59 protein-coding genes and 1 tRNA gene (2 of these 60 only partly in view) are annotated in these 57671 nt (G+C 39.7%); 15 read left to right on the top strand and 45 right to left on the bottom strand.

The window, feature by feature from the left end; genetic code table 11:
* The 15 genes from fusA to gyrA form a co-directional block, all read right to left on the bottom strand.
* Positions 1–2054 carry the 5' portion of an elongation factor G gene (fusA, locus tag ACZ5V8_RS01515; protein WP_464218072.1) on the bottom strand. The gene continues 43 nt to the left of window position 1, outside the view, so the window shows 2054 of its 2097 coding nt (coding positions 1–2054); it begins with the start codon at positions 2052–2054; its stop codon lies beyond the left edge, outside the window.
* A gap of 15 nt (positions 2055–2069) precedes the next feature.
* Positions 2070–2543 carry a 30S ribosomal protein S7 gene (gene rpsG / locus ACZ5V8_RS01510; RefSeq protein ID WP_440616162.1) on the bottom strand — a complete coding sequence of 158 codons (474 nt, stop codon included), beginning with the start codon at positions 2541–2543 and terminating at the stop codon, positions 2070–2072.
* 29 nt (positions 2544–2572) lie between these two features.
* Positions 2573–2947 (bottom strand): 30S ribosomal protein S12, encoded by a 375-nt coding sequence (gene rpsL, locus ACZ5V8_RS01505; protein WP_119327900.1) that lies wholly within the window; start codon positions 2945–2947, stop codon positions 2573–2575.
* Positions 2948–3348: 401 nt separating this feature from the next.
* A complete protein-coding gene (locus tag ACZ5V8_RS01500) occupies positions 3349–4641 on the bottom strand; it encodes an adenylosuccinate synthase (RefSeq protein ID WP_464218071.1) in 1293 nt (430 codons plus the stop codon).
* A 457-nt stretch (positions 4642–5098) separates the two neighbouring features.
* The gene (locus ACZ5V8_RS01495; RefSeq protein ID WP_464218070.1) at positions 5099–5542 is read right to left on the bottom strand and encodes a regulatory protein RecX; all 444 of its coding nucleotides are present in this window, start codon (positions 5540–5542) and stop codon (positions 5099–5101) included.
* Positions 5529–6557: a recombinase RecA gene (gene recA / locus ACZ5V8_RS01490; RefSeq protein WP_464218069.1), complete on the bottom strand. Its 1029-nt coding sequence runs from the start codon at positions 6555–6557 to the stop codon at positions 5529–5531. Before recA ends, ACZ5V8_RS01495 begins: the two co-directional genes overlap by 14 nt.
* Before the next feature lie 87 nt (positions 6558–6644).
* Positions 6645–7034, bottom strand: a complete 390-nt coding sequence (locus tag ACZ5V8_RS01485) for a DUF1425 domain-containing protein (RefSeq protein WP_440616166.1) — start codon at positions 7032–7034, stop codon at positions 6645–6647.
* A 50-nt stretch (positions 7035–7084) separates the two neighbouring features.
* On the bottom strand, positions 7085–8998 hold the full coding sequence (rpoD, locus tag ACZ5V8_RS01480; protein ID WP_464218068.1) for an RNA polymerase sigma factor RpoD: 1914 nt from the start codon (positions 8996–8998) through the stop codon (positions 7085–7087).
* Positions 8999–9145: 147 nt separating this feature from the next.
* Positions 9146–10930 carry a DNA primase gene (gene dnaG, locus ACZ5V8_RS01475; protein WP_464218067.1) on the bottom strand — a complete coding sequence of 595 codons (1785 nt, stop codon included), beginning with the start codon at positions 10928–10930 and terminating at the stop codon, positions 9146–9148.
* Positions 10931–10939: 9 nt separating this feature from the next.
* Positions 10940–11386 carry a GatB/YqeY domain-containing protein gene (locus ACZ5V8_RS01470; protein ID WP_464218066.1) on the bottom strand — a complete coding sequence of 149 codons (447 nt, stop codon included), beginning with the start codon at positions 11384–11386 and terminating at the stop codon, positions 10940–10942.
* A 209-nt stretch (positions 11387–11595) separates the two neighbouring features.
* On the bottom strand, positions 11596–11808 hold the full coding sequence (gene rpsU, locus ACZ5V8_RS01465; protein ID WP_117002909.1) for a 30S ribosomal protein S21: 213 nt from the start codon (positions 11806–11808) through the stop codon (positions 11596–11598).
* A gap of 155 nt (positions 11809–11963) precedes the next feature.
* Complete coding sequence (locus tag ACZ5V8_RS01460) at positions 11964–12518, bottom strand: OmpH/Skp family outer membrane protein (protein WP_464218065.1); 555 nt, start codon at positions 12516–12518, stop codon at positions 11964–11966.
* A gap of 61 nt (positions 12519–12579) precedes the next feature.
* Positions 12580–14970, bottom strand: coding sequence for an outer membrane protein assembly factor BamA (gene bamA / locus ACZ5V8_RS01455; RefSeq protein ID WP_464218064.1), 2391 nt, complete (start codon positions 14968–14970; stop codon positions 12580–12582).
* A 38-nt stretch (positions 14971–15008) separates the two neighbouring features.
* Positions 15009–16187: a 1-deoxy-D-xylulose-5-phosphate reductoisomerase gene (ispC, locus tag ACZ5V8_RS01450; protein ID WP_464218063.1), complete on the bottom strand. Its 1179-nt coding sequence runs from the start codon at positions 16185–16187 to the stop codon at positions 15009–15011.
* Positions 16188–16190: 3 nt separating this feature from the next.
* Positions 16191–18851 (bottom strand): DNA gyrase subunit A, encoded by a 2661-nt coding sequence (gyrA, locus tag ACZ5V8_RS01445; RefSeq protein ID WP_464218062.1) that lies wholly within the window; start codon positions 18849–18851, stop codon positions 16191–16193.
* Positions 18852–19419: 568 nt separating this feature from the next.
* Here gyrA and ACZ5V8_RS01440 point away from each other — a divergent pair.
* The 6 genes from ACZ5V8_RS01440 (at position 19420) to ACZ5V8_RS01415 (ending at position 27415) form a co-directional block, all read left to right on the top strand.
* Complete coding sequence (locus tag ACZ5V8_RS01440) at positions 19420–20586, top strand: DUF4268 domain-containing protein (RefSeq protein ID WP_464218061.1); 1167 nt, start codon at positions 19420–19422, stop codon at positions 20584–20586.
* Entirely contained in the window at positions 20583–21791 is a 1209-nt protein-coding gene (locus ACZ5V8_RS01435; protein WP_464218060.1) for an MFS transporter, read from the top strand. Before ACZ5V8_RS01440 ends, ACZ5V8_RS01435 begins: the two co-directional genes overlap by 4 nt.
* A gap of 87 nt (positions 21792–21878) precedes the next feature.
* Positions 21879–23150: a histidine--tRNA ligase gene (gene hisS / locus ACZ5V8_RS01430; protein WP_464218059.1), complete on the top strand. Its 1272-nt coding sequence runs from the start codon at positions 21879–21881 to the stop codon at positions 23148–23150.
* 1 nt (position 23151) lies between these two features.
* Positions 23152–23610, top strand: coding sequence for a YaiI/YqxD family protein (locus ACZ5V8_RS01425; protein WP_464218058.1), 459 nt, complete (start codon positions 23152–23154; stop codon positions 23608–23610).
* The gene (locus ACZ5V8_RS01420; RefSeq protein WP_464218057.1) at positions 23607–23927 is read left to right on the top strand and encodes a cupin domain-containing protein; all 321 of its coding nucleotides are present in this window, start codon (positions 23607–23609) and stop codon (positions 23925–23927) included. The genes ACZ5V8_RS01425 and ACZ5V8_RS01420 overlap by 4 nt, the downstream gene beginning before the upstream one ends.
* A gap of 173 nt (positions 23928–24100) precedes the next feature.
* Positions 24101–27415, top strand: coding sequence for a DEAD/DEAH box helicase (locus ACZ5V8_RS01415; protein WP_464218056.1), 3315 nt, complete (start codon positions 24101–24103; stop codon positions 27413–27415).
* Between the two features lie 7 nt (positions 27416–27422).
* Here ACZ5V8_RS01415 and ACZ5V8_RS01410 read toward each other — a convergent pair whose 3' ends face one another.
* Both ACZ5V8_RS01410 and ACZ5V8_RS01405 read right to left on the bottom strand, forming a co-directional pair.
* Positions 27423–28097 carry a transposase gene (locus ACZ5V8_RS01410; RefSeq protein WP_464217023.1) on the bottom strand — a complete coding sequence of 225 codons (675 nt, stop codon included), beginning with the start codon at positions 28095–28097 and terminating at the stop codon, positions 27423–27425.
* 64 nt (positions 28098–28161) lie between these two features.
* Complete coding sequence (locus tag ACZ5V8_RS01405; RefSeq protein ID WP_464217022.1) at positions 28162–28671, bottom strand: helix-turn-helix domain-containing protein; 510 nt, start codon at positions 28669–28671, stop codon at positions 28162–28164.
* Between the two features lie 337 nt (positions 28672–29008).
* Between ACZ5V8_RS01405 and ACZ5V8_RS01400 the strand changes: the two genes are divergently transcribed.
* Positions 29009–29671, top strand: a complete 663-nt coding sequence (locus ACZ5V8_RS01400) for a thioredoxin domain-containing protein (protein WP_464218055.1) — start codon at positions 29009–29011, stop codon at positions 29669–29671.
* A 238-nt stretch (positions 29672–29909) separates the two neighbouring features.
* Here ACZ5V8_RS01400 and ACZ5V8_RS01395 read toward each other — a convergent pair whose 3' ends face one another.
* The 7 genes from ACZ5V8_RS01395 to glsA all read right to left on the bottom strand — a co-directional run bounded on the left by ACZ5V8_RS01395 (position 29910) and on the right by glsA (position 35806).
* On the bottom strand, positions 29910–30827 hold the full coding sequence (locus tag ACZ5V8_RS01395; protein WP_464218054.1) for a S49 family peptidase: 918 nt from the start codon (positions 30825–30827) through the stop codon (positions 29910–29912).
* A gap of 83 nt (positions 30828–30910) precedes the next feature.
* Positions 30911–32686, bottom strand: coding sequence for an aspartate--tRNA ligase (aspS, locus tag ACZ5V8_RS01390; protein WP_464218053.1), 1776 nt, complete (start codon positions 32684–32686; stop codon positions 30911–30913).
* Between the two features lie 313 nt (positions 32687–32999).
* Entirely contained in the window at positions 33000–33536 is a 537-nt protein-coding gene (locus ACZ5V8_RS01385) for a DUF924 family protein (protein ID WP_464218052.1), read from the bottom strand.
* Positions 33537–33556: 20 nt separating this feature from the next.
* Positions 33557–34039, bottom strand: coding sequence for a ribosomal protein S18-alanine N-acetyltransferase (gene rimI, locus ACZ5V8_RS01380; RefSeq protein ID WP_464218051.1), 483 nt, complete (start codon positions 34037–34039; stop codon positions 33557–33559).
* Positions 34011–34430: a hypothetical protein gene (locus ACZ5V8_RS01375; protein WP_464218050.1), complete on the bottom strand. Its 420-nt coding sequence runs from the start codon at positions 34428–34430 to the stop codon at positions 34011–34013. The genes rimI and ACZ5V8_RS01375 overlap by 29 nt, the downstream gene beginning before the upstream one ends.
* A 5-nt stretch (positions 34431–34435) precedes the next feature.
* On the bottom strand, positions 34436–34756 hold the full coding sequence (locus tag ACZ5V8_RS01370; RefSeq protein WP_440616192.1) for a DUF4404 family protein: 321 nt from the start codon (positions 34754–34756) through the stop codon (positions 34436–34438).
* A 60-nt stretch (positions 34757–34816) separates the two neighbouring features.
* On the bottom strand, positions 34817–35806 hold the full coding sequence (gene glsA / locus ACZ5V8_RS01365) for a glutaminase A (RefSeq protein ID WP_440616194.1): 990 nt from the start codon (positions 35804–35806) through the stop codon (positions 34817–34819).
* A 313-nt stretch (positions 35807–36119) separates the two neighbouring features.
* On the opposite strand from glsA, the gene ACZ5V8_RS01360 reads away from it, so the two are divergent.
* The 3 genes from ACZ5V8_RS01360 (at position 36120) to ACZ5V8_RS01350 (ending at position 38789) form a co-directional block, all read left to right on the top strand.
* Entirely contained in the window at positions 36120–37913 is a 1794-nt protein-coding gene (locus ACZ5V8_RS01360) for an ABC transporter ATP-binding protein (protein WP_440616195.1), read from the top strand.
* A gap of 221 nt (positions 37914–38134) precedes the next feature.
* On the top strand, positions 38135–38500 hold the full coding sequence (locus ACZ5V8_RS01355) for a type II toxin-antitoxin system RelE/ParE family toxin (RefSeq protein ID WP_464218049.1): 366 nt from the start codon (positions 38135–38137) through the stop codon (positions 38498–38500).
* Positions 38490–38789, top strand: a complete 300-nt coding sequence (locus ACZ5V8_RS01350) for a helix-turn-helix domain-containing protein (RefSeq protein WP_464218048.1) — start codon at positions 38490–38492, stop codon at positions 38787–38789. The genes ACZ5V8_RS01355 and ACZ5V8_RS01350 overlap by 11 nt, the downstream gene beginning before the upstream one ends.
* On the opposite strand, the gene rlmKL is transcribed toward ACZ5V8_RS01350, so the two are convergent.
* Both rlmKL and ACZ5V8_RS01340 read right to left on the bottom strand, forming a co-directional pair.
* Positions 38769–40994, bottom strand: a complete 2226-nt coding sequence (gene rlmKL, locus ACZ5V8_RS01345) for a bifunctional 23S rRNA (guanine(2069)-N(7))-methyltransferase RlmK/23S rRNA (guanine(2445)-N(2))-methyltransferase RlmL (protein WP_464218047.1) — start codon at positions 40992–40994, stop codon at positions 38769–38771. The two genes, ACZ5V8_RS01350 and rlmKL, sit on opposite strands and share 21 nt — an antisense overlap.
* Positions 40995–41083: 89 nt before the next feature.
* On the bottom strand, positions 41084–41515 hold the full coding sequence (locus tag ACZ5V8_RS01340) for a nuclear transport factor 2 family protein (RefSeq protein WP_464218046.1): 432 nt from the start codon (positions 41513–41515) through the stop codon (positions 41084–41086).
* A gap of 202 nt (positions 41516–41717) precedes the next feature.
* On the opposite strand from ACZ5V8_RS01340, the gene ACZ5V8_RS01335 reads away from it, so the two are divergent.
* The 3 genes from ACZ5V8_RS01335 to ACZ5V8_RS01325 all read left to right on the top strand — a co-directional run bounded on the left by ACZ5V8_RS01335 (position 41718) and on the right by ACZ5V8_RS01325 (position 45356).
* Positions 41718–43244, top strand: coding sequence for an APC family permease (locus ACZ5V8_RS01335; RefSeq protein WP_464218045.1), 1527 nt, complete (start codon positions 41718–41720; stop codon positions 43242–43244).
* Positions 43245–43429: 185 nt separating this feature from the next.
* Positions 43430–44977 carry an APC family permease gene (locus ACZ5V8_RS01330; protein ID WP_464218044.1) on the top strand — a complete coding sequence of 516 codons (1548 nt, stop codon included), beginning with the start codon at positions 43430–43432 and terminating at the stop codon, positions 44975–44977.
* Positions 44978–45050: 73 nt separating this feature from the next.
* On the top strand, positions 45051–45356 hold the full coding sequence (locus ACZ5V8_RS01325; protein ID WP_464218043.1) for a hypothetical protein: 306 nt from the start codon (positions 45051–45053) through the stop codon (positions 45354–45356).
* Between the two features lie 218 nt (positions 45357–45574).
* Here ACZ5V8_RS01325 and ACZ5V8_RS01320 read toward each other — a convergent pair whose 3' ends face one another.
* Positions 45575–46852, bottom strand: a complete 1278-nt coding sequence (locus ACZ5V8_RS01320) for an MFS transporter (protein ID WP_464218042.1) — start codon at positions 46850–46852, stop codon at positions 45575–45577.
* 129 nt (positions 46853–46981) lie between these two features.
* Here ACZ5V8_RS01320 and ACZ5V8_RS01315 point away from each other — a divergent pair, with 129 nt between their 5' ends.
* Positions 46982–47707: a hypothetical protein gene (locus ACZ5V8_RS01315; protein WP_464218041.1), complete on the top strand. Its 726-nt coding sequence runs from the start codon at positions 46982–46984 to the stop codon at positions 47705–47707.
* Between the two features lie 163 nt (positions 47708–47870).
* Positions 47871–49046 (top strand): MFS transporter, encoded by a 1176-nt coding sequence (locus ACZ5V8_RS01310; protein WP_464218040.1) that lies wholly within the window; start codon positions 47871–47873, stop codon positions 49044–49046.
* Here the strand turns inward: ACZ5V8_RS01310 and ACZ5V8_RS01305 are convergent.
* The 18 genes from ACZ5V8_RS01305 to rplN form a co-directional block, all read right to left on the bottom strand.
* Positions 49047–49122 (bottom strand) — tRNA-Lys (locus ACZ5V8_RS01305).
* Between the two features lie 163 nt (positions 49123–49285).
* On the bottom strand, positions 49286–49729 hold the full coding sequence (gene rplQ / locus ACZ5V8_RS01300; protein ID WP_464218039.1) for a 50S ribosomal protein L17: 444 nt from the start codon (positions 49727–49729) through the stop codon (positions 49286–49288).
* 29 nt (positions 49730–49758) lie between these two features.
* The gene (locus ACZ5V8_RS01295; RefSeq protein ID WP_464218038.1) at positions 49759–50733 is read right to left on the bottom strand and encodes a DNA-directed RNA polymerase subunit alpha; all 975 of its coding nucleotides are present in this window, start codon (positions 50731–50733) and stop codon (positions 49759–49761) included.
* A gap of 21 nt (positions 50734–50754) precedes the next feature.
* Positions 50755–51375 (bottom strand): 30S ribosomal protein S4, encoded by a 621-nt coding sequence (gene rpsD / locus ACZ5V8_RS01290; RefSeq protein WP_440616893.1) that lies wholly within the window; start codon positions 51373–51375, stop codon positions 50755–50757.
* 18 nt (positions 51376–51393) lie between these two features.
* Positions 51394–51780: a 30S ribosomal protein S11 gene (rpsK, locus tag ACZ5V8_RS01285; protein ID WP_464218037.1), complete on the bottom strand. Its 387-nt coding sequence runs from the start codon at positions 51778–51780 to the stop codon at positions 51394–51396.
* Positions 51781–51810: 30 nt separating this feature from the next.
* The gene (gene rpsM, locus ACZ5V8_RS01280) at positions 51811–52167 is read right to left on the bottom strand and encodes a 30S ribosomal protein S13 (protein WP_464218036.1); all 357 of its coding nucleotides are present in this window, start codon (positions 52165–52167) and stop codon (positions 51811–51813) included.
* Between the two features lie 109 nt (positions 52168–52276).
* Positions 52277–52390: a 50S ribosomal protein L36 gene (gene rpmJ / locus ACZ5V8_RS01275; protein WP_440616890.1), complete on the bottom strand. Its 114-nt coding sequence runs from the start codon at positions 52388–52390 to the stop codon at positions 52277–52279.
* A 24-nt stretch (positions 52391–52414) separates the two neighbouring features.
* Positions 52415–53746, bottom strand: a complete 1332-nt coding sequence (gene secY / locus ACZ5V8_RS01270) for a preprotein translocase subunit SecY (RefSeq protein WP_440616889.1) — start codon at positions 53744–53746, stop codon at positions 52415–52417.
* Between the two features lie 7 nt (positions 53747–53753).
* Positions 53754–54185 (bottom strand): 50S ribosomal protein L15, encoded by a 432-nt coding sequence (rplO, locus tag ACZ5V8_RS01265; protein WP_440616887.1) that lies wholly within the window; start codon positions 54183–54185, stop codon positions 53754–53756.
* 5 nt (positions 54186–54190) lie between these two features.
* A complete protein-coding gene (gene rpmD / locus ACZ5V8_RS01260; protein ID WP_117001396.1) occupies positions 54191–54376 on the bottom strand; it encodes a 50S ribosomal protein L30 in 186 nt (61 codons plus the stop codon).
* A 5-nt stretch (positions 54377–54381) separates the two neighbouring features.
* Positions 54382–54882 carry a 30S ribosomal protein S5 gene (rpsE, locus tag ACZ5V8_RS01255; protein ID WP_192484755.1) on the bottom strand — a complete coding sequence of 167 codons (501 nt, stop codon included), beginning with the start codon at positions 54880–54882 and terminating at the stop codon, positions 54382–54384.
* Between the two features lie 16 nt (positions 54883–54898).
* On the bottom strand, positions 54899–55252 hold the full coding sequence (gene rplR / locus ACZ5V8_RS01250) for a 50S ribosomal protein L18 (protein ID WP_192484756.1): 354 nt from the start codon (positions 55250–55252) through the stop codon (positions 54899–54901).
* Between the two features lie 11 nt (positions 55253–55263).
* Positions 55264–55800, bottom strand: a complete 537-nt coding sequence (rplF, locus tag ACZ5V8_RS01245; RefSeq protein WP_464218035.1) for a 50S ribosomal protein L6 — start codon at positions 55798–55800, stop codon at positions 55264–55266.
* 15 nt (positions 55801–55815) lie between these two features.
* Entirely contained in the window at positions 55816–56208 is a 393-nt protein-coding gene (gene rpsH, locus ACZ5V8_RS01240) for a 30S ribosomal protein S8 (protein ID WP_464218034.1), read from the bottom strand.
* 17 nt (positions 56209–56225) lie between these two features.
* Positions 56226–56531 (bottom strand): 30S ribosomal protein S14, encoded by a 306-nt coding sequence (gene rpsN, locus ACZ5V8_RS01235; protein ID WP_464218033.1) that lies wholly within the window; start codon positions 56529–56531, stop codon positions 56226–56228.
* A gap of 14 nt (positions 56532–56545) precedes the next feature.
* Positions 56546–57085 carry a 50S ribosomal protein L5 gene (gene rplE / locus ACZ5V8_RS01230; RefSeq protein WP_440616880.1) on the bottom strand — a complete coding sequence of 180 codons (540 nt, stop codon included), beginning with the start codon at positions 57083–57085 and terminating at the stop codon, positions 56546–56548.
* 10 nt (positions 57086–57095) lie between these two features.
* Positions 57096–57419, bottom strand: coding sequence for a 50S ribosomal protein L24 (gene rplX / locus ACZ5V8_RS01225; RefSeq protein WP_117001403.1), 324 nt, complete (start codon positions 57417–57419; stop codon positions 57096–57098).
* An 18-nt stretch (positions 57420–57437) separates the two neighbouring features.
* On the bottom strand, positions 57438–57671 hold the 3' portion of the coding sequence (gene rplN / locus ACZ5V8_RS01220) for a 50S ribosomal protein L14 (RefSeq protein ID WP_192484761.1). Its footprint extends 135 nt past the window's final position; the window shows 234 of its 369 coding nt (coding positions 136–369); its start codon lies off the right edge, out of view; it ends in the stop codon at positions 57438–57440.

The raw sequence follows: 57671 nt of genomic DNA, 5'->3' as shown, positions 1-57671 counted from the left end.
GGTACTTCTGCATATTTTTCAAACTCCATGGAGAATGATGCGCGCCCTTGAGAGATTGAACGCACATTTGTTGCATAACCAAACATTTCTGCCAATGGCACCAATGCATCCACGACTTTACCGCTTGGGTTTTCATCCATACCTGAGATCATGCCGCGACGACGGTTTAAGTCACCGATCACATCACCCATGTACTCTTCGGGCGTAACCACTTCAACCTTCATCAAAGGCTCAAGAATAACAGGCGTTGCTTTTTGCGCACCTGATTTAACTGCCATAGAGCCTGCAATTTTAAATGCCATCTCAGATGAGTCTACATCATGGTAAGAACCATCATAAAGTGTCGCTTTAACATCGATCATAGGGTAACCTGCGATTACACCATTTTGTAATTGCTCTTCAATACCCTTACCAACCGCGCTAATGTATTCTCTAGGAACGACACCGCCAACGATTTGATCAACAAACTCAAAGCCTTTACCCATTTCTTGTGGCTCAAGCTTAACCCATACATGACCATACTGACCACGACCACCTGATTGACGTACGAATTTACCTTCAGCATCAACCGTTTGTTTGATCGTTTCACGGTATGCCACTTGCGGGTTACCGACGTTTGCTTCGACTTTAAATTCACGCTTCATACGATCAACAATAATATCCAAATGAAGCTCACCCATACCTGAAATAATGGTTTGACCTGACTCTTCATCTGTTTGTACTCTGAAAGATGGATCTTCCGCCGCTAGTTTACCTAAAGCAATTGACATTTTTTCTTGGTCTGCTTTTGATTTTGGCTCAACCGCAACTGAAATAACTGGCTCTGGGAATTCCATACGCTCAAGCGTGATAATTTGCTTTTCATCACATAGCGTGTCACCCGTTGTAACTTGCTTTAAGCCGATACAAGCTGCAATATCACCCGCACGAACTTCTTTTAGCTCTTCGCGCTTATTGGCATGCATCTGTACAATACGACCAATACGTTCTTTCTTGCCTTTAACTGGGTTATATACTGAGTCACCTGACTTTAATACACCAGAATAAACACGAACGAATGTCAAGTTACCAATAAATGGATCTGTTGCCAATTTAAATGCTAAAGAGGCAAAAGGCGCTTCATCTGAAGATACACGTGAACTTTCAGTGCCATCTTCAAGCTCACCTTTAATTGCTGGAACTTGATTTGGCGCCGGAAGGTAACGAACAACGCCATCAAGAACGGCTTGTACACCTTTGTTTTTAAATGCAGAACCGCAGAATGCTAACACAATTTCATTATCGATAACACGTTGGCGCAAGGCTGAATGAATTTCATCTTCTGTTAATTCACCACCTTCAAGATACTTCTCCATCAATTCTTCATTGGCTTCGGCTGCCGCTTCAACCATCTCTTGACGAAGCTCTTCAGCGCGCTCTTGAAGTTCAGCCGGAATCTCTTCTAAAGAGTATGTTAAGCCTTTATCTTCTTCATTCCACATGATTGCTTTCATGCGAACAAGATCAATAACACCTTTAAATTCATCTTCGGCACCAATGTTCAACTGTACCGGCACTACAGTCGCTTTTAAGCGTGTTTTAATTTGACCAACAACACGCTCAAAATTTGCACCTGCTCTATCCATTTTGTTAACAAAAACAATACGTGGCACACCATATTTATTTGCCTGACGCCATACTGTCTCTGATTGCGGTTCAACACCTGATGAACCACAAAACACAACGACTGCACCATCTAATACACGCAAAGAACGCTCAACTTCGATCGTGAAGTCAACGTGTCCCGGAGTATCGATAATGTTGATGCGATGCTTGTCAAACTGCTGATCCATACCTTGCCAAAAAACAGTGGTAGCTGCAGAGGTAATTGTGATTCCACGCTCTTGCTCTTGCTCCATCCAATCCATTGTCGCAGCACCATCATGTACTTCACCAATTTTATGAGAAACACCTGTATAGAACAATACACGTTCAGTTGTCGTTGTCTTGCCCGCATCTACGTGAGCACAAATTCCAATATTTCTATACTTTTCAAGTTCTGTCATACGTGACATAAATATTCTCCAATCTTACCAACGGAAATGCGCAAAGGCTTTGTTTGCTTCTGCCATTTTATGTGTATCTTCACGCTTCTTAACAGCAGCACCACGTCCATCCACAGCTTCCATCAATTCAGCTGCAACACGATATGCCATGCTCTTTTCTTTACGTTTACGTGAAGCATCAATGATCCAACGCATTGCCATCGTCATTTGACGCTCTGGACGCACTTCAACAGGAACTTGGTAAGTTGCACCACCGACACGGCGTGACTTAACTTCTACCATAGGTGCCACAGCTTCTAAAGCTTTTTCAAAAACTTCAGTCGCTTTTTCGCCTGATTTTTTAGCTTCGATTTGGTCAAAAGCACCATAGACGATTCTCTCGGCTACAGACTTTTTACCTGATAACATGATGTGATTGATAAATTTTGCAACGATCTCGTTTTTAAACTTCGGATCTGGCAACACTTCGCGTTTTGGTGCTCGATTTCTTCTAGACATTTTATATTTCCTTTAAATACAAATTAAACTTATGCTTTAGGACGCTTAGTACCATACTTAGAGCGGCCTTGCTTACGGTCTTTAACACCTGAAGTATCAAGCGCACCGCGAACTGTGTGATAACGCACACCTGGTAAGTCTTTTACACGACCACCGCGAATCAAAATAACGCTATGCTCTTGTAGGTTGTGACCTTCACCACCAATATAAGTCGTTACTTCAAAACCGCTTGTCAATCTCACACGCGCTACTTTTCTTAACGCTGAGTTTGGTTTTTTAGGGGTTGTTGTATAAACACGCGTACATACACCACGTCTTTGCGGACATGCTTTCAACGCTGGCACGTTTGTTTTTACAACCTTCTTTTTGCGCGGATTGCGCACCAACTGGTTAATAGTTGCCATTATTTACTCCGTAGTTTTTTAAACATCTAATCTTTGCATAAATATAAAAAGACGCGGCATTATATACAAAAGCGATGCTGTTTTGCAAGAAATGGATTTAGGTTTTTGATTAATCAAATTGAATCCAGCTGTGACGACATTCACACATCTTGACTGCATAAATGTTTGCCAAGCAATATAGATAAAAACCACCCTTCGACTTACGCTCAGGGTACGGTAACGCTGGCTGAGCGCAAGTCGAAGCCTTCATAAGTTTTTGTCTGCATCTTCACCCCTCGACTCATGCTCAGGGTACGGTTAACGTTGGCTGAGCGTAAGTCAAAGCCTTTATAAGTTTATTGTCCGCATATTCACCCTTCACCTTGCGCTCAGGACGCAATAACAAATAATAATCTTAGGTTCTAGAAAATATTCTTTACAATCACATTCTGATTGCGCTCAGGTCCCGTTGAAATAATATCAATGGGCACATTAAGCGTTTTTTCGATAAAGGCGACATAATCACGGGCTGCTTGAGGCAATTTGTTATAGTCTGTTTGCTTAAACGTCTCTTTGGACCAACCTTTTAAAGTCTTATAAATTGGCTTACAGCGCACATAGTCGGCATTGTCGTAAGGCGGATAAGAAACCTCTTTACCATCTAATTCATAGGCGACACAAACCTTAACCTCTGACAAACCATCTAGAACATCAAGCTTTGTCAAACAAATGGACGTGATACTATTGATCTCAATCGCGCGACGCAATGCAACCAAATCAAGCCAACCTGTGCGGCGCTTACGTCCTGTTACTGTACCAAACTCACAACCTTTAACACCCAAGTGCTCACCAATCTCGTCAAATAACTCTGTTGGGTACGCGCCACTACCAACACGTGTTGTATAGGCTTTAGTAATCCCAACAACTGCATTGATATAACATGGTCCAAAACCTGCACCCGATGCCACAGTCCCTGAAATCGTATTGGATGATGTTACAAATGGATAGGTTCCATGGTCGATATCAAGCAATGTGCCTTGCGCACCTTCAAAGATAATCTTACCTTTATTGACACGAATAGCATTTAATTCTGCTGAGACATCAGTGATCATTGGCAAAATGGTTTTAGCGTAATTTAATAATGAATTATACGTTTCGTCCAAATCAAAGTTCACATCAATTTTATAATAGTTCTTTAATGTGAAATTGTGCAAATCAAGCAACGTCTGAAGCTTTGCTTTTAATTTCTCAGGATGTGCCAAATCTCCAACTCGAATCGCGCGACGCGCAATCTTATCTTCATAAGCTGGTCCTATGCCACGCTTTGTCGTACCAATCTTTTGGTCACCCAGTGCCGCTTCACGCGCCTCATCTAAGGCAACATGTACAGGCAAGACCAAAGGACATGCCTCGCTAATACGCAAGCGATCAAGCACTGGCACATTACGCGCCAACAGCTCACCCATTTCAGAGTGTAAAGCTTCCAATGAAACCACGACACCATTGCCGATAAAGCTTTTGACACCTTCATGCAAAATACCTGATGGGATTAAGCGCAGCTTAGTCACTTCACCATTGATTACCAAGGTGTGTCCAGCATTATGCCCACCTTGAAAGCGCACGACGGCATCGGCTTTATCTGTCAAAAAGTCCACGACTTTACCCTTACCTTCATCACCCCACTGGCTACCTAAGATAACAATATTATGGTTCACTAAAATTCCTTACTTTGCTAATTACAGTAGCATGTTAAAGATTTTTGATAAACTTGACAAACAAAATGCTTGAGTTTTTGCCTTGCCCTGAACTGTTATGTAGTGATGTGCAAATAAGTTGCATCAGCTAGCACCTCTCCCCTTGCGGGAGAGGTCGTGCAGCTTAAGCTGCACGGGTGAGGGGTATAATTAAAACTCAACTTATTCTTGATGCATTAGCATCTACAGTCTGATGGCACTACCTTTAGGAGGATGACTAACCGTCTATGACAGCTTCGCACTGGGTCCTCACACCATCTTGCCTTACGGATGACAAGTTAAAGGCTGTCATTGCGAGCATGGATGCGTGGCAATCCATTTTATCAGGGATGGTTAATTTAACTTCATTGCAAAGCCTATATTTACAAACTACTTCTTAAGGTAGTGCCATTAATCTACAGCCAACAGCTCCTTTTCATCAATCTAAAACAATTTCCAACGCCATACTTAAACTATGACCTTGACGCTGCAGATATTGCACACGCTTTTGTTTTTCTTTTGGATCTTGCGCTTTATCATGATATTTCTTTTGATAGCATAGCTGCGCTTGCTCAAACCAATCAACCTCCAACGCATTGAGTACCTTTTCAAAAATGCTTACATGTATACCTTTTTCGTAAACAAGCTTTTGTTTAATCCGCAACAAACCATAATGCTTATACAGTGCACTTTTAATCATAAGCTCAGCACAACGTTCATCTGATTGCCAATTATTATCAATAAACTCCTGTAATAAGGATTCAATCTCAGTTGATGAAATATGGTTGCGCTGAATCAGTTTTTGCTTTAGTTGCGCATAGGAGTATTCTTGTTTGGATAACAGATAGAAAAGATAATCACGTTCGTTATTATTCTTCGGCATCGCTTATTACTGTTTTATCCTTAGCAGCATTCGGTAACAACGTTGCCATCAATGCTTTATGCAAGTTCTCTTTGATCTGTGGGTTTTCTTTTAAATAAACCCGCACATTATCCTTACCTTGGCCGATTCGATCACCATTATAACTGTACCACGCACCGGCTTTATCAACTAGGTTATATTTCACACCCAAATCAATCAACTCACCTTCAAGAGATGTCCCTTCACCATAGAGAATATCAAACTCCGCTTGTTTAAATGGCGGAGAAACTTTATTTTTAACGACTTTGACCTTAGTCTCATTGCCCAAGATTTCATCACCCTTTTTAATTGGGCTACCGCGACGAATCTCCAGACGCACTGACGAGTAAAACTTCAATGCGTTACCTCCAGTAGTCGTCTCAGGATTGCCAAACATTACACCGATCTTCATACGAATCTGATTAATAAATACAACCAATGTATTAGAGCGCTTGATATTTGCGGTTAATTTACGTAAAGCTTGCGACATTAAACGTGCCTGCAAGCCCATATGTGAATCACCCATCTCACCTTCAATCTCAGCTTTTGGCGTCAATGCGGCAACCGAGTCAACAACAACAATATCAACACCACCTGAGCGCACTAACATATCAGTAATCTCAAGCGCTTGTTCGCCTGTGTCTGGTTGTGACACGATTAGGCTTTTAAGGTCAACTCCCAAGGCTTCGGCATATACTGGATCAAGCGCATGTTCAGCATCGATAAAAGCTGCTGTTCCACCGTTTTTTTGACACTGTGCAATCGCTTGCAATGTTAATGTCGTTTTACCTGAAGACTCCGCGCCATAGATCTCAACCACACGTCCTTTTGGTAAACCACCAACACCTAAGGCAACATCCAAACCAATTGATCCAGTCGAAATAACATCAATATCTTTAGCTAAATCGGTATCACCCATCCGCATAATAGAGCCTTTGCCAAATTGTCTTTCAATTTGTGCTAATGCCGAATTTAGTGCTTGTTCTTTATTGCTCATAAGCTTCCTCGAATAGATAAATTTTTAAGATTTAAAACACGGGAATTAATGTAACATTTATGTGGAATGAACAAAAGGGATAATACTCTACACGCGACAAAAAGAAATATTATAGCTTGTGGCATCTGGTGTTGGCGCGCTAAAGGTAATCATCTTCTGCAAATCACCATATACCTCTATTGGCGTCCACGGTTGTGGCTGCCCGACATTAAAGCCACTTTTATCTAGCCATTGCACTTGATATTGAAAGTTTTGGGTTGCTGATTTTTTGTTTTGCACCAATACTTGTCCTTGAATAGTGTCACCTGCTGATGCTTTCACTACTGGTTGCATGGCTTTTAGCTGCCCAAAGCCTGAGCCAAAACTCTCTGCAGATGTTGCATTGGCTGGAATGGTAATACAACGACTAGCACATCCTGTTAACCCTAAGGCCAACAAGCTAGCAATACTTGCATATTTAAGCTTAATCATATCCATTTTTATAACTCCTTTGATACGTCAATAAAACTGATAATTAAAAGATAAACTTATGATGATTCAGATAAAAAGCTCTTTAATGTTTCTGAACGCGATGGGTGTCTTAGCTTACGTAGCGCTTTGGCTTCAATCTGACGGATACGCTCACGCGTCACATCAAACTGCTTACCGACCTCCTCTAACGTGTGATCGGTATTCATGTCAATCCCAAAACGCATACGTAATACTTTGGCTTCACGCTCAGTCAATGTACTTAGAATATCTTTAGTCACTTCACGCAGACTCTCGCTTGTCGCACTATCCACTGGTGAATCAGACACGCCATCTTCGATAAAATCACCCAGATTAGAATCTTCATCATCACCAATGGGTGTTTCCATTGAAATTGGCTCTTTAGCAATTTTCATGATTCTGCGAATCTTATCTTCCGACATATCAATATGTTGGCTTAATTCCTCAGGTGTTGCTTCTTTACCCGTTTCTTGCAAGATCTGACGCGAGATACGATTAAGCTTATTGATCGTTTCGATCATATGCACAGGGATACGAATCGTGCGCGCCTGATCGGCGATTGAACGTGTAATCGCCTGACGAATCCACCAAGTTGCATAGGTTGAAAATTTATAGCCACGACGGTATTCAAACTTATCAACCGCCTTCATCAAACCAATGTTACCCTCTTGGATCAAATCCAAGAATTGTAAGCCTCTATTGGTATATTTCTTAGCAATTGAGATAACCAAACGTAAGTTCGCTTCAATCATCTCTTTTTTCGCGCGTCGTGCTTTTGCTTCACCTACTGAAATACGCTTACTGGCTTCACGTAAGTCATAAATTGACATATCGGCACGATCTTCAATCAATCCAAGTTTGACCTGAATTGCTTTGGCATCTTCAAGCACATTGATAAGATCAGGATATTTTTCAATACAACCATCCAACCAATCAGTATCGGTTTCGCGCCCTTGAAAACGTGACACGAAATACTGCTTAGGCATTTTGCCTTTTTCTACACATAAACGCATGATTTTACGATCATGTCCGCGAATTTCAGTCACCAAGCCACGAATTGAGTTAATCATGCGGTTCAATTGCGCACTGGTATAACGCATACTTAAAAACAAAGTCGATACTTCACTTGCAGCATTAATATATGCTTTGCTTCCAACCTCTTGGTCTAGTAAATAATTAAACTTAGCTTCAATTTCGGCAAATTTTTGTGCTGCCACCTCAGGATCTGGACCTGTGTCTTCCGCGGTATCTACCGTACCACCACTTGATTCCTCCTCCTCATCACTAGAGCCACTTTCTTCTGTTTGACTTTCTTCTAGCGTTTCTTCTGGGTTATCAAGCATTGAACCAACATCAGTGCCTGACGCATCAATTTCATCTCCTTCATTAAAGCCTGAAATTAAATCAGAAAATTTAATGAACTTATAGAGTGGCGTCTCCTCTCTTTCCTCATCCTCAAGCTGCATATGCTCTTCACGTGCTGCATCGGTTAAATCCTGATAGCGCCCCAACAATGACTTGATCACATAAGGATATTCAGACAAAGCATTAAGCACCTCTTTAGTGCCATGCTCAATCCGTTTAGCAATTTCTATTTCACCCGAGCGTGTTAATAGATCAACTGCTCCCATTTCACGCATATACATCCTAACAGGATCAGTCGTGCGACCAAAATCACCATCTGAAGATAAAGCTTGCACCGCATCATCATCTGACGTGTTTTCTGACTCAGCTTCAAGTAATAACAAATCTTCCGCATCAGGAGCAGATTCAAAGACCTTAACACCGACATCATTAATCATCTGAATCACTTCTTCAATGCGCTCAGGATCAGTAATTTCATCTGGCAGATAATCATTCACATCGGCATAGGTCAAATAACCTTGTTCACGCCCCAACGCGAGTAACTCTTTGATTCTTGAGAGTTGTTGTTCTTTTGTTTGATCTGACATTAAAATCTCACTTCTAAGTTTCTTAACTACTTATATTCATCACTCAAAGCACGCACAAAGATACAATATGTCTACGCCTTATTTGCGTAGTTCATTGCCTTTTTGCGCTTTCCCCTTTGGCGATTTAGCAACATAAATCAAGTGTAGCTATATTTTTTCTACTTTGTATAAAATTGCTTGCATTCTTTGTTTTTCTGTCGCTGTTAAGATAGATGTTTTTGCTTTTAATATCAGGTGTTCTAATTCGTTTTGACATGCCTGCTTCATTATCTTATCTAACATCGCCATTAATTCATCAATAAGCTGCACTGCATCAAGCTCACTTTGCGCTTGCAATAATTGATAAAAATACGCCTTAAATTGCGGATATTTTTCAACAAGCATTTGCACAAGCACAGCAGAAGACAGCCCGTCATTTTGCCTGATTATTTTCAAAGCATCAAGCAAAATAAAGTGCTGCTCTGTAACACACTCAAATTCTATCACCAGTTGCGCACTTAGCGCATCATGCACTTCTGACGGCATACTTAACAAATACGCCAATGCTTTCTCAACCAAGCTCAGCTTATTAACGTTTAACTGCCAACGTTTTAGCTGCATGTTACTATCATTTTGTTTTGTATCATGTGCTTTTTGTTTGATCATCCGTTGCAACTGCAGCGAAGATACGTCTGTTGCTTTTGCCAACTGCTCAATAATCGTTAGCGTATAAGCACTTTCAGGAATGGCCTTTAGCACACGCTTTGCCTCTTCAATCAATTGCGCCAGGCTATCTGCGCTATTTAAATCATATTTACCTAATAGATTTTGAATAAAGAAATCAGCAGCACTTAAAGCTTCTGTTAAAGCATTCTTAAAACCTTCCAATCCCATTTCTTTGATATATGAATCAGGATCATGCTCTTTGGGCAACAGCAAGAATCGTGCTTTTTTATGCTCATCTAGCACAGGCAGCACCATCTCAAATGCTCTTAAAGCCGCATTTTGCCCAGCTGAATCACCATCAAAGCATAAAATTATCTCTGATGTATGCCGAAATAAGGTCTTTAAGTGCGACGTTGATAAAGCAGTTCCCAATGTCGCAACTGCTGTGGTATAGCCATGTTGATGCAGACCGATGACGTCCATATAGCCCTCAACCACCATGATATGTTCGGGGTTTTTGTGCTGCTGCTTAAGCTCATATAGACCGTACAATTCATGACTTTTAAAAAAAACCGGCGTTTCAGGTGAGTTAAGATATTTAGGATTAGCATCTTTATTAGGTAACACCCGACCGCCAAAACCAACAACAGCCCCTCTGCGATTACGTATTGGAAACATCAAACGCTCACGGAAGCGATCATACGCTCCCCCCTTATCCTTACGGATCACTAAGCCTGCTTGATCCAAAACATCCAATGAAAATTGTTTTTTCAACACATCATATAGCGCTTGCCATTGATTTGGCGCGTAGCCCATTTGAAAATATTTTGCTGTTTTTGCTGTTAATTCTCGCGATTTAATATACTCAACAACCTCATCTTTATCAGCATCAAAGCGCAAACACCATTGAAAATATTTATTTGCCGCTTGTAAGGCATCATAGATTGATTGCGTTAATTTATCTTTGGATTGATCTTTACCATTTTGATCATAAGGCACTTCAAGATTCTGCATTAGTGCAAGCTCTTCCACTGCCTCAATAAAACTTAAGCTATTATAATCTGCAATAAAATCAATGACGTCACCCGAAGCATGGCAGCCAAAGCAATGATATAGCTGCTTGTCTTGGCTGACTGAAAATGATGGCGTTTTTTCATTATGAAACGGACAGCACGCCATGAAGTTTTTGCCCGTTTTTTTGAGCGTGACATATTTTGAAATCACGTCGACAATATCCGTCGATGCTACGATTTGACGGATGAAATCAGCGGGAATATTCCCCTTCATGGCAAATGTTTACGATAATTGTGATTTGATTATTGAACCGACTTTACCCATATCAGCACGACCGTTAAGCTCTGCTTTTATCGCACTCATAATCTTACCCATATCTTTTACTGAAGAGGCACCAACTTCTAAAATAGCACGTTGGATAATTTCAATAATTTCATCCTCTGATAGTGGTTTTGGTAAATAGACTTGTAAAATTTGAATTTCATCAAGCTCTTTTTGTGCAAGCTCTTCTCTGCCAGCACGCTTAAACTGCTCTGCAGAATCTTTGCGTTGCTTGATCATTTTTGTTAGGATACTAATCACATCATCCTCAGTTACCTCAACACGCTCATCAACCTCTTTTTGCTTAAACGCTGCCAACGCCATACGGATCGTTGATAAACGATTTTTATCTTTATTTTTCATTGAGGTTTTCATATCTTCAACAAGACGCACGCGTATTTCAGACATTTGCTAAATCCTAACAGTTTTTTTTATTAAATTAAGTGTATGTGTAATTTTTTAATTGCCATAAACACAGAAGCCAACTACACCGTTAAGCATAGCTGGCCGACTGTTTATACCGTTCATCACAATCGATTTTACAATATTTCTGACATCGAACACCGCAAAATGATTTACGAGCGGTATATTGCAATCTTTTTTACTTCTTTTACTTCCTAGCGGCGAGCTGCTGCTGGAGTTGAACGCATAGACTGCTTCATTGAACGCTTAACTGCAGCTGCTTTTTTGCGTTTGCGCTCCCATGTCGGCTTCTCATAAAACTCTCTACGACGAAGTTCAGAAACGATTCCCGCTTTTTCACAGCTACGCTTAAAACGGCGCAATGCAACATCAAACGGTTCTGTTTCTCTTACACGTACTGCTGGCATACATCTCACCTCGCTTAAATGCCATCTAAATTTTTCTTAAAATCAATTATCTAATTTATACTCTTTTGATCTATTTCATTGAATACTCTAAAGACAGCTAAAATTAAATGCGCGCTAAGTCTACAAACTTTTCTTTTGAAAGGCAAAGAATTTCTCTATTTTTTACCTTTTTTATCTTTTTTATCTTTAGGTGCGTCTTGCTTTTTCATTTGTGCTACGACTTGATCCGTCACATCCACCTTCAAATCAGGGGCTGCATAGGCTACTGCTTGCGAGCTTAGGATGAGGCTATATTTACCTTCTTTAGCAACAGACTCTACAGCTGTATTAAAGCTTGCTTGGAAGTCTTGAGCAATTTTCTGCTCTTGCTGCATCTCGCTTTGCTTGAACGCCATTGCTTGTTGTTTGAACTTAGCTTGCTCGCCGGTTAATGCCTTTTGTTGCTTATCCAGATCAGATTTCGTTAATGTTGGCGCATTAGTTTGCAAAGTTTGCATCTTTTCCATCAAACCTTGCTGTTGCTTTTGCAGCTCATCGGCCTTTGGCTTTAACTTCGTTTGCAATGCCTGAATACTTTGCTCACCTTGTGGCACTGCTTGATATATCTCAACTGGATTAACCAAGCCAATTTTCAAGCTACTTGCATCTGTCGCAAAAGCTACACTGGTCACAGCCATTGATGCCAAACCGATCATTGCTAATTTTTTCATATTTGCTCCTTACATTTAACTTAAATTTAAAATCTTGATAATAACTTTTCAACTCAAAGGATCAGAACGTTTGCCCCAGTGTAAACTGGAATACTTGTGTTGAGTCTCCTGGCTTGGTATTTAATGGTTTTGCCAAGCTAAATGCCATCGCACCCAATGGCGACAACCATTGGAATTCAACCCCCACTGAATAACGTAAATTGGAAAACGTTGGCGATTTTGGTGATGCTGTCGTATCCCATAATACCGGCTGACCATTCTTATATTGAATAGTATATGTATCATAAACATTACCCGCGTCAAAGAACACACCCAAACGCATATTGCGACTATCTTTCAACCCTGGAATTGGGAACAATATATCCATATTAGTGTAAACATTTAAATTACCACCAATGGCATTACCCTGTTCGGCTGCACCACCATTTGGCGTATAGGTATCCGATGGCCCCATCCCCCCTTGAGAGAAGCCACGAACGGAACCCCAGCCTCCACCATAGAAATTCTGGAAAAACGGCAAATATTCCGTCTTACCATAGCCATTACCATAACCAACACCGCCTTTCAAAGAAAGTGTAACATCACCAATAATTGGATGGAAGAAGCCCGCAGAACCTGTGACTTTGTACCACTGCAAATCACTAATTCCCGGAACTGAAGCCGTACCATTTAAGCCTAACGTTGTCCCCTCTGTCGGGAAGAACGCGCGATTCGTTGAGTTATGATTCCAACCCAAATTAACCGTAAATGTGTTGAAAGATGTTTGACCATCATTTTGATCATTAACGAACCAATCTAAAATACTTGATTGACCACCACTAGGCTGCAACACTTGCGTGTGATCAACACCACCACCAACACTTATTGAATCAAATGCCGAGGTTGGAATGCTATAGCCTAGATTCGCACCATATTGATTTAAGCGATAGCTGGCAATTGAGGTATCATCATAGTCAGTACGTGATAAATACGTACTAATCGTCTGACTTATCCCTGATTGGGTAAAATACGGATCGGTATACGACATATTCAGGCTTTGATAAACGCTTGATAAATTCGCACCAATTGAGAATTGATTACCCGTACCTTGAATGTTTGGCAATGATAAATTACCACCAATCATAAAGTTATATAGTTGTGAGTAACCAATACTCGCACTTACCGTATTGGCACTTCTTTCTTTAATATCATAATCCATGTTAACCAAATCATCCGAGCCAGGGACAGGGACTTTCTTGACCGTCACGTCTTGGACAAATGGCATTCTTTGTAACTTAATCTTCGATTGATCAATCATCGACTGATTGTAAACACCAGATTCAAAGTATTGCATTTGTCGACGGTAAACATAGTCATTAGTCACATTATTGCCTAGGAAATTAATCTGGTTAATATAAACTTTTTTGCCTGGATCAATATAGAAGGTTAATGCTACTGTTTTATTATCTTTATCAACCTTAGGCACTGGATTGACATTAGCAAAAGCATAACCCTTATCTCCCAACGCTTGTGTGATTGCCTTAGCACTATCGAGGACTTTTTGGCGTGAGAAGGTATCTCCTGCTTTAAAGTTAATAAGCTTCTCAAGATCGGCTTTCGCAATAACAAACTTACCTTCTAATGATACTTTAGACACTTTATAAACTTCACCTTCATTCACATCAAAGGCGATAAATGCATTTTCTTTATTCGGTGATAGCGAGGCTTGGTGTGATGTTACTTTAAAATCCAAGTAACCATTATTCATATAGTAATTACTAAGATCTTCCGTTGAAGACTGCATATTGGTTGGCGAGTAATCTGCCTTTGAAGTAAACAATCCCCACAAATTCCAAATTGACGGGGTTTTAAAAGTGATATTATCAAGAAGCTCACTCTGCGAAAATGCTTTATTGCCAATCACATTAATGCGACGCACTGTCGCAGTTTTACCTTCAGCAATATTAATCTTGATTGCCACACGATTACGTGCTTCTTTGATCTCTTGTATATCAACTGTCGTTGAGTAATAACCCATCAATGCATATTGCATCAGTAGTGATTGTTTGACTTGAAATAGGATCTCAGGATTCGCAATATTCCCAACATCAAGACCTGCTTCACGCAAGACTTTTTTCATGTCATCATTTTTGATTTTGTCATTACCGTCAAAGTCAACTGCACTAATTGCTGGACGCTCTGCTACCTTGACAATTAATGTATGACCGTCTTGATACAGTTGTACATTTTTAAAAAAACCACTGCTATAAAGGGACTTAATTGCCTCATTAGTTTCTGTCGCATCTACTTTTTCACCCGCGTGAATACCTAAATCACTCAGCACAGTTTCTTTTGAAATACGCTCCAAACCTTCAACTTTTATACTTTTAGCAATAAAGCCATTTTGTGCGTAGACACCAGTAAAGGGCGCGACACCTAAAAGCGTAAGTAACAATGTTTTTTTCAATGACAAGCTCAAGCTAATCTTCCTTTATTTAAATTTTATTTTATTCAATCTTTATCTGCATTTAAAAGCACTGAAACATGCATGCGTGCCTGCAAATCAATCGCAACGACATCATCAATAGTTTCAGGTTTATTAAATTTTAATTTTTGCAAAACTCGTTCAATATACTCGATTATTTCCAAATATTGTATTTTTTCCGCCAAAAAAGCCTCGACCAACACTTCATTGGCAGCATTTAACACAATTGTTGAGGCATAATCTTGACGCTTTAGCATGTCATACACCAACGGAATAAGCGCAAAACGTTGCCCATCCAGCGCATCAAAGCCTAGTGGTTTGGCAGTAAAATCAAGTTTTGGCACATTGATTTTATGACGCTTTGGGTAGTACATCGCATAACCAATAGGTGTTTTCATATCTGGCGAGCCCATTTGCGCAATAAAGCTACCATCATGATATTCAACCATTGAATGGACAATGCTTTGCGGATGAATTAGCACCTCAATTTTTTCAACGGGCACCTCAAATAACCAATACGCCTCGATAACCTCTAGCGCTTTATTCATCATCGTTGATGAGTCAACGGATATTTTGCGCCCCATCTGCCAATTAGGATGCGCGCACGCTTCATCTGGTGTGATATCTTTAAGCTCATCCAGAGACTTTTCGCGAAAAGGACCACCAGATGCCGTTAAGATAACTTTGGAGATTATCTCTTGATCATAATGCTTATCTTGATCAGGTAAGCATTGGAAAATCGCATTATGCTCACTATCCACAGGCAAAATCATAGCATTAGATTGTTTTGCCGCACGCATGAAAATCTCGCCCGCAGTGACCAATGCTTCTTTATTTGCTAACAAAATGGTTTTGCCTTTATTAACTGCCGCAAACGTTGGCGCCAATCCTGCAATACCAACAATAGCAGCCATGACCATACCCACTTCCTCAGCACTCGCCACAGAAACAAGTGCCTCTTTGCCATATAGCACGATCGTCTGACAACCTGAGGTCTTAAAGTCACTGCGAAGCTTACTTGCCAAGCGTTCATCGGCAACCACCGCATAGCGTGGGGAAAATTCAAGACATTGCTGATATAACAGCTCGATATTACGATGTGCAGTCAATGCATAAACGTCAAAATCAGCAGGGTTTTCGCGAATAATCTCTAATGTATTAACACCAATTGATCCTGTCGCCCCCAAAATCGTGATGACTTTCACGAATTACTCCAGCTCGCTGTCATCTTCATTATTCTGCTCATCTTGTACTGAGTCATCATCTGCTATTGGTGTGTCATTTGCTTCATTCTCTTCATTTTCCAGCATTTCACCATCGAAATCTTCTTCAGCTTCATCCTCAGCAACGACTTGCACTGACACTAGCTTCTCATCTGTTTTCAAATTAATCAATTTAACACCTTGTGCTGAACGACCCGTTTCACGCACCTCAGATACACGTGTTCTAATCAACACCCCTTGATCGGTCATTAGCATAATATCATCCGTATCTTCTACTAAACCTGATGCGACGACTAAACCATTACGATCAGAAGTGGAAATTGAGATGACACCTTGTGAGCCACGAGCAGTTTTGCGATATTCAGCAACTGGGGTACGTTTACCATAACCATGTTCCGTTGCTGTTAACACAACCCCTTGGTCAGGATCGGTAACAATCACACCAACAATAGTTTGACCTTCTTGAATACGCATTCCACGAACACCGCGCGCTGTTCTGCCCATTGCACGCACATCTTCTTCATTAAAGCGAATCGCTTTGCCTGCGTCTGAGAACATCATAATTTCTTGCTGACCATTGGTTAAATGCACATGCCATAGCTCATCGCCCTCATCAAGGGTTAAGGCATAAATACCACCCTTGCGCGGACGCGAGAATGCTGATAAATCAACTTTTTTAACGGTCGCTTGCTTAGTTGCCATAAAAATATTCCAACCTTCCGTGTATTCAGAGATCGCAAGCATTGCCGTGATGCGCTCACCTTGCTCAAGTGGCAATACATTGTTTATAGGCTTACCTTTAGCTGCACGCCCTGCCTGCGGGAATTCATACACTTTGCTCCAGTAGATTTTACCGGCACTTGAGAAGCACAGCATTGTGTCATGGGTTGATGCAATTTGAAGTTTGTAAACAAAGTCTTCTGATTTCATTTGCGTTGAGGACTTACCACGCCCCCCACGTTTTTGTGCATTATAGTCCTTCAATGGCTGTGCTTTGACATAACCATCATATGAAAGGGTGACAACCATCGATTCTTCAGTAATAAGATCTTCATAGCCTAAATCAAGCTGGGAGGCGATAATCTCTGAGCGACGCGCATCACCAAATTGTGCTCTGACTTCTTGCAGCTCTTCACAGATTACTTCAAGCAAACGTTTAATATCTTTCAAAATCGCAATCAACTCTTCAATACGTAAAAGTAATGCTTTAAATTCATCGAGGATTTTATCCTGCTCTAAACCTGTCAAACGGTGTAAACGAAGTTCTAAAATCGCATCAACCTGTGCTTGTGATAGGAAATATTCGTCATTATGTAAACCATAATGTGACGCCAAACCATCAATGCGATATAAATCTTGATCAACCCCTTCAAGCATTTGCGCAACAAGCTTACTAGACCATGAACGGGATAACAGTGCTTCTTTAGCTTCAGCTGGCGTTTTAGAGGCTTTAATCAAAGCAATCATTTCATCAATATTTGACAATGCAATCGCTAAACCTTCTAATAAATGGGCACGCTCTCGCGCTTTACGCAATTCAAAAATTGTGCGACGAGTAACTACTTCTTTGCGGTGACGAATAAAGGCTTCAATTACTTCTTTTAAATTCAATAACTTCGGCTGACTGTCAACCAAGGCAACCATATTTACACCAAAGCTTAACTGCATTTGTGTTTGTGCATATAGGTTATTTAATAGCACTTCAGGCACTTCGCCACGCTTAACATCGATAACAATACGCATACCGTCTTTATCGGATTCATCACGTAATTCAGAAATGCCTTCGATTTTTTTGTCTTTAACCAGTTCCGCAATTTTCTCAATCAAACGCGCTTTATTCACCTGATATGGGATTTCAGTCACAATAATTTGCTCACGATCCGTTTTTTTATCGACTTCAATCGATGCCTTAGCGCGCATAATAACCCGTCCTCTGCCCGTTTTATACGCATCAACAATACCGGCGCGACCATTGATATAAGCGCCCGTTGGAAAATCAGGCCCTGGAATATACTCCATTAATTCTTCGATACTTAAATCAGGGTTTTCAATCAAAGCAACCACGCCATCGATCACTTCATTTAAATTATGTGGTGGAATATTGGTTGCCATTCCCACCGCAATACCGGATGAACCATTAACCAATAAATTCGGGATGCGCGTTGGCAACACATCCGGAATCATCTCGGTTTCATCATAGTTTGGCGAGAAGTTAACGGTTTCTTTGTCGATGTCGATTAGCAATGAATGCGCCATCTTCGACATACGCACTTCGGTGTAACGCATCGCTGCCGGCGAGTCACCATCAACTGAACCAAAGTTACCCTGACCATCGACAAGCATATAACGCAATGAAAATGGCTGCGCCATACGCACGATCGTGTCATAAACAGCCGTGTCACCATGCGGGTGATATTTACCAATCACGTCCCCGACAACACGTGCTGATTTTTTATAAGGCTTATTAAAGTCATTACCCAACTCTTTCATCGCAAAAAGAACGCGTCGATGCACCGGTTTTAAGCCATCACGCACATCAGGAAGCGCACGCCCCACGATAACGCTCATCGCGTAATCAAGATATGATTGCTTTAATTCCTGCTCGATATTAACCGGGAAAACTTCATTGGCAAATTGTGTTGTCATATAGATATAAACGCTTTAAATATTCTAAAAACTGACGCGGATTATAGCATACTCACCACAACACAGAAATATAAATATCTAGCAATGACACCCCAAAAATAACTTACTTCCAAGCATCATAGTAATGAATCAAGAATAAGTTGCGTCAGTTAGCACCTCTCCCCTTGCGGGAGAGGTCGTGCAGCTTAAGCTGCACGGGTGAGGGAAGTAATTGATGCTCAACTTATTTTTGAATTATTACATATTCATTCGATTGAAAAACGACCTCCTTCCCTGACCTTAACCGCCGCTGATAGTCCTGAACCACAGCAAGAACTTTTTTGTGTCTCTACCTGTGACCCAAAATATGGGAATATTATACGCCCCATTGTCTAGACCACTTTGCAATAAAAATGGGATATTTTTCTACTGCAAATTCAACTCATCAATTATAGGCTTCAAGCGAATATTTTCGTTTGGTTTTAAACCTGATAATATTTTTAAGTTTAAAACTTACCATGCTACAATGCCATTTGCACAGTAATAGCAAACACCTAAAAGCTCCACAAATAAACCATAGGAAAACGCCATGTTTACAGTTGACCACAAAACTAACCGTATCAATCCGGTTGCAGTAAAGCGTTTTAGCGACATGGGGCTAACTGAAAGAGCACACCTTCAAGAGTGGCTAGCATATCACCCAAATGCTTTAGGTGAAGAGCTTCTAATTATCCAAAAAGAGTTTGATGGTTTTGACGACACCCGCGAACGATTAGACTTATTGGCTCTCGATAAATATGGGAACTTAGTGATTATCGAAAACAAACTTGATGATTCTGGACGTGATGTTGTTTGGCAGGCATTAAAATACGCATCTTATTGCGCAACTTTGACCAAGGCACAGATTGTTGAAATTTATCAACAATACCTTAAGAAGCAAAATATCAATAATGGCAACACCAAGCCAGCTGATGCGACAAGCTACATTTGTGAATTCCTTGACGCCCCAGCATTAGATGAAGTCAGATTAAACACAGGCAACAGCCAACGCATTATGCTTGTTGCTGCTAACTTTCGCAAAGAGGTTACTAGTACAGCATTATGGCTGCTTGATCAAGGCATCAATATTCAGTGCTTCAAAATCACTCCGTATGTACTAGGTGAACAGCTACTTATCAATATTGATCAAATCATACCAACACCAGAAGCCAAAGAATTAATGATTGGAATTAAAGCAAAAGAAATTGAAGATAAAGACACTGAGATTGTGCTAAAGAATCGTCATATCATTCGCCGTGAATATTGGAGTCATGTGCTTGAAGCTTTCCAAAAGAGTAATTGTACACTATACAATAATATTAGCCCGAGCAAAGACCATTGGCTTTCCGCAGGATCTGGCTTAAGTGGTTGTTCATACAACCTGATTTTCTCACAAAAAGAGATTCGCGTTGAGCTCTGGATAAGCCGTAGTTCTACAGAGGAAAATAAATTTATTTTTGACCATCTTATGGAGAGAAGGAATCTCATTGAATCAATTTTTCATGACACGCTCGACTGGATGAGACTGGATCAAAAGAAATCATGCCGCATTCAATTTTCAAAATCATTTAGCTCTCTAGATAAAGATAAATGGAATGATGCTATATCATGGCACATAGAGTATATAAGCAAGCTAGAACAGGCCTTGAAAAAACCTCTACATCAAGTTGCTGCCGCTCTAAAAAAATACTCTACAGGCAATGAGAATAAACCATGAATCGAAAAGTTGGCATAAAACCTGAAAATTACGTTTACTTTTTTGCCATTTTCCTCGTTGGGGTATATGTCTGCGCCTATGATATGTATATCTCAGCTCTACCATTGCTACAAAATGATTTCGCGGTAAATGTTGGACAAAGCCAGTTAACACTGACTTTATTTGTTATTGCTGGTGCAATATTTGCCATACCTGCAGGCCTTATCAGCGATCGTTTTGGGCGCAAGAAAACGCTGATTCTTTATTGTTTAATCGTCATTATTGGCAGTGTTGTTTGCCTGTTATCACAAAGCATTTTTGCCTTTTATATCGGACGCATCTTGCAAGGCATTGGTGCCTCGGGTTTATACATTTTAGCTGTTGCTTTACCCAAGGACATGTTAACGGGAAACACCTATGTTAAGACGTGGCAGAGTTTAACCCTTCTGTTTTATCTAGCACCTTCACTAGCGGGATTCCTTGGTGGCTATATCGTTTATTACGGCGGTTGGGAATGGGTTTTTAATGGTGTCATCTTTATTGCCTTGTTAACGCTTATTCTTGTCTTTATTTACTTTAAAGACACACCAACCACAACCACTGAAGGTAAAACTTCAAGCCGCAAGAAATTTTTGAGCATTGTCAGTAACAGACAATTTTTAAGCTACTGCTATATCACGTCAGCGGCATGGGCGGGCATGTCTGTTTTTTATATCTGCACGCCTTATATTGTAATCACAACACTTGGCTTTAATACGATTGTCTATGGTTGGCTGTCCTTTTTATTAATTTTCTTTGGCGCCTTAGCGCGTTGGATTAATATCCGTTGGCTCAATGGTCTCATGAGTTATGAGCAAAGTGCATATAGCTTCTCTTTTGTTGCTGTCTTCAGTGGCGCGTTATTTATTAGCGCTTACTTTCTACCGGCACACTATGCTATTTACTTGATTGGCCTGAGTGCGATTTTATTTGGTTTTTCTTCAGCACTTGTAAGTGTAAACACATCAACGATGGCATTTTTGCTCATCGATAAAAATCACAGTGCTGTCGCCTCGTCAATCTATGGACTTATGATTGACCTTATTGTTGCACTTGCACTTATCTTTGCTAATTTAATGCGCGCCAATCTCATTCTCTTAGGTGCGATGATTGCTGCCTTTTATATCATTGCTATTATGCTGCTGATGAAATTCAAAGAACCTGTAATCACCAAAATTCGCGTTTAGTGATTTAAAGCTCCAACCCTTTCAATCTAAAGATAATTTACATACAATAGCCTCACTTCTTTGAGTTAATGAATACGGAATCATCTAATGTCTAAAATCCAAGCCGTGCGTGGCATGAATGATATTTTACCGAGCGATATTTATAAATGGCACTTTTTTGAAAACGCCGTAAAACAAACCTTACACAACTATGGTTATCAGGAAATTCGCCTGCCTGTCGTTGAAAAAAGTGAGTTATTTCATCGTGGCGTTGGCGCAGGCACCGATATCGTTGAAAAAGAAACCTATGATTTTAGCGATCGTAATGATGAAGCATTGACGTTAAGACCTGAAGGAACTGCAGGTTGCGTGCGTGCGATGATTGAGCATGGGCTTTTACGTAACCAAATCCAAAAGGTGTGGTATAGCGGAGCGATGTTTCGTTATGAACGCCCTCAAAAAGGACGTTATCGCCAATTTTATCAACTGGGTGTTGAGGTATATGGCAATAGTCACATTGCCCAAGATGCCGAAATTTTAAGTCTCACTTGGCAATTATGGCAAACTTTAGGTTTAGATAGACATGTCACACTTGAGCTTAATAATCTAGGAAGTGCCGCAAATCGCGCTAATTATGTCAATGCGTTGGTTAATTATCTCACCCCACTTAAAGAGCAATTAGATGAAGATTCACAGCGTAGACTAGGCAAAAATCCACTGCGCATTCTCGATAGCAAAAATGAAACAACTCAAAAGCTTCTGGATAATGCACCAAACTTACATGACTTTATCGATCCTGAAATTAAACAAGACTTTGAAGCACTCACGCACTACTTAAGCGCGTTAAACATCCCCTATAAAGTGAACTCACGCCTTGTGCGCGGCATTGATTACTACTGTAACACCGTATTTGAATGGATTACGGATAAGCTAGGTGCTCAAGGCACCATTTGCGCCGGTGGTCGTTATGACTCACTTGTCAGTGACCTGCAAGGCCCTGCAACCCCTGCTGTTGGTTTTGCTATGGGTATTGAGCGAATTATTTTACTCCTTGAAACGCTTGGGCTCATCCCTAAGTTGACACAAACTGCTGATATTTATGTCATCAGTGATGAATCATCTATCTTTAAAGTCATGCCAATGATTGAAACATTACGTAAATCCCTGCCCCACCTAATCATTGAACAAAATACCTCGTTAGGTAGCTTTAAATCACAATTTAAAAAAGCAGACAAATCGGGTGCCGCACTGGCATTAGTAATCGCTGAGGATGAAGTTAATAATAACACTTGCGTGATCAAGTTCTTACGTGAAGACAAAGAGCAGGTAATCATACCACAAGCTGATTTAGTTTCTTATATCGAGAGTCATTACGCCTAGTATGATTATTTATGTCGATGCCGATGCTTGCCCTAAAGCAGTCAAAGAAGTGCTTTATAAGGCGGCACACCAACGCAAAGTTATGTGCATTTTTGTTGCAAACCAGCCACTAACACATCCTCCATCGCCTTTTATCAAAATGCGCTGTGTTGATAAAGGGTTTGACGTTGCTGACAACTATATCGCCAATAAGGTTGAAAGGTCTGATCTAGTGATTACTGCAGATATTCCACTGGCAAAAGAAGTTACTGATCACGACGCAATGGTGATCACGCCTCATGGCAAGCAATATACCAAGGCAAATATTTCACAGACTTATGCCATGCGTAATTTTTTCACTGAGCTACGTGATGCCGGATTAGTCGAGACAAAAACTAAAGCTTTCTCAAGTAGTAATATCAATGCCTTTGCCAATGCTTTGGATCAGCTATTAACAAAACGTGGGTTTGTAAAGCAATGAATTTATACGATATCCCCAAACATGCTGAACATGAATTGTTTGATATTATTCATGAAATCAAAAATGCGCAAAATATTAAAATTGAGCGCATTGTCTCCTATGGACAAACAACGCCCAAAGATACACCCTACATCCAAACAAAAGACGAGTTGGTATTTGTTTTACAAGGTCAAGCAACCCTTTTGATGAATGATATGAGTCACTCACTTGCTACAGGCGATAGCCTTTTGATTCCCAGCAATACACCACATTGGGTAACCTCTACATCGAGCTCGCCTGCCACGATTTGGCTTACAATTCATTTTGATAGTATTTAAGCACTGGAGTTCCGCACTTATTTCGTCCTGAGCGTGGCCGAAGGGTATATCTCTTATATGAATAATGCATAGATAAGACATTAGCAAAATATAACTATCGCCAAAAACTTGTTTGTCTTACTCCTTTTGCCTCAGGTATACTGATGCAATTTATTTTCTTTTGACAAAAACTTATGAGCTTATCTTCAAGCATCTTACCTAAAAGTATCACCGAAGACTTTACCAAGGCAACGATTTCACGTGCGCACGCTTATTGCAATCAATACTCAATTAAATCATTACAAGCAACATCCGATGATGGCATTAATTTTGTCATTAAGAGTGAAGTTTTTGGCTCTGGTAAAGAGGCCTACTCTCAAAGCATTTTTGTCGATGTGAACTCACGAGCAAAATCACTCTCAAGCATTCTAGACGCTGAGTGTTCATGCCCTGTAGGCTACTTTTGCAAGCATATTTATACTGTATTATTTATGTTTAATAAATCATTAGCTGAACGCTTAAAAGAACCCTATGCACTTACTCCTGTTGCAGCGACAAAATCTGTTAGCGCGAAACCGACAAAAGAAGCTAAAAGCCCAACCTCCCATTTTGATAAGGTCGCATTTGAACGCCAGTTTAATGACAATATACGCCTTGAAAAAAGCGCTCTATTATCTCAGGGCAAAGCACCTTCTAACTTAGTGATTGCCTATCAGCTTGTTTCCTTTAAAGAAGGAAACCAATTGTCTTATCGGGTCGAGGCTAGCTATGTGCGCGTCTTAAAAAGTGGTGACGGCTATGGCAAACCACAAAGTGCCAATCTTGCCAACATCGTTGCCGGTTATACTAAATACCCAGATTGCGCTGATGTCAAAGATCTTGAGATCTTTAAATACTTACAAGCACAAATCAATCGTTACGCAACACATTTACCCAACTTAACAGGAGAGTATGGCGCGCAATTTTTGAAACTGCTTATTGCCACTGAGCGCTTTTTTATTGGCGATATTGTCATGGGCAAACACTGCACCTTGGCGCCAGATGTCAAACTTAATATTGATTGGAGTGAGGTCAACGGCACATTTCGCTTTAACGCACAAATCAATGGCAAAACAAATACCAAAATCGTACCAACGACACCTGCTTTTTACATTGATGGCAATAAAATGGGGCAGATTGTCAGTGACATTCCTGGCAATCAATTGCTACTCCTTAATACACTTAAAGATATCTCAAAAGATGATATGTCATTTGTTCGTCATACCATTGAGAAATCAACACTTAGTAAGCAAATCAAATTTCCAAGCAAAGTCAAAAAGCTTAAAACTGAAAAAATCACGCCTAAGGCAATTGCCCACTTTAGCAAAGGGTCATCAGTAAACTGGCCACATTATGGCTTCTTTGCTGAAGTGAGCTTTGACTATGATGGCACACGCTTTGAGCCACATGAAAGCGGCACACACATTATTGAGCATAATGGTCGCTTGATTGAAAAAGACATAAAATTTGAAAAAGCTAAACTTGAAACACTAACTGCATTTGGTTTTGATAAATCAAGACGTGCTTATTTTGGCTATGGCAATCAAACGCAAAAGCCTTTTGGTGAGAGCTATATTTTAAATGCCAACCCTTATCTTGAACCAGAAGAACAGTGGGAAACTTTTTATCTTGAAGACCTAGAGGACTTTAAACTTTCAGGTTGGCAAGTTGAGTTTGATGATGACTTTGCTCATCACTATATTGTTGCCGATGATATCGACATTGGTATTGAAGAAGGAGCGCAAAATGATTGGTTTAATGTGCACCTAACTGTTAATCACAACGGTAACACCATCGATCTGCAGCCCCTGATCATGCAATATCTACAAAAAGGACTCAATAAACAAGAGCATGACCTCGTCGCCATCGTTGATAAAAATCACCGTTTAAAAATTGATTACAGCATCATTGAACCGGTTATTAACTCATTATTTGAATTAAACGATGAACGTGGCGGCACACTAAAGCTCTCGAAATACCAAATTGGTGCATTGATGAGTCTTGAAGAGCAATTGGGCAAAAGTGGCGCGATTGATTACAGTAAAGCCCATGCTTTAAAGCGCTTTGTTGACTCACTTAAAGATACTACAAAATTGCCACTACTAGATACACCAAAAGAAGTTCAAGCCACCTTGCGTGATTATCAGCGCTACGGGGTCAGTTGGATGGATTTCTTATCCAAACATGAAATGGGCGGCTTATTAGCTGATGATATGGGACTTGGTAAAACCCTACAAACGTTAACTTGGATTCAATTGCAACACGACAATGACAAGGATTTCGGCACAAGTTTAATTATCGCTCCGACATCGGTTGTCGGCAATTGGATAAGAGAAGCTGAGAAATTCACACCCAAGCTTACCATTTTACTATTGCATGGTTCTGAACGTAGTGAGCATTATGATTCACTCCTTAACTATGATATTGTCGTAACCAGCTACCCACTCATATTAAAAGATGAAGAAATTCATCGTCAGAACACCTATAGTGCACTGATTTTAGATGAAGCTCAAACGATTAAAAATGCCAAAACAAAACAAGCGCAAAGTATTTTCACCCTTTCAGCAAAACATCGTTTTTGTTTAACTGGCACACCTCTGGAGAACCATCTCGGTGAGTTATGGTCACAATTTAACTTCTTAATGCCAGGATTTTTGGGCAATGATAGCCAGTTTCGTAAACACTTTAAAAACCCCGTTGAGAAGCATCTAGATACTGATCGCTTAAATATCCTAAAAAGCCGTATTGCACCCTTTATGCTTCGACGCACTAAAGCCTTAGTTGCTAAGGATTTGCCCGAAAAAACCGAGTCTATTGAAATTATTGAGCTACCCAATACGCAAAAACAATTATATGAAAGTGTACGCATGACCATGGAGAAGAAAGTGCGTGAGCTCTTGAAAAAACAAGGACTTGCCAAGAGTCATATCCATATTCTTGATGCATTGTTAAAGCTGCGCCAATCATGCTGCCACCCGCAATTGGTCAAACTCGACAGCGCCAAGAAAGTTCATGAATCAGCGAAACTTGATTATTTACTAGAAATGCTGATCGAGCTTACTGCTGAAAAGCGCAAAGTACTGGTGTTCTCACAATTTGTTGAGATGCTGGATTTAATTGGGGTTGAGCTTGCTAAAAATAAAATTCAACATGTACAGTTAACCGGACAAACCAAGCATCGCCAAAAACTCATTGATGACTTTAGTAACAACCCTGACATCAGTGTTTTCTTAATCAGCTTAAAAGCCGGCGGCACTGGCTTAAACCTTGTTGCAGCTGACACTGTTATTCACTTTGACCCGTGGTGGAATCCAGCCGTTGAAGCCCAAGCCACTGATCGGGCTTATCGTATTGGTCAAGATAAACCCGTTACAGTTTATAAGCTTATTGCCAAAGAAAGTGTTGAGGAAAAGATCCTTAAACTTCAGCAGAAAAAAGCTGATCTTGCTAGTACCTCATCCTTTAAATAAGTAAATATTATGTCGCCTGTAGAACTCTCCCCTTATATGTCCATTTAAATGGCTTAGCCAATACATCATTAAAGTACCCAATAAATGCCGTTATTTTATCTTTAAGCTCAACTGTTGACTTCGTAGATAAACGTTTAAGTAATCGCTTAACCAAAATGCTAAACCATATCTCAACTTGATTAAGCCATGAAGCATGTTTCGGTGTATATACAAACCGAATACGATGTGAACTATCTTCAAGAAACGCTTTACGTGTTTGCATGTTTTTCAACACGCCATGTTTGCCTTTTTCACCAATATCCACCCCAGTAATACCACACAAATTAAGCACTAGCAAAACCAACGCTTCAGACATGTGCGTATTTAATTGATCAACAACGAAAACCCAATTAGCCTTAGGCTTCGTTTGCACTGTTTGCTCGACATGATTCTTGAAATCTTCTTCCGTTCTGGTATCACCTATGGTTGGAGCAATTATTTTACCTGAAGCAATATCAAAATTTGCAATTAAACATTGTGTGCCATGGCGTTCATAGCTGTTATCAACGCGTTCACAATGATCCAGATTCATTGGAGTGATTTGACGCTCCAATGCCTGTATCCCTGTTTTCTCATCACAACTGACCACTTGAAGCATGTCATTGTCCTTTTCATCATATGCTTTTTGATAGGTGTTGCACACTTGCGCTACTTCATGATCAAATGTGGCTTGATCCTCAATGGGTGTGTGTATCCACTGTTTTACCTTATGGGGCTTTATATCTGCCTGATTTTAAAAAAACATGTAGTTGGGAAATTGAAATGCTGTCCACTATTTGTCGTTTAACTAACTCTGCAGCCAAACTTGGTAAACTCCAATGACTTAAAGGAAGCCCTGATTTTTCTGGTGCTTCGCAAGCAACGCTTATAATTTTACAAATTTGCTCTGCGCTAAACTTTGCAGGTGTTCCTTCTCTAGGTAGATCATCAAGTATTTCGCATATAGCTCGCTCATACTCAATACCTTTTATTTCTTCTCGTTCAAGGCATGCAAGTTTTTCTGAAGCATTATTCCAACGATCACGCCATTTGCCTACCGTGCTAGCTACTATATTCAACTCAGAAAGTGTATCTTTTGTGCGTCTATGATCTGCGCTGTCAAGAATAATCTTGGCTCTTAGTTTATAGCGATATTGTCCCGTATTTGATGTATGCAGTTTTGACAGAATATGTCTTTGTTTTTCAGTCAGAATAATTGCTTGTTTAGCCTTTGCCATTGTCGCTTTAATAGTCAGTCATTTATAAGGATTTATTATACTACATTTTGTCTTTGTTTATTTAGAATATGCAGCACTAGTGGTCTTTACAACAAAGATGGACAAGCTGACTTCAAACTCAACGAAAATGACTTATTAAACTTGTTTGAACCGATTATTTAATGTTTTACATTTTGCCAAAAGAAAAATTTAAAATCTGATGTAGATCAATCTCAAAATCAATTTATTTTGCATCTGCAATACTTAGAAAAATTAATACATTTATAAAGTTTTTAAATTTCTCTTTTTTTGAATCATACAATAGACTGCCAGATATCAAAACAATCTGGATAAACACATGAAGAAGTTAATGCTACTTTTAAGTGCCACTTTATGCATAAGCCTTGCCAATGCTGGACATAAGGTAGGTGAACAAGCCTGTGATATGCATGCTTTTTCACGCTATCAAGCCAATGTATTTATTCATAAAGATTTAAACTTTGACAGCTCGTCTAGCATTACTCTAGGCAACCCTGAGGCAAGCAAAGTCATCACTCAATTCTGTGACTACTCAAAGCTGACCTGTTTAGAAAACATAACTACGCTATTAACGCTTACAAAAGATAAAGATCTTAAAATAAACATTTACCCCATTGGCACAACACAAAGCCCTAATGCATCGCAGTATTTAGCTTTTACTTATCACGTGGGCGGGGTGGAGCTCATGCAAGAATTTTTGCACGAGCTCCATAGTTTGGTTAAATCAGATAAGGTTATTGATCAAAACGCTTTGTCTGATTTAATGATCAATTTAAACATTAATGAAACCCCATATCTTAAAGATATGGTTGATCAAGAAATTAAAGATAATAATGCTTTAGCAAAAACCGCAGGCGTAACTCACTCACCGAGTGTCTATGTTTATCAACACAATGCAACTGACGTCAATCAAGTTTACTTTTCCGAATATCAAAACGTACCTGAGTATGTTATCAAACGCGCACTTGGTTATTTGGCATGAACGTTGGCTGAGCGTAAGTCGAAGCCAATTATTGTTTTACGCCTTCCCTTCGACTTCGCTCAGGGAACGGCTAAAGCATAAAGCGCGTTGACTTCGACTCACGCTCAGCCAGCGCTTACACAGAAAAACTAGGGTAAGAGCTTCTGTAAAATGCTTTGTGGACAGTATATTACCTCGCCCCTTGCGGGAGAGGTCGTTGAGCTAAAGCTCAATGGGTGAGGGAGAATTAAAACCTAGCCTATTGCAGTTTCAACCCACTGGCTTCAGCTGCTTGATACATCACTTCAGTACCTAGCTTTTGACTGATTTGATCAAAAACACTCAATGGCTTGGTAAAGTTAACCACTTTCATATTATTAAATTGCTCACGTTGCAAACTATCAACTGAGGCGAACCCATCAATCAAACCATACTTCTTAGCTTGCACACCTGAAAATGGCATGCCTGAGAATATTTTATCTTCTTGTTTTTTATCAAGGCGATCGCCGCGCCCTGCTTTAACCGCATCAATAAACACTTGATGCGTTTCAGTCAGCATTGCCTCCATTTCCGACACTTGTGAAGCATTTTGTGGTTCAAATGGATCTAAGAAGCCTTTATCTTTGCCTGCTGTATATAGTCTGCGCTCAACACCAATTTTCTTTAATAAGTCAACAAAACCAAAGCCACCGGCTCTAACACCAATCGAACCAGTAATTGTCATCTTGTTGGCGTAGATATCTTTAGCACCAGAGGCAATATAATACCCGCCTGATGCGCAAACATCGACACATACTGCATATAATGGAATCTTAGGATATTTGTTTTGCAAATAACGCATATGCTCATAAATATCATCAGATTGCACTGGCGAGCCACCTGGGCTGTTGATCTGAACAATCACCGCTTTGGTATTTTTATTTTTAAAGGCTACATCCAAACTGTCATTGATGCGTGTGGCATTGGCATTGCTATCATCGGCAATCACCCCATCAACCTTGACTAAAGCAATATGATTTTCGTTATTAACTGGTTTACTGCTAAAGCTTTTCATCAAAAGCCCAATAATGATAACCGCAACGACTAACCAACAAAAGCGCCAAAATATGCGCCAACGACGGGCTCGGCGTTGTTCTAGAAGATAAGCATCAGCGATGCGCTGTAAATGTTCAGACATAATACTTCCTTATTCGTTTAAAGAGAGATAAAAATAACCATAGGTTTAATCGTAGATGATTTGATAGAAAAATACAGCTTAGTTTATGCTTTCTCAGTAATAACTGTTTTAATCGCAAGCTCTTGTAACTGTTCATTTGAAACCTCAGCAGGCGCCTCAGTCATCAAGCAACTGGCTGTTTGTGTCTTAGGAAAAGCGATCACATCACGAATATTGGTCGTATGGGTGATTAACATGGTTAAGCGGTCTAAGCCAAAGGCAATACCACCATGAATTGGCGCGCCATACTGCAAAGCGTCTAGTAAGAAGCTAAACTTCTCTTTGGCTTCTGATTCATCGATCCCTAATAACTCAAACACCGTTTGCTGCATTTGTTGATCATGGATACGAATCGAACCACCACCGACTTCATAGCCATTGATAACCATATCATAAGCACGAGATAAAGCTTTTTCAGAATGTGATTTAAGCTCATCCACATTATCCACTTTTGGCGCAGTAAACGGATGATGTAATGCATAAAGCCGACCATCTGCCTCTTCAAACATTGGAAAGTCAACGACCCATAATGGCGCCCATGCTTTGGTGTGTAGTTTAAGTTCTTCACCAATTTTAACGCGTAGCGCGCCCATTGAATCATTGACAATATTGGCTTTACCCGCACCAAAGAAAATAATATCACCATCTTTGGCTTCTGTGACCTCAAGCACTTTTGCCAATGCTTCATCTGAGAGATTTTTGACAATGGGTGATTGCAGCCCTTCTTTGCCTTTCGCCATCTCATTGACTTTGATATACGCCAAGCCTTTAGCACCATAGATTCCTACAAACTTGGTATAATCATCAAGCATCTTGCGTGTCAACAGTGCATTGCCATTGTCTAAGCGCATTGCAATGACACGTGATTTTTTATCATTAGCAGGTGCTGAAAATACTTTAAACTCTTCATTTTGCATAATGTTTTTCACATCGATGAAGTGCAATGGGATACGTAAATCAGGCTTGTCTGAACCATATTTAGCCATCGCCTCGGCATAGCTGATCACTGGAAATTGTGATGGAAATTCTGCATCTGCCGTTTGTTTAAATAAACGACGAACCATATCTTCCATCAAATTCATTAAGGTATTTTCATCGATAAATGATGCCTCAATATCAATCTGAGTAAATTCAGGCTGTCTATCGGCACGCAAATCTTCATCACGAAAACATTTAACGATCTGATAATAACGATCAAAACCAGATACCATTAACAACTGTTTAAACAATTGCGGTGATTGCGGTAACGCATAAAACTTACCATGATGATTCCTACTTGGCACCAAGTAATCACGCGCACCTTCGGGTGTTGCCTTAGTTAAAAATGGCGTTTCAATATCTAAAAACCCATGTTCATTTAAATACTGACGGACAAATTGTGAAATACGTGAGCGCTGAATCAAGCGATGTTGAATCTCAGGACGTCTTAGATCAATATAACGGTATTTCAACCTAATATCTTCACCGACTTGTTGATGCTCATCCAATTGAAAAGGAATGGTCTTAGCGCGATTAATAAGCTCCAAGCTTTGACCAATAATTTCAATCTTACCACTGGCTAGATTGTGATTCTCCTGCCCCTCGGGACGCAATTTAACAATACCTTTGGCTTTAATGACATACTCATGGCGCACATGATCCGCCTGTTCAAAAACGCTTGCATTTTCTGGCTCATAAACCAATTGCACAAGACCCGTACGATCACGGATATCTAAGAAAATAACACCACCATGGTCACGACGACGGTGCACCCATCCACATATTTCAATGGTTTTATCAACCAGAGACTCATTCACTTCTGAACTATAATGACTACGCATTTTTTATCCTTTAAATAACACAACATAACAAAGACATATAAGCCGATAAGCATATACAAATATGTGACAGATAACAATTATTGAGACTGGGAGTTTTGCAAATTTATGTTTTAACGTATAGCTATGACCATATTCACACCCATTTTGATTGCGTAAACGTTGGCTGAGCGCAAGTCGAAGCCTCTGTAAAGTGTAATCTTCTTAAGTTTACCCACTTCGACTGATGCTCAGTGCATCGCTTCGACTTATGCTCAGGGTACGGTGAGCACTTGTGGGTGAATTATTTAGTCTTCGCCTAACGTATTGAATTGAATTAAAAGCCGGCATGCTCAAGTAGAAACGCTTCTTCCTCATTGCTTGAAGCCCGTCCTAGTTGCGCATTGCGATGTGGGTAACGTCCAAATCGATCAATAATCGCTTTATGCGCTATTTCATACTCCAAACTTTGGCTATTGCCTAAATCAGTATAAAGTGCCAATGCTTGTTGATGGACAAGCTTTGATTCGCTATGCATATAGGGCAAATATGCAAATGAACGCTCACTATCACTTAATGTTTGATCTAGCTTCAATATCACTAACTCTTGTGCTAAGACCAACGCCAATGAGTCATAGGCAAAAGCTTCTTTTGTATTTCTAAAAATATTGCGTGAAAACTGATCTAACACAATAATTTCAGCCAAACGCCCCGCTGCCGTTTCGCGCCATGCAAACAACTCACCACGAGATGCTGCTTTGTGAACTGCCAAAAATCGATCTTTTATGTTTTGATCCAATGCATCACTCTTTGCAAACCAGTCTTTTGCAGTGAGTTCTTTAAACCAAAAGTCTAAAATCTCTTGATGGTGCATACAACGCCCTCTTAAGTTTATCAGTTTAAAAAATAATGCGTTGAGTGCTCGATTTGCAACGTTGCTTGTAGAACCAATGCATCCTCATAGGTTTCACCAACGCGATAATAGTTCTTACGAACTGAGATTTCTTCAAAGCCGTATTTTCTATAAATGCTAATTGCAGGGATATTGGTGACTCTCACTTCTAAAAACAACTTCTCAATCTGCTTATAAGATAGATGGTTCATCAAATAAGCCAATAGTTTTTGCCCAAAACCTTGGTGTTGGTATGATTTTGCCACTGAAAAATTAAGAATCTCTGCCTCATCAAAAATCACTGAAATAACTGCAAAAGCAATCAGCTGATGATTAAAATCAAACAAACCCCACGTCTCTGTATGCGCAGATAAGATACTGTCTTTCATTTGTGACGCTGACCATGGGTATTCAAATACCTCACGTTCAATATCCATCATCTGTGGTAAATGGTTCTCACCTAATGGCAAAATCTGATACTGCATAAAGATTCATCATGGTTTGTTTCTTCACCTTTGCACAACTGAGTGCATCAATTTTAAGTGCATAGCACCTATCATGCAAACTTTGATTTAACAAGGTTTTTAACGTCAAGTTTTCATCATAGAGAATTATCGCACTTGAGGCTATATTTTTTTCTGCTTGCGCTTGATCTTTTTCAATAAAGCATACCGAAAATTGTGTAAACATCGCATTTATAAGCGCTTTAACACGATCTCGTTGTTCCAAAGTGGATATAATCACACTCAGTTTATTCGCAATAATATCTGTCTTGTCTGCTGATGGCTCGTCTTTATTAACGGGATTATCTTTAGCATACCAACGCGTAATGGCTAAATGCTTTAATATTGCAGCTTGCCGTTCATCTTCAGTCATGCAAATTAGATCCCAATGCTCGACAACAGGTTACAAATAGAACGTACGGTATGTGTAAGTTTAGGATGACTTACTTCATATTCAATGATTGCCTGCTCAAGATCGCTAAAATCTGCTTCTTTAGGGTCTTGCAGCTTACTCATTTCTACTTTTTGCTTAGTTAACGTAGCAATTTCAAGTGCTTGCGCTTTCTCACTCTCTGGTAAAGATTCTAACTCCGTTTGTAACTGATCTAATAATTCGGATAAATACTCAGTATCATCAAAGTTTAATTTATCTGACGTTTTAAGAATCTCTTTGATTTTAGCGATTGTATCTTGTGGCATAGCTTGCTCCTAGCACCTTTAGTTTGATTTTATTCTAGGTGTTAAGCGCCTGTTTGACAATTAACTTACTGGGAATAAGTTAATTTTATTTTGACAGCGCAAAATACTATCGTAATTATGAATACTATAACGCTCAACAAGGCGTTTACATACTTCAATTGCCTTAAATGAATTACCATGTTTATCTAGGCGCGGCGAGTAAATCGCAATCCCCATCAAATCAGGAACAATAACATAAATACCACCAGATACGCCACTTTTAGCAGGCAGTCCAATCGAGAACGCCCACTCACCGGAATAATCGTACATGCCACATGAATACATTAATGATAAGCAATTTTTGACTGTCTCTGGCTTAAAGATTTCCTCTTTTGTCACGGCACAACTGCCGGCATTGGCAAAGCTTGCCGCAATCGTTGCTAAAATCTCACTATTAAGCTCAATCGAGCATGCCTGAAAATATAAATTCAGTGTGCGATGCAAATCGGTATTTTTTGGAAAAGCTTGATGTTCGCGCATGAAATAACCCAAGGCATAATTGCGATCTGCTGTTTCTTTTTCCGAGTTATACACTGCATTATTAAACGTAATTTTCTGACTATCCGATAATTTATAAAGCGCTTGCATAATATGATTAAATCGCTCTGCCGGATTGGATTTACGCTTGATCATCGAGCACGACATCATTGCGCCGGCATTGATCATTGGATTATGTGGCAAACCCTGATCATTTAATGTTAATTCATTGAAGTTCTTACCACTTGGCTCACGCCCGATATGTTTATGCACATAACTCAATCCATTTTCCTCTAATGCCAAGCCATACAGCACGGGCTTGACCATTGATTGCATACAAAAGCGTGACTTAAAGTCACCAATACTAAACTTTCTACCATCAACCGTACACACAGAGATGGCAAACTGATCTGGATTAACCTTTTTAAGCTCAGGGATATAGCTTGCCACTTTGCCTTGCTGATTGGATTGTAAACTTGCATGGATATCGCTTAGATAAGCACAGAATTCTTGGAATTTTTCGTCAGAAATCATTATTTTAATTTTATATTTTAGCCATTGAAAATACAGCTTATTCTATACGTATCATCTGCTATTTGATAGCGCTTATTGCTTAAACAATGACTAAATTAAATCACTCAACGGCAATTGAGTACTAACAAAACTCTTCTACTAATCTGAACATTCCCATTTTTATCAAGCACTATGCTCACTTCATGGAAGTTAGCCTAAGCAACCTTCGGTGATAACCTTTTTGGAATGTTTTCAGTATAAAGCATATTTTTGCTTGAGGGTTGGTGATATTTCCCGATAGTATTTATACACTCATGCTTAACCGTACTAGCCATTGAAATCTAACACCTATTTATCCACAAACAAATATCCATTATTGCGACTATTAAGCTATATGCGCGGTTATCGCAAGGATTATCTTTTAGCACTCTTATACTCAACACTCAACAAACTTTTTGACATCTTCCCTGAAATTCTCTTAGGCGTCGCTGTTAATATGGTGGTATCACGCCAAGATTCATGGATTGCACAAATAACTGGGGTGCATTCATTATTTTCACAATTATTAATCTTAGGTTTGCTTACCTTTCTCATCTGGGCATTCGAGTCGTATTTTCAGTATTTATATAGCCTGAAATGGCGTAATCTCGCACAAAATGTTGAACATAAACTGCGTACTGACGTCTACGGACATATTCAAAAAGCCAATGTCCAACAGATTGAAGCAACCTCAACTGGTCAAATGATTGCAACGATTAATGATGATATCAATCAGATGGAGAGATTTCTGGAAGATGGTGTTAATCAAATTGTACAAATTGTTGTTTCTACTGTTTTCATTGGTATTGTGTTTTTATTTGCTTCCCCTTTAATTACATTGCTTGCTATTGTGCCCATTCCATGCATTATTATTGGTGCATTCTATTTCCAGCATCGTTTAGCACCTCGGTTTTTAGAAGTACGTCAAAAGGCTGCTGAAATCAGTGGTGATTTACAGCGTAATCTACTTAATCTCTTAACCATTAAAAGCTATACCACCGAAGAGTATGAAGCACAACGCATCGAAAAAGCCAGTGCCAATTATCAAACGGCTAATCGCAAAACCATCCAAATTAGCTCGATGGTAACACCGGTTATTCGTATGTTTGTCTTAACTGGCTTTTTGTTTACACTGCTGATTGGTGGCTATCAAACATTTCATGGACAAATGAACGTCGGTGTTTTTAGTATGCTGATTTTCTTATCCCAACGCCTGCTATGGCCTTTCAACAATCTTGCTGTAGTCACAGTTGACTATCAACGTGTCATGGCATCAACAACACGTGTCCTTAATTTGCTGACTTGGTCAACTGAAGAACTAAGCAATAAAGCAACATTGAAAACAATACCCAACCACCAAGATATTGTCTTAGATCATGTTACTTTTGGCTATGACGATGATGCGCCCATCTACCAAGATTTGAATCTACGCATTAACGCACAACAAACCACCGCATTTGTTGGCGAATCAGGCTCAGGAAAAAGCACATTGATTAAGCTTATGTGCCAATTTTATGCGCCTCAATCTGGTGCTTTAAACTATGGCACTGACAATATTCAAAGCTTTGATTTATCATCATGGCGTCAACAGATTGCTTTAGTGAGTCAGGATAGTTTCTTATTTGATGGCACGATCAAAGAAAACATTGCCTATGGCTCTTTTAACGCCGATGATGAGACGATTACGCATGCGGCTAAAGTTGCAGGACTGCATGAATTTATTATGCAATTACCCAACGGTTACGACACCGATGTTGGGCAACGCGGTTTATTACTATCTGGTGGGCAGAAACAACGCATTTGTATTGCACGAGCAGTTTTAAAAGATGCGCCGATTTTAATTTTGGATGAGGCAACCTCCGCTGTCGATAATGAAACCGAGCTTGCTATACAGCGTGCTTTAAACAAGATTTCTAAATCAAAAACAACGATTATTATTGCCCATCGACTGTCAACAATTCGCCATGCCGATATCATTCATGTAATGGATCAAGGGCAAATCATTGAAAGCGGTACGCATCAAGAACTGATAAAGCTCAAAGGGAAATATGCTCAACTTTGGGATATCCAGACAGGTAATATGTATTGATAAAACTAGCCGGCTATGACCATATTCCTGCCCACGTTGATTGCATAAGCGTTGGCTGAGCGTAAGTCGAAGCCTCTATGACCGTATTACTTTTCACCTTTTCACCTTTTCACTTTTTAAGTAATTAATAACTAGAGTTAGTAAAGTTTAGCTTTGCAGATAACGCCATAAATGATAAAAGTCATCAAAAACTTGACACACATCCATTTGGGTGTATTCTTATGAGAAAAGCAACCTATATTTATGTAATGGATATATATTTTTACAAAACCTCAAATGGTCGTGAGCCTGTGAAAGAGGACATAAATAAGCTACCACGTGATGAAAAGCTGGCCGCATATGCAAGATTTGCTGACATAGAAAAGTATGGCTTTGACTTTGTTAAAGTACAATTTAAACAAATCAAAGGTAAACTTTGGGAAATTAAATATAAGTTTAAGAACCAACATCGCATCCTATATTGCATGCAAGATTCAAATGCTATGGTGTTGCTTCACTATGTGAAGAAAAAAACACAAAAGTTGGAAAGCAAAGATAAGGATATCGCTGAGAAACGAATGAGTGAGGTACTAAGAAATGAAAAATAAACATATTGGATCAAGTATCCAATCAGCCATCAAAGAGCAAATGGAACATGACAAGCAATTCAGCATAGACTTTGAACAAGAACGCTATATTAATGAAATTGCCCAACTTGCTTATCAGTTAAGAATTGAGTCAGGGCTTAGTCAAAAAGAACTTGCTGAGAAATCAAATACTACACAACAAGTTATTTCTCGCCTTGAAAGCGGCTCTGATACAAGGCTACCCTCTTTTAACCTGCTCTCAAAAATAGCTCATGCACTAGGAAAAAAGCTAACCATTCAATTTAACTGAAATTTGCCAACAATGGTGAATCGTTGGTCTTCTTAGAAAGTCGCGCGACAAGCATTTATCATCAATGTTCTGGCAATTATATTTTGCCTGCAATCCTTCATCAAATTTAAACTTGCGATAGTTGTTAGAGAAATACAATACACCATTTCTTGTTAAAAGTCGCATGGCAAGTTCTATTAACTCAACATGATCACGCTGTACATCCAAAACATTTTGCATACGCTTAGAGTTAGAGAATGTTGGCGGATCTAAAAAAATCACATCAAATTGTTTACGCGCTTTAACTGCTTCCTTAAGCCAGACAAAGCAATCAGATTGAACAAATAAATGCTGATCAACATTTAATTTATTCAAGTGTAAATTGCGTTTTCCCCAATCTAGATAGGTCTTTGACATATCCACACTAACCGTTTTGGCACCCATCAATGCTGCATGCACACTTGCCGAGCATGTATAAGAAAATAGGTTTAATAACGTTTTGCCTTTGGCTGCTTTTGCCACGATTTGGCGCATTTTACGGTGATCTAAAAAAAGACCAGTATCTAAATAATCATCAAAATTCACATAAAACAAAGCATCATATTCTTTAACCACATGGAACTTGTCAGTCATTGCCTGCCTTTGATATTGGCTATCACCCTTTTGTCGTTGACGTGTTTTTAAATGAATCTGCTCATACCTAACACCTAATACTTCAGCAATATGATAAACCGCTTGCAACAGACGCTTTTGTGCAAGTTTCTCATCAACGGTTTTCCCAATTTGATATTCTTGTACATGCACATGGGTATTATAAAGATCAACTGCAACGGCATATTCAGGTAAATCAGCGTCATAAATACGGTAACATTCAAGCCCTTGCTGCTGTGCCCATTTTTGAATTTGCTGATAGTTCTTTAATAGCCGATTTTTAAACGCCAAATGACCATCATCTTGCAAAACTGCATTCTTCGCTTGACGCGTTAATTTCTGTGCTGCAGATTCATGCTGCATCACCCATTGATCTGATACTTCAAATTGATAAAGCATCGTCTCAAGCGCACCATTGAAGAATTTATTAAGCTTCATCGATCGTAATCCAAGTGCTCTGACAGGTTCACTTGCGGCACTAAAGATAGACACCTTCCAGCCACTGAAATCACGTATTAATGCCTTACCAAACCCGCCAAATAACCCCCGTAACTTTTCAGGTCTACCATGATACAAGCGCTCACCATAAGGAGGATTGGTCAAGATAAATCCGGCTTTTTCATGTGTATCATTACTTAAGTCTCTGACATCCTGCACAAAGACTTCAATCGCACCAGTAAGATCAGCACTTGCAATATTTTGTCGTGCTTTGTCCAATACGCGCATATCATCGTCATAACCAATTAGAGTTATATTGCTTTTTTCTTTGCCAATATTTTTGCGCATTAACGCTTCTGACTTTAGCGTCTGCCATGCATTATGATCAAAATCACACCAACGCATAAAACAAAACGTACCACGCGCAAGATTTGGCGCAATATCATATGCCATCATTGCCGCTTCAATTAAAATCGTCCCTGAACCACACATTGGATCAATAAAGTTCACTTGATCTTTTTTAAGCTCATCCAGCCAACCACTTTTAACAAGCAATGCAGCTGCGAGGGTTTCCTTCAAGGGCGCCTCACCTTGAGCTAAACGATAACCTCGACGATGTAAACTTTGTCCTGTCAATGACAAATAAATAAATGCCATGCCTTTTTGTAAATGGATATTAATTACAACATCTGGATGATCTAACTCAACATTTGGGCGTTCATCCATCTGATCACGAAAATAATCAACCACCGCATCCTTTGCTTTTTGCGCAGCAAACTGGGTATTATTAAACACTTGATGTTTACCAGAAACCTCGATTTTAATCGACTGTTTAACATCAAAGAAACTTGCCCAAGGTAAAGAATAAAGTTCATTATAAAAAGCATCCGCACTGTCAAATTTAGCCACATGTAATTTGCGATGCACTTGGTTGGCAAGACGTGACCACAAACAGACCTTATAAGCAGTGGCAAGGTCCGCTTCAAACTCAACACCAGCAAGCTTTTCGCGCGCTTCATCAACACCTAAAGCGAGCAATTCATCTTTTAATAATAACTCGATGCCTTTAGCACAACTTGCGAAAAAGCTTAATAATTTTGTTTGCGCAACACTCTCGGTTGCTGTTGAAATATCCATTGGAATAGTAATCGCTAAAAATTCAATCTAGCGATTATATCACTTAGAAATGTTTTTGCGGTGTTTAATTGCAAAGCATTTTCACTAAATCAATGTCTAGAACCCAAGTCAGCATCATCCTCTTCACCTTGAATTAAATGTGTCAACTCATCACAAAAAATCAGTTGATCTTCTTTGAACTCAAACATTGCGATCACTTTTGCTTTAATGGTCATGCCATTAACTTTTTGAGCTTCAGGATAATGCACACTGCATACTCTATTACCATCCTCGATCAAGTGCTCAAAATGAATATTCACCTTATTTACAGCTGCTTTTAATGATTTGATATGCGCAAGAAAATCATCAAATTTCAGTACCTTACCATCAACATGTTGTGTGTAATCAGGATGGAAATATTTATGTATATCTGCTTCATTAAACTCATCCTTTTCAAATATTTCCCTAAATATTTTTACTAACTGCGCTTTTTTACTTACGTTATGCTGTTGTGTTTTTTGAATAGATGATTTGTAGTTCATTGTCGTCTCCTTTGGTGTTGATCATCTCCCGATCTCATTAGCAGTGTATCTTAGTAATAATGATAATATCATATATATTCAGACAATATATTGCTCTTATCGGACACCCTTAAGTCTTAATTTAAACCACATCATGCCTTGTCATAAAACTACTTTTCCAATATTATCTAAAAGGTTCTAACCAAGTATCAGGGGAGGTAGTATGGAAAAGAAACTAAATCAGCCGGGGCTGTTCTCGGCAATTGCCATTAGTATCGGCACGATGATGGGTAGCGGTTGGCTGTTTGCCTCATATTACGCATCAAAAGCCGCGGGTGGGGCATCCATTTTATCATGGATCATCGGTGCTCTTGCTGTGTTAATCATGGCATTATTGTTAGCAGAAATCGCCATCAAATATCCAGTCAATGGGCTTTTCACACGCTTAATTAGCATTTCACATAACGCACATTTTGGCTTCGTTACTGGCATCTCAAACTGGCTTTTAGGTTTAATTGTCATTCCGTCTGAAGCCATGGCAACCACGCAATATATAGCATCTATCTATAAACCCATGACGCCGTATATATTCGCCAATGGCTCGCTAACCTTAGCTGGTGTTGGCGTGGTTGGTGTGTTTATGTTGATATATACACTGATTAATTATTGGGGAATACACTTTTTTGCAAAGATTAATAACTCTATTACGACACTCAAAATTATTATTCCTATTGTCACTGCTGTTCTTATGCTGCTTGCGGCATTTCATAGCAGCAATTTCACCGCACAAAATGCTAGTTTTATCCCTTTTGGCAATAGTAGTATATTTGGTGCGATTGTCAGTTGTGGTATTTTTTATTCATTCTTTGGATTCCAAACGGCAGTTAGCTTTACCGCGGAGCTTAAAAATCCTAAACGCAATGTGCCAATAGCGTTAATCAGTAGTGTGCTAATTGTTCTTGGTATCTATTTGCTCCTGCAAGTTGCCTTTATTGGCGCGCTACCACCACACATGCTTGATAATGGCTGGGCAGGACTTAATTTTGAATCACCGTTAGCACAATTAACTGGTCTTATTGGATTAAATGCCTTGGCGGTTGTTCTATATGCTGATGCTTTTATTAGTCCGTCAGGGACGGGAATTATTTATACTGGTGCGAGCACGCGTATGCTAAATGAGATGGGGAAACACGGTCAAGTACCCAAAGTTTTTGGCAAAATTAACGAACAAATTGGCATGTCGCGTATTTGCTTGATTTTTACGTTTATTTGCTCACTGATTTTGATTATTTTCTTTAGAAATTGGCAGCTGATCGCTTCGTTAACCACTACTTTTATTTTGATTTCATGTATTGCATTACCCATTGCCTACAGCAAACTCAAAGCCAATAAAAATGACCCTTTAACGATAAGCTACTTACCATTTCCACAAGTTTTTTCGTTTGTGATCTTTTTATTCTTAAGCTACTTATTGATGATTTCAGGCATTATCAATTTGGCAGTGGCTTTGATCCTGCATTTGACCTTTTTTGTAATGTATGCTGGCATGAAAGTCAAAACACACGACAACAAGCTCATCAAGGAAATGATTGTTGGTTCTTGGGGAATTTTCTTATTCTTAGTATTTGAGTTAATTGCTGCCATTATTTACAAGCACTTTGCCAATTACACTGCATTTTACATTATCTTTTTAATATTAAGCGCACTGTTTTATTTCGTGCTTATTACACAGAAATCAGAAGATCATTAAAAACATTTACAAGCAATTACACAACAATACGCAAAGTATTTACATAAATGCTTTATGATATTGAAAATATGACCGATTTTGAATCCAACCATAGCAAGCCATCGTAAGGGAGACGGTTGCTTACTGTGAAAGTTGTTACATCATAATGATGTATTTTTGAATAAATACTTAGGGGAGGAATTTTTATGGCTGTTAATACAGATAATATGAAATCACCAGCTTTATTTTCTGCCATCGCCATTGGCGTTGGTTGTATTATTGGCAGTGGCTGGCTTTTCGCATCTTACAATGCCGCAAGAGCAGTAGGTTCAATGGCATTTCTATCTTGGATAATTGGTGCAGTCTTAGCATTAATCTTGGCTTTGCTATTGGCTGAGACCGCAACAATGTTTAAAGAGCGCGCTTTTTTCGCACGCATTCTCACACTATCACATAAGAATACTGACTATGGGTTTGTTGTCGCCATTTCAAATCTAATGGGACTGATTCTGGTAATCCCATCTGAAGCTTCAGCAACTATTCAATATCTTAGTGGTATCTACCCAAGTCTTATGGCAGGCAAAGACTTGTCATTAACTGGTGAGCTATATGTTGTACTTTTGATTGTTGTATATGGTTTGATAAACTTTTGGGGATTACAGATCCTGTCTAAAGTAAATAATGTTATTACGTTATTTAAGCTTATTGTACCACTTGCAACTGGCATCATTATCATTGTCTATGCAGGATGGCATGGTGAGTTTCATGCATCCAACTTCTCATTAAGCGGCTTTCATCAATCTATGGGTGGCATGATTGGTGGCGCAATTGCCACTGTGGTTACTGGTGGCATTTTTTATTCTTTTTATGGCTTTGGCATGATTGCAGTATTTGGTGCCGAGCTTAAAAACCCAAAGCGCAATATTCCGTTAGCACTAATTGGTTGTGTCCTTATCTGTCTGGTTGTCTATCTCATTCTGCAGTTTGCCTTTATCGGTGCCATGCCAACCAAGTATCTTGAGCATGGTTGGCAAAATTTACCTATTTTCTCATCACCATTGGCACAACTTCTTGGTTTAATTGGCGTTAATGTCGCAATGATTTGGGTGCTATATGCAGATTCAGCCATTAGCCCATCAGGCACAGGAGCGCTTTATATGGGCTCAAGCTCACGCATGATCACTGGCATGTCACAAGATGGTCAACTGCCTTCATTCTTTGATCGTATTATTGCTAAATACAATCTATCAAGACGTTCATTAATTACTGTCTTTATCATTGGCGTCATTATGGTGTTTTTCTCTAAAAACTGGCAAAACATCATGATCATGGTTACCGTGTTTCAGCTAATTTCATGCGTTGCTATTCCTGTCGCATTGGCACGCTTACGGAAGTCTGAGCCTCAAGCTGAGCGCGCATTTAAAGTACCTTTTGGCTTATCATTAAGCTATGTCATCTTTCTGGTTGTGTCTTATTTGATGATACAAGCATCGATGAAAGCCGTCCTGTTAGCACTTATTGCGCATATTATTTTATTTATTGTCTACTCCTTAAGCTACTACAAAAATGACATGAGCAAAATATGGAAATCACTCTGCTCTTCTTGGTCAATTTTCTTTTATTTAGCAATCAGTGTGCCATTTAGTTATTTAGTCGATATCAAATCATTTGGTCATTTATATACCTTAGCAGCATTCTTAATTGCTTATACTCTAGCTTATATTGTCATGGTTAATCAAAGAAACCATCAGTAATTTCTCCAGCGCATAGACAACTGAGCGTCAAATCACTAAACTTAATCTTACCCTTAAGTGACAAGGCTTATTTATGCGTCAACACATTATATCTATCCTTATTGGTCTTACCTTTATGATGACTGGCTCAGGCTATGCTGATGCAAACTTTGATAAGGCAATGACCTATGCCACGGTTAATACCGTTGTTGCGACAAGCTCGGCAATTGCTTTACAAAAAGCAGGCTTTAAAACAAAAACTTATAATACGCAATATGGTTTAGTGACTACCATTGATGATAACCAAGGTGACGTATCTCAAAAGAATCAAAGTGAACCTAGCACATGGCAAACACAGCAAGAGATATCTCAACAACGCCAAGATTTTATGAGTCAATAAACTGCTATGACCATATTCCAGCCCACTTTGATTGTGTAAACGCTGGCTGAGCGTAAGTCGAAGCCTCTATGAAGTGTGATTTTTCCAAGCTTACCACACTTCGACTAACGCTCAGTGCACCGCTTCGATTGATGCTCAGTGCATCGCTTCGACTTACCCTCAGGGTACGGTGAGCACTTGTGAGTGAATATTTAGCCTTTGCTCAATAAATAAGGTTTTTAGCACTTCCGTTCACGTACAAAACATAAGGTCAATAGTGCTAAGATAATACTTGCAGGCAGAATACTAAAGGCCACTTCATAGCTTGACACACTATAGTTTGCACCTAAGACATCCGGTTGCAAGTGATCTAAAATCATGCCAACAAGCCCTTCAAAGGTGCCACCAAATATAGGCTCTCCGGTGTTGATCAGTGCCACAGCAGTCGCCATCACCCATAAAGGATTTACCTTGCGACCAACCACAAAGACCAACATAAATGAGCTCGTTACAATGCCATAGACAAGGCAGGCAATAACTAAAAAGGTTACATTTAAATGCAAATACAAAATAGCCAGCAAAGACACAAAACCAATCAATGTGCAGCAAAACATAATCGGCACACAGCGGATCTTAACCGACAATTTCCCCATAATTGGCGCGCCAATGCCCATACCAATAAAAATACACGAAATAAAGTAACTAGCTTGTGTCGTTGTTAGTGCATATTTCTGGACAAAGAAGCTATTACCCCATAGCCCGCCAAAGGCATCAATCGTCGTAAAGATTAATCCAGAATACGCCATAAGCAGCCAGTTATTACGTGAGCTGATGACCTTTTTAATCATCTTTAAAATATTCTTTTGTTCATTCTCAGCCGCTTGCTCCTCCGCCAAATTAACATGCCCCTCTTTTGGGTCATCACGCACAATAAGCCAGTATACAATGGCAAAAATCACACCGATGATTGCACAGTAATACAGACCCTCTTGCCAACCAACACGATTAAATAAAGCAGATAAGGGCGCCTGCCCAACAACCGCACCAGTCATTGCCGCCGTTAACAATAAACTACTAGCAACAGAAAAACCTTTTTCATCAAACCATGTTGCCGCTGCTTTCATATAACTTACCGTGGCAAACGCAACACCTAGCCCCATCATCAAACGACCAATAAACGCAAAAGCAATATGATTAGATGCTGCAAACAGCAAGATACCAAACGCACTGATAAGCAATGATACCGTACTAACATTACGACAACCAAAACGATCCAGAAGCAAACCAGCAAATGGCTGAACAAACAGGACACAATACAGAAAAACTGCCGATAAGAAGCCCATTTGTGCCGAGTTAATACCAAAATGCAACTTAATGTCTCCGGCAATCAGACTTGGGAAGACCAATGCAATATATTTATAAAATAATAAAAATGAACTAAGAACAATAACAATCCAAGCATAGCCTTTGATATTTTTTATTGACATGTGTTTTTCTGTTTCTTCTTTTTTAGACATAAGTCATCATATTAACAGTCCTTTTTTGGCAAAAGAAGTATATTTTTATGTTGAGATATCTCTCTTTTTGGGAACTTATAGGCTAAGCTTAAGTTAGGATGATGAAAAACTAAGGTAATAAAGACCTATATGAAGAAAATAATATCAATATTGGGTTTAGCTTTATGTGCAAGCTCAGTTACCAGTTACGCTTATGAAACATTGTCTTATGGTTTTGTTGATGTCAATGGCGGTTATGCCAATAGCCCAAGTTCACTTGATTGGAATCAATTCTCCCTACCCAATCATACAACAGCCACTAATGGCAAAAGCTCCAACGCCTTTGGCGCGAGTGTACTTGCCGGACTTGGTGCTGATCTAGGTTATCACCTATCACTAGAGACAATGCTTGGCATTGGCTTTACCAGCGCCTTATACGACAGTACCGCCACAACCACTAACACACTGACATCAGCAACCGCAAATGGCAGCTTTAAGATTGAACGCTCACTGTATGTGCCGATATTGCTGGGTTTAAAATATCAGCCGTTTAGTCGTTTAAGCTTCTCAGCTGCAGGAGGCACTGCCTTTTTAAATCAAACTTACAAAGCCAATTTAAGTGGTTTTAGCACACCCATTGCCAGTGACGGGACACTATCTGGCTTTCAACCTGCCATGCGCTTAGCCATGGATGTTCAGTTAACGAGAAGCTTAAGCCTATCAACAAGTTATTTACGTTCCTTTGGTAATGCGACAATTGATAATGACAATTCCAAACCGCTCCCTATTCAAACATTTAGCCTTGGTTTGCGCTATCAATTCCCAATGGGTGAAGCACTTGCCAAGCAACGTATTTATGGCACGCCATCAGACTAATTCATACCGTATCCGCCTTATCTACCACCATATATTTATACCACCCATAAATCACAAAACAGCTCATTGTTTAATCCAACTTAACCTGTGTCAATATTTCCAGATATTGTTAATTTAAAGTATTGCGCATACAATTCTGAGCAAATCATACTCAGGACATTATATGAAAACTTATAAAATCGCCATACTGTTAAGCTATCTATCCATCGCTTCAGTATCTGCAGTTATGCTGACACCTGCATTGCCGCAGATTGGTAAATTTTACGCACTTGATAGTTCAAGCCTTTCATGGTTTGTCGGTATTTTTTTATTTGGCTATGTTTTTGGTCAGCTGATTTATGCCCCCCTTGCCAATCGTTTTGGCAGACTCAAAGCCATTCGCTTTGGTTTTGTCATTAACTTAATCGGTTTGGTTATATGCTATATTGCGGCAACCAATATTCTATCTAGCTATAGCTTGTTACTTTTAGGTCGGGTTATTACCGCACTTGGCTCTTCTGCAGGGTTGGCATGCACTTTTACATTAGTCAATGAGTTGCTAGATGAAACGCAAGCAAAGAAAGCGATATCATACTCCATGCTTTCTTTTATGCTTGGTATCGGTTTTGCCGTCACCCTCGGTGGTGTTGTCACGCAATACTTACAGTGGCAGGATCTTTTCTTTATCTTGTTTATTCATGGCGCGCTCGCCTATTTATCAACGTTCTTATTCGATGAAACATTGCAAGAAAAGCACTCATTGCATCCGATAACCATTGCCCAAAGATACGCCCATGCACTTAAAAATCATCGTTTACGTCATTACGCTTTAATTATTGGCTTATGTTCAACAGTATCTTATGGCTACGCGGCAGCGGCACCAATGATCGCGCAACACATGCTGCATTTGACACCTAGCGAGTATGGCTACTGGAATTTAATCGCCCTAGCTGGCACACTGATCAGCGGCTTAACCGCACCACGCATTCTGCATCGATTTGATGCCAATAAGATTATTATGTTTGCCATTGCTATTATTTTTATTGGCGCAATATCGCTTTATCTTAGCATAGCACTTAACACTGGGGCATTAGTGTTCTTTGTTATTTGCGTAGTATTGTATTATTTCAGCGGACTCTTGTTTCCCTGTGCGACACTATTTGCTTCATCTGCCATTAGTGATAAGGCATCTGCTTCGTCAATGATGAGTTTTATGAATATGGGTTCAGCAATGCTAGCAGTCATTATTATGGGTTATTTACCTGGAAACAGCGCACTGCAATTTAGTCTGATACTTATTGCATTCATCGCTATCAATATAATTTCAGGGATTTTTCTAAAAAGATATAATCAATCTTGATGGTGGGTCGTGCAGGATTCGAACCTGCGACCAATTGGTTAAAAGCCAACTGCTCTACCAACTGAGCTAACGACCCGACGAGGAGCTATTATAACGGCTAAACCCCTTATTGCAAGGGCTTTTTTCAATTAATTCTAGCGCTTCTTATATATACTCTTTTCAGAATCAGAAATGAGCTTTTTAGATATGAAAAAACCTGCAGATGCAGGTTTTGATAGTGTAGTGATAAAAGTTATAGATTAAGCTTCCGCTACTTCTTCAACTTCTACTTGTGGACGATCAACTAGCTCGATAAATGCCATAGGTGCTTTATCACCAAAGCGGAAACCACACTTAAGTACGCGGGTATAACCACCTGGACAAGCTTCATAACGTGGTCCGATTTCTTCAAATAGCTTCTTAACCGCTTCTTTATTACGTAGGTAATTAAAAGCTTGACGTCTTAAAGCTACTACTTGACCTTTGAACTCATTATTGTCGTAATCAGTTGTTGATTTGCGCAGCTCAACTTCACGCTTTGCAAGCGTAATTAAAGGCTCAATAAAACCTCTTAACTCTTTTGCTTTAGGCAAAGTTGTTTTAATCAGCTCATGCTTTAACAATGACGCTGACATATTTCTAAACATCGCCTTGCGATGGCTGCTTGTTCTATTAAACTTACGACCACTCTTACGATGACGCATAGTAATTTCCTTCTAGTTAAAATTATATATTACTTACTAAGCTGCTCTGGCGGCCAGTTGTCAATTCTGACACCTAAAGAAAGGCCTCTTTCAGCTAACACAGCTTTTATTTCATTCAAAGACTTACGCCCCAAATTTGGAATGCGCATTAAGTCTGATTCAGGAAATTGTACTAAATCACCCAAATAACGAATATTCTGAGCTTTTAGACAGTTCGCTGATCTTACTGTTAATTCTAAGTCTTCAACAGGTCTAAGCAATAAAGGATCGATTTCAGGGGCATCTTGTGCAGACTTACGACCTAATGGTGCTTTTAAATCTACAAACACAGCGATCTGCTCATAAAAATAAGTCATCGCTAATTCAATTGCCACCTCAGGCTTAATCGTACCTTTAGTACGCATATAAATTTCTAATTTCTCGCTATTATTATCTAAAGCTGAAACGGTAAAAGAAACATCTAAAACAGGATTATAAGCCGCATCTAGTGGAATATAGCCAACCAACAATTCTTCAACTGCTGCTTGTGTATAAACCGTTGATGGCACAAATCCACGACCCTTGGTCACTTTTAGCGACATATTAAGCTTGCCACCTTCATTCAAGTTAGCAATCACATAATTTGGATCTGATACTTTAACATTACCACTGACTTCAAGATCTTTCGCTAACAGCTTTGAAGGACCTGCTTTGGTGATTGTCAAATACGCTTCTTCTGTTTCATCTTGTAAACTAATAGCCAACTTTTTTAGATTAAGCAGAATTTCTACAACATCTTCTTGTACACCTTCGACGGTGCAATATTCATGTAAAGCGCCTTCAATTTGCGCTTCTGTTACTGCAGAGCCAGGGATAGAAGATAATAAAATTCTTCTGAGAGCATTTCCCATTACATGACCAAAACCAACAGCTAATGGCTCAACAACCACTTTAAAGTGGTTATGTTTAACCTCAGTAACACTGCCAATTTGTGGTTTGTAAGCTTCAGTTGGACAAGTATGCATTAACTGCTCTCCGTTTATTTATTATTTAGAGTACAATTCGACAATCAACTGCTCATTGATATCAGCAGATAATTCAGCACGCTCTGGCTTAGACTTAAAAGCACCTTCAAGCTTTGTTTCGTCTACTTCAATCCAAGATAAAGTACCGCGCTGCTTAGAAAGCTCTAATGCACTTTGGATACGCAATTGCTTCTTAGATTTTTCACGAACGGCAACAACGTCACCTGCTTGTAAAGCATATGAAGGGATATTACATGCCTTGCCATTAACCAAAATGCCTTTGTGCGTCACTAACTGACGTGCTTCTGCACGTGTTGAACCAAAGCCCATACGGAAAACAACATTGTCCAAACGACCTTCTAAAAGCTCTAAAAGATTTGCACCTGTATTGCCTTTGCGTCTTGCTGCTTCAACATAATAACGCTTAAATTGATTCTCAAGCACACCATAAATACGGCGCACTTTCTGCTTTTCACGCAATTGTAAACCGTAGTCAGATAGGCGCGCTCTTTTTGCACCGTGTTGACCAGGCTGCGTGTTAATTTTACATTTTTCTTCGATTGATCTTACACCGCTTTTTAGCTGAAGATCAGTACCTTCTCTACGAGAAAGCTTACACTTAGGTCCTAAGTATCTAGCCATTTTACTTACCTTAAAATCTTATACACGACGTTTTTTCGGAGGACGGCAACCGTTATGCGGTAACGGTGTTACATCCGTAATGCTCGTCACTTTGAAGCCTTTTGCATTTAAAGCGCGTACCGCAGACTCGCGACCTGGTCCTGGACCTTTCACAAGAACATCTACGTTTTTCACACCATACTCAAGTGCAACATCACCTGCTTTTTCAGCGGCAACCTGTGCTGCAAAAGGTGTACTCTTACGAGAACCTCTAAAACCACTACCGCCAGAAGTCGCCCAAGACAACGCATTACCTTGACGATCCGTAATAGTGATAATCGTGTTGTTAAAAGAAGCGTGGATATGCGCAATCGCATCCGGAACGCTCTTCTTGATTTTCTTCTTAGGCTTTACAGCTTTTGCCATAAGTTTGATTCCTATTTGTTATAATTGTACTTATGCCCTAATTGGCTTTCTTGGTCCTTTACGCGTACGAGCATTCGTCTTAGTACGCTGACCTCTTACAGGAAGATTACGGCGATGTCTACGACCACGATAAGTACCTAGATCCATTAAACGCTTAATGTTCATTGATACTTCACGACGAAGATCACCTTCCACTGTAAATTTGGCAACTTCACTTCTCAATAACTCGATCTGCTCTTCTGTCAAGTCTTTGATTTTGTTGCTTGATTCAATGTTACACGCAGCACACATTTTAATTGCGCGTGGACGCCCAATACCATAAATCGCTGTTAAGGCAACATCAGCATGCTTATGATCAGGAACGTTAATCCCAGCTATACGAGCCATTTACAATACTCCATTTACTTTATTAATATCTTAAAATTATTAGTTAATTTGGCACGGCGGACGAATATAACGCTTTTTTTATGAAAAAGCAAGCCGCCATGCTTAATTATTAACCTTGACGCTGTTTGTGTCTTGGATCACTACAGATCACACGAACCACACGATTACGTTTGATCACTTTACAGTTTCTACACATCTTCTTCACAGAAGCTCTGACTTTCATCTGATTACCTCATTCTTGTTAAAATTATAATTTACCGTAATTACTCAAATTGGCTTTCTTCAACAGTGAGTCATACTGAGTTGACATCATATGTGATTGCACTTGCGCCATGAAATCCATGATCACAACCACGACGATCAATAGTGATGTTCCACCAAATGTAAACGACAACCCATGACCAAAAAAGTTCATGATGAAAATTGGCATTAAACAAATTGCGGTAATATAGATCGAACCAATAAGTGTTAACTTACTCATGACCGAGTCAATATATTTTGCTGTTTGCTCACCAGGTCTAACCCCAGTAATAAAAGCACCAGAACGCTTGAGATTATCTGCTGTTTCTTTCGGGTTGAAAACAAGCGCCGTATAGAAGAAACAAAAGAAAATAATCGCTGCTGCAAAAATCAATGTATACAGCAAGCTACCTGGTTGAAGCGCTTCACCAATTTCAGCCAACCATCCTAATGACGGTGAAGATGCAAACCAATTAGAAAGCATCCCAGGAACCATCAAAATAGATGATGCGAAAATAGGCGGAATCACACCCGCCATATTTAGTTTTAATGGTAAATGACTTGTTTGTGGCGCCATCATCTTACGACCTTGCTGACGTTTAGCATAGTTAACCGTAATACGACGTTGAGCACGTTCGACAAAAACAACAAAAGCAACAACCGCTAGTAAGATAACTAGCAACACCCAAACCGTGAGATATGAAATTGCACCTTGATTGGCTTGTGAAATAGTCGTGCTAATTTCAAATGGCAGGTTAGCAACAATACCAGAGAAGATTAGTAATGAGATACCATTACCAATACCACGCTCAGTCATTTGCTCACCCAACCACATCAAAAACATACTACCTGTTGTCATTGAGATAATTGCGGCAAAATAAAACAAAAATCTTGAGTCAATATCCACGAGTCCAGGCTGATTGAACGTATAAACTGCGATACCAAATGATTGCACTAACGCGAGCGCCAAAGTTGCATATCTTGTGTATTGCGTTATTTTCTTCTGCCCTGATTCCCCTTCTTTTTTGAGCTCCATCAGCTTTGGTGAAACCGCGCTCATCATCTGGAAAATAATCGACGCTGAGATATAAGGCATAACACCTAATGCGAAGATACTTAACTTTTCAAGTGCGCCACCTGAGAACATGTTAAACATGCTCAAAAGCCCATTGCCACCAGCGTATTGCGCTGACATTAACTTGCTCAACTGATCAGCATCAATGTATGGGATTGGGATATAGACACCTAGTCTAAAGACAATAATGCCTAATAAGACAAAAAGAAGGCGTTGTCTTAATTCTTTAAGTCCGCCACCTTTTTTAAGATTTTGTGTTGCCATAGCAATATTACTCTACCTTACCACCAGCAGATTCAATAGCTGCCTTTGCACCTTTTGTGCAATGCAAACCATTAATAGTAACTGGTTTATTGATTTCACCACTTGCAATAATACGCGCTTCAAGCATATCTTTACGTATAAGACCTGACTGCTTTAACACATCCAAAGTCACTACATCTGCTTCAATTACATTTAGTTCATGCAATCTGATTTCAGCAACATATCTTGCTTTTTGTGAAGTAAAACCAAATTTAGGTAGTCTTCTTTGTAAAGGCATTTGACCGCCTTCAAAACCAACTTTATGGTAACCACCAGAGCGTGCTTTTTGACCTTTGTGACCACGACCAGAAGTCTTACCAAGACCACTACCGATACCACGTCCAAGGCGCTTTGCAGCAGGCTTTGAGCCTGGCGCTGGAGAAATTGTATTTAATCTCATTGAAATTACCCCTCTATCTTCACCATGTAGTTGATCTTGTTTGCCATACCACGATTAGCAGGCGTATCAATCACTTCTACACTTTGGCGAATTTTACGTAAACCTAGACCGCTTGCACACGCTTTGTGTGACGCTTGGCGGCCAATCAGGCTTTTCGTCAACGTTACTTTAAAAGTCTTATTATCAGTCATCGTACTTACCCTTGAATTGCTTCAACGCTTAAGCCACGCTTCTCTGCAATCTCCTCAGGAGATTTAAGGCTGCTTAAACCATTGATAGTTGCACGAACAACGTTGATTGGGTTAGTGGAACCATAAGTCTTAGCTAATACGTTATGAACACCTACCACTTCAAATACTGCACGCATCGCACCACCGGCAATAATACCTGTACCTTGAGATGCTGGCTGCATGAATACTTTAGACGCACCATGGTTAGCGGTTGTTGGGTACCATAAAGTATCACCATTTAAGTTAACCGTTTCCATATTGCGACGTGCGTTTTCCATTGCTTTTTGGATTGCCACAGGTACTTCACGAGATTTACCTCTACCAATACCGACTCGACCATTTCCATCACCAACAACAACTAAAGCAGCAAAGCTCATGATTCTGCCGCCTTTAACTGTTTTGGCATGTCTTTTTACGCTGACTAACTTCTCGATCAAGCCGTCAGTTTTTTGCATATTATCTGCCATTATCAGTCGCCTTTAATTAAAATTTCAAACCATTTTCTCTAGCTGAATCAGCTAGCGCTTTTACGCGACCGTGATATCTAAAGCCTGAACGGTCAAAAGCAACCTGCTCAATGCCTTTTTCAACAGCGCGCTGTGCAATTACCTTACCAACAACTGTGGCTGCAGCAACGTTCCCAGTGTAAGAACAATCGCCTTTCACAGCTTGCTCAAGTGTTGAAGCTTGCGCTAAAACTTGATTACCATCGCCAGAAATAATTTGAGCATACATATGCTTAGGTGTTCTATGTATGCATAAACGAACTTGATTTAGCTCTTTGAGCTTAATGCGTGTACGTTTTGCACGACGTAAACGAGCAATTTTCTTATTCATATTCTACTCACTTATTTTTTCTTAGCTTCTTTGGTGATTACTCTTTCATCCGCATAACGAACACCTTTGCCTTTATAAGCTTCAGGTTGACGATAAGCACGGATATCTGCTGCAACTTTACCAAGTAGCTCTTTGTTCGCACTCTTCAAAACAATTTCAGTTTGTGAAGGTGTCTCAGCTGTCACACCTTGCGGCAACGCATGATCAACTGGATGAGAAAAGCCAAGCGTTAAGTTTACGCTGCTACCTTGCGCTTTAGCACGGTAACCAACACCTACCAACTGCAACTTTTTCTCAAAGCCCTGACTAACACCAACGACCATGTTGTTAATCACTGAGCGCGCAGTGCCTGATTGCATAACTGCAGTTTTAGACTCATCATTTGGTTTAATGTTGATAATTTTATCTGCAACTTCAATCGTCACTGCATTATTAATTTTTTTAACTAGTTCGCCTTTGGCACCCTTAACGGTAACAAGGTTATCATTTGCTACTGTAACTGTAACACCGCTAGGAATAGCAACAGGCTTTTTACCAACTCTAGACATTAAAAATCTCCTGTTTTATGCTACGTAGCAAATTATTTCACCACCAACACCTTCTGAACGCGCTTTTCTGTCGCTCATCAGACCTTTAGAAGTTGAAATCACAGCCACACCAAAGCCACCGTGAACTTTAGGAAGTTCAGCTGCTGTCTTGTAAATACGAAGACCAGGGCGACTTACACGCTTAAGCATTTCGATTACAGGTTGACCCTGATGATACTTAAGCTCAACACTAAGCGTACCATTACTTTCTTCAGAAACACCAACGCTCTTGATAAAACCTTCTTCAACAAGAAGTTCAGCAATTGCTTTTTTCTTCTTTGATAAAGGCATAGAAACCGTTGTCTTATGTGCAGACAGACCGTTTCTAATTCTTGTTAGCATATCTGCAATAGGATCTTGCATACTCATAAAATTTAATCCTTCTATTACCAGCTAGCTTTTTTCAAGCCAGGAACATCACCAACCATTGCGTGCTCACGCAACTTATTACGGCACAAACCGAACTTCTTGTAAACAGCATGCGGTCTACCAGTAATACGGCAGCGTGCTTGTAAACGTGAAGGAGATGAATTCACTGGAAGCTTTTGCAATTTAATTTGCGCATCCCACTTCTCATCATCAGTGGCATCTGGACTTAGAATAATTGCTTTAAGCTCAGCTCTTTTTTGAGCATATTTAGCAACTAGTCTTTGTCGTTTTAATTCTCTTTGGACCATTCCAACTTTTGCCATTGTAAGGTTACTCCTTAAGATTTCAGCGGGAAGTTAAACGCTGTCAACAGCGCTCTACCGTGTTCATTACTCTTAGCTGTTGTCGTAATCGTGATATCTAAACCACGGATACTATCAACTTTGTCGTAATCAATTTCTGGAAAAGCGATTTGCTCGCGCATACCCATACTGTAATTACCACGACCATCAAATGATTTAGGGTTTAAGCCACGGAAATCGCGGACACGAGGGATTGCAATCGATACCAAACGATCTAAGAACTCATACATACGTTCGCCACGCAAAGTTACCTTTGCGCCAATTGGCCAACCATCACGAATCTTAAAGCCAGCGATAGATTTTCTTGTTTTAGTAATCACAGCTTTTTGACCTGCAATTGCTTCTAAGTCTCTTACCGCGTGCTCTAACGCTTTTTTATCTTTTGCAGCTTCACCAACACCCATATTAAGCGTGATTTTAGTAATGCGTGGAATCTCCATCACATTAGCTACACCTAGCTCATCTTTAAGCTGTGGAACTACTTTTTCTTGATAGAAAGCTTTTAGCCTTGCCATATTTTACTACCTATAGATCTACTAATTCGCCATTTGATTTAAAATAGCGAACTTTTTTATTACCATCTTCTACAAATTTAACGCCAACACGATCAGCTTTTTTTGTAGCAGGGTTATATAAAGCAACATTAGATGCGTGAATAGATGCTTCTTTCTCGATAATGCCACCCTCAACCCCTTTATTTGGGTTAGGCTTTACATGTTTCTTGACAAGATTAACACCTTCCACCACTACACGGTTCTCTTCAGAAAGCACAGTGACTATTGTTCCTCTACGACCTTTGTCTTTACCAGCGATAATTACAACGTCATCGCCTTTCTTCAGTCTATTCATTCTCTGTTATACTCCAACTTATAACACTTCAGGGGCAAGTGAAACAATCTTCATAAATTGTTCACTACGTAGCTCACGTGTCACAGGACCGAATATACGCGTACCAATAGGTTGGTTGTTGTTATTCAAAAGAACAACAGCATTACCATCAAAGCGCAAAACAGAACCGTCGCGACGGCGAACACCTTTCGCTGTTCTAACCACAACTGCACTGTGTACACTTCCTTTTTTTACCTTACCGCGTGGGTTCGC

The organism is Cysteiniphilum sp. GTC20157 (assembly GCF_055396795.1).
Note: the sequence above shows the minus strand (reverse complement) of the source record. Positions and strands in the feature narration are given on the sequence as shown.

Coding starts and splice junctions, on each gene's coding strand:
- ACZ5V8_RS01415 (WP_464218056.1), top strand. CDS start 24,101: ATGAGCTTATCTTCAAGCATCTTACCTAAAAGTATCACCGAAGACTTT.
- ACZ5V8_RS01440 (WP_464218061.1), top strand. CDS start 19,420: ATGTTTACAGTTGACCACAAAACTAACCGTATCAATCCGGTTGCAGTA.
- rlmKL (WP_464218047.1), bottom strand. CDS start 40,994: ATGGATATTTCAACAGCAACCGAGAGTGTTGCGCAAACAAAATTATTA.
- rplQ (WP_464218039.1), bottom strand. CDS start 49,729: ATGCGTCATCGTAAGAGTGGTCGTAAGTTTAATAGAACAAGCAGCCAT.
- ACZ5V8_RS01420 (WP_464218057.1), top strand. CDS start 23,607: ATGAATTTATACGATATCCCCAAACATGCTGAACATGAATTGTTTGAT.
- ACZ5V8_RS01295 (WP_464218038.1), bottom strand. CDS start 50,733: ATGCATACTTGTCCAACTGAAGCTTACAAACCACAAATTGGCAGTGTT.
- rpsK (WP_464218037.1), bottom strand. CDS start 51,780: ATGGCAAAAGCTGTAAAGCCTAAGAAGAAAATCAAGAAGAGCGTTCCG.
- hisS (WP_464218059.1), top strand. CDS start 21,879: ATGTCTAAAATCCAAGCCGTGCGTGGCATGAATGATATTTTACCGAGC.
- ACZ5V8_RS01350 (WP_464218048.1), top strand. CDS start 38,490: ATGAAAAATAAACATATTGGATCAAGTATCCAATCAGCCATCAAAGAG.
- ACZ5V8_RS01405 (WP_464217022.1), bottom strand. CDS start 28,671: ATGGCAAAGGCTAAACAAGCAATTATTCTGACTGAAAAACAAAGACAT.
- ACZ5V8_RS01460 (WP_464218065.1), bottom strand. CDS start 12,518: ATGAAAAAATTAGCAATGATCGGTTTGGCATCAATGGCTGTGACCAGT.
- rpoD (WP_464218068.1), bottom strand. CDS start 8,998: ATGTCAGATCAAACAAAAGAACAACAACTCTCAAGAATCAAAGAGTTA.
- rplX (WP_117001403.1), bottom strand. CDS start 57,419: ATGAATAGACTGAAGAAAGGCGATGACGTTGTAATTATCGCTGGTAAA.
- rplF (WP_464218035.1), bottom strand. CDS start 55,800: ATGTCTAGAGTTGGTAAAAAGCCTGTTGCTATTCCTAGCGGTGTTACA.
- gyrA (WP_464218062.1), bottom strand. CDS start 18,851: ATGACAACACAATTTGCCAATGAAGTTTTCCCGGTTAATATCGAGCAG.
- rpsG (WP_440616162.1), bottom strand. CDS start 2,543: ATGTCTAGAAGAAATCGAGCACCAAAACGCGAAGTGTTGCCAGATCCG.
- aspS (WP_464218053.1), bottom strand. CDS start 32,686: ATGCGTAGTCATTATAGTTCAGAAGTGAATGAGTCTCTGGTTGATAAA.
- rplR (WP_192484756.1), bottom strand. CDS start 55,252: ATGAATAAGAAAATTGCTCGTTTACGTCGTGCAAAACGTACACGCATT.
- recA (WP_464218069.1), bottom strand. CDS start 6,557: ATGAGCAATAAAGAACAAGCACTAAATTCGGCATTAGCACAAATTGAA.
- rpsH (WP_464218034.1), bottom strand. CDS start 56,208: ATGAGTATGCAAGATCCTATTGCAGATATGCTAACAAGAATTAGAAAC.
- ACZ5V8_RS01375 (WP_464218050.1), bottom strand. CDS start 34,430: ATGACTGAAGATGAACGGCAAGCTGCAATATTAAAGCATTTAGCCATT.
- dnaG (WP_464218067.1), bottom strand. CDS start 10,930: ATGAAGGGGAATATTCCCGCTGATTTCATCCGTCAAATCGTAGCATCG.
- rplO (WP_440616887.1), bottom strand. CDS start 54,185: ATGAGATTAAATACAATTTCTCCAGCGCCAGGCTCAAAGCCTGCTGCA.
- ACZ5V8_RS01485 (WP_440616166.1), bottom strand. CDS start 7,034: ATGGATATGATTAAGCTTAAATATGCAAGTATTGCTAGCTTGTTGGCC.
- ACZ5V8_RS01495 (WP_464218070.1), bottom strand. CDS start 5,542: ATGCCGAAGAATAATAACGAACGTGATTATCTTTTCTATCTGTTATCC.
- ACZ5V8_RS01435 (WP_464218060.1), top strand. CDS start 20,583: ATGAATCGAAAAGTTGGCATAAAACCTGAAAATTACGTTTACTTTTTT.
- secY (WP_440616889.1), bottom strand. CDS start 53,746: ATGGCAACACAAAATCTTAAAAAAGGTGGCGGACTTAAAGAATTAAGA.
- ACZ5V8_RS01315 (WP_464218041.1), top strand. CDS start 46,982: ATGAAGAAAATAATATCAATATTGGGTTTAGCTTTATGTGCAAGCTCA.
- rplE (WP_440616880.1), bottom strand. CDS start 57,085: ATGGCAAGGCTAAAAGCTTTCTATCAAGAAAAAGTAGTTCCACAGCTT.
- rpsE (WP_192484755.1), bottom strand. CDS start 54,882: ATGGCAGATAATATGCAAAAAACTGACGGCTTGATCGAGAAGTTAGTC.
- ACZ5V8_RS01335 (WP_464218045.1), top strand. CDS start 41,718: ATGGAAAAGAAACTAAATCAGCCGGGGCTGTTCTCGGCAATTGCCATT.
- rpsM (WP_464218036.1), bottom strand. CDS start 52,167: ATGGCTCGTATAGCTGGGATTAACGTTCCTGATCATAAGCATGCTGAT.
- ACZ5V8_RS01355 (WP_464218049.1), top strand. CDS start 38,135: ATGAGAAAAGCAACCTATATTTATGTAATGGATATATATTTTTACAAA.
- rpmJ (WP_440616890.1), bottom strand. CDS start 52,390: ATGAAAGTCAGAGCTTCTGTGAAGAAGATGTGTAGAAACTGTAAAGTG.
- rpsD (WP_440616893.1), bottom strand. CDS start 51,375: ATGGCTAGATACTTAGGACCTAAGTGTAAGCTTTCTCGTAGAGAAGGT.
- ACZ5V8_RS01370 (WP_440616192.1), bottom strand. CDS start 34,756: ATGCCACAAGATACAATCGCTAAAATCAAAGAGATTCTTAAAACGTCA.
- ACZ5V8_RS01395 (WP_464218054.1), bottom strand. CDS start 30,827: ATGTCTGAACATTTACAGCGCATCGCTGATGCTTATCTTCTAGAACAA.
- ACZ5V8_RS01320 (WP_464218042.1), bottom strand. CDS start 46,852: ATGTCTAAAAAAGAAGAAACAGAAAAACACATGTCAATAAAAAATATC.
- ACZ5V8_RS01340 (WP_464218046.1), bottom strand. CDS start 41,515: ATGAACTACAAATCATCTATTCAAAAAACACAACAGCATAACGTAAGT.
- ACZ5V8_RS01330 (WP_464218044.1), top strand. CDS start 43,430: ATGGCTGTTAATACAGATAATATGAAATCACCAGCTTTATTTTCTGCC.
- rpmD (WP_117001396.1), bottom strand. CDS start 54,376: ATGACTGATAATAAGACTTTTAAAGTAACGTTGACGAAAAGCCTGATT.
- ACZ5V8_RS01400 (WP_464218055.1), top strand. CDS start 29,009: ATGAAGAAGTTAATGCTACTTTTAAGTGCCACTTTATGCATAAGCCTT.
- ACZ5V8_RS01310 (WP_464218040.1), top strand. CDS start 47,871: ATGAAAACTTATAAAATCGCCATACTGTTAAGCTATCTATCCATCGCT.
- ACZ5V8_RS01385 (WP_464218052.1), bottom strand. CDS start 33,536: ATGCACCATCAAGAGATTTTAGACTTTTGGTTTAAAGAACTCACTGCA.
- rpsL (WP_119327900.1), bottom strand. CDS start 2,947: ATGGCAACTATTAACCAGTTGGTGCGCAATCCGCGCAAAAAGAAGGTT.
- rimI (WP_464218051.1), bottom strand. CDS start 34,039: ATGCAGTATCAGATTTTGCCATTAGGTGAGAACCATTTACCACAGATG.
- ACZ5V8_RS01470 (WP_464218066.1), bottom strand. CDS start 11,386: ATGTCTGAAATACGCGTGCGTCTTGTTGAAGATATGAAAACCTCAATG.
- ACZ5V8_RS01425 (WP_464218058.1), top strand. CDS start 23,152: ATGATTATTTATGTCGATGCCGATGCTTGCCCTAAAGCAGTCAAAGAA.
- rpsN (WP_464218033.1), bottom strand. CDS start 56,531: ATGGCAAAAGTTGGAATGGTCCAAAGAGAATTAAAACGACAAAGACTA.
- rpsU (WP_117002909.1), bottom strand. CDS start 11,808: ATGCCAGCAGTACGTGTAAGAGAAACAGAACCGTTTGATGTTGCATTG.
- ACZ5V8_RS01325 (WP_464218043.1), top strand. CDS start 45,051: ATGCGTCAACACATTATATCTATCCTTATTGGTCTTACCTTTATGATG.
- glsA (WP_440616194.1), bottom strand. CDS start 35,806: ATGATTTCTGACGAAAAATTCCAAGAATTCTGTGCTTATCTAAGCGAT.